Genomic DNA, 57,313 nt, shown 5'->3' with positions numbered 1-57,313 from the left:
TCTCTCCGTTAAGGAGTTGGAATCCCGCGTCGAACGGGTCGGCCAGAGCGAGCCCACCGACGGCTTGTGGATCGACGGGCGGGGGCGCCTTTATCTCAGCGCCATCGAAGGCAACGCCGTGAAGGTTCGCGACGACGGTCGAGACACAACCCTCGTCCAGGACGACCGGTTGCGCTGGCCCGACACTTTCTCCGAGGCTCCTGACGGCACGATCTACGTCACGAGCTCGCGCATTCAAGACATGAGCTGGTTCAAGCCCGAGAACGGCCCTCGCCTTGCGACTCAGCTGTGGCGCATCGAGGGGACGGAGACGCGGCGGCGCTAACCCTGAGCGTAAAGCCAGTCAACGTCGGCTGCCTGTAAGGCGGTCGACAACGATCCAAGCAATCAACCAAGGAGACATCATGAGAGAAGTCGTCTACAACGGACCCCGCGAGTGTCGGTGCTGAACGTGCCGGACGCGAAGATCGAGAAGCCCACCGGAGGTCGTCAGGCTATTCGCGACTCCAACCGGGCAATCTCGGGGAGCAGCGGCGGAGTGAGACCAACAGCCGCAGCCGGCGCTGCACAGGACGCCCCTTCCGCCGCAGGACCGAAAAGCATGCAGCGGCGCCCGTTTGGTACGGGGCCGCGCGAGGTTGCAGTGATCGGCCAGGGAACTTGGTACATCGACGACGCGCATCGGCCCACTGCGGTCGCTGCCCTGCGCCGCGGCCTTGATCTCGGCATGACCCACATCGACACCGCCGAGATGTACGGCGACGCCGAGATCGTGGTCGGCGACGCCATCGCCGGTCGGCGCGACGAGGTTTTTGTCGTCTCCAAGGTCCTCCCCGGGAACGCCTCGCGTGGCGGAACGGTAGCGGCCTGCGAACGCTCGCTCGCGCGCCTGCGGACCGACAGGTTGGACTGCTACCTCCTGCACTGGCCCGGTCCGCACCCGCTCGAAGACACGTTCGCGGGCTTCGAGCGGCTCCGGCGCGACGGCAAGATCCTGTCATGGGGCGTGAGCAACTTCGACGTGCCCCAGCTGGAGCTGGCCTGGAGCGCTGGCGGCGAAGGCCGCCTTGCCTGCAATCAGGTCCTCTACCACTTGGAGGAGCGCGTGATCGAGCACGCCGTATTGCCGTGGTGCGAAGCACACGGCATCGCGGTGGTCGCCTACAGCCCACTCGGCCATGGCAGCTTCCCGGGCCCGCGTACGCGGGGGGGCCGCGTACTGGAGGAGATCGCGGCAAGGCACGGCGCGACGGCGCGCCAGGTGGCGCTCCGCTTTCTGGTAAGGCGGCCGTCCTTGTTCGCGATCCCCAAGGCGTCCAGCCCGGAGCACGCCGCCGACAACGCGGGCGCCGGCGTGCTGCGGCTGACGGAAGCCGAACTCGCCCGCATCGACGAAGCGTTCCCGCTGGGCCCGTGGCCGGGCCGGCTTCCCATGCTGTAGCCCCATGAGCGGACGTTCTGAAGGAACAACGGATGGCTCGACCTCCTGACTTAAAGACGATAGGTGCCGAGCGCGGGCTCAGCCGCTTCGAGGGGTTCAGCGACGCGGTCTTCGCCATCGCGCTGACCCTGCTGATCGTGGAGATCAAGGTTCCGGGTTCACCGGAAGGGCCGCAGGGTTACACCGATCTGGCGAAGGCCATGGCAGAACAGTGGCGCGAACATCTCGCGCTGGTGCTGTGCTATCTCGTGATCGGGGCCTACTGGCTGCAGCACCACTACTCGGGCCGCATCTATGACAGGAGCGATCACGGCTTCAGCGCCCTCAACCTCCTCTTCCTGTTGGCCATCGTCGTGACGCCCTATCCGATCCGCGTCTGGTGCTTCCACTTCGGCACGCGCTTTGAGGACACGGCATCGGTGACCCTGGTCGCCGGCCTCGCTCTGACCGCCTGCACCTGGATGTCCAAGTGGTTTTATGGACTGTCGGGGCACCGGCGGGTGATGGACGAACGGCTCGCGCCCGATTTCCCCACGCAGATGACGCGTCGCTATGGCGCCGCGACGGTGATCCAGATCGCCTCGATTCCGGTCGCCCTCGGCGCACCACGCGTGGGTGTCGCGATCTCGCTGGCGTGCGTCGCCTTCTTCCTGCTGCCGCAGCCCAGGCCGCGCTACACGCCGGGAAAGGAGCCGAGCGCGGAAGAGACATCCAACGACTAGGTTGTTGCGAGGCCTACCCAAAGCCTCCACCCCTTGACGAGGAATGCTGGCCGCTCGCGTTCGTACACGTGCCACGTCAGCCCGACGCAGCTTCGGGCCCGCGCCGCAACCGCACCCAATCTCTCACGAATGCTTGAACGAACCACATTCGCCTTTCACGCACGCAGCGGCGTTCTCAGAATTACCCAGTTCGACCGCGGGCAGTGGCGGCTGTACGCAGACGGTGACCTGCTTGGCTTATACAAGTGCGGGCGAGGCAGCGGCCGCTGTTCCGAAGCCTTGAAGCGTTCCACAAGAGATCTCGTCGTGGACGCTTGTGATTGCCTAGGATGGGATCGAGTCGAGTTGCGCTGCTGAAGAATCCCGAGCAGTTTGAGCCCCGAATCGCCGGCCGACCTGCATGTTCAACGGGAGCCCGTCGACCTGCGCGCAAGGTCGACCAGCGCACGCATGATGTACGTGGCCTCTGACCGACGTACGATGCAGTCGGCATAGCGCGGGTGATCGTGCTGCGCGTGCCGTACCGAGTTTCACCGCGCGAAATCAAGCAGATCCTCGACCATCCGGGTCATACGTCTCGCGCTCTTCTCGATTCGAGCCGAGGCTTTGCATGCAGTCGCGAGATCGGGGGCTCGAGCAACCAGTTGAGCGGACAGAGTGATGGCGTTGAGCGGCTCACGCAGGTCGTGACCGAGAACACCGAAGAAGAGTTCGCGGGCGTGCAACAGCTGCTCCGGGTAGGCGCAATCGCTGTTCCACAGCGACAGCACAGCTTGGCCAGGCTGTTGGCGCTGCCGGTGCTCGGGTGCTCGGGTGCTCGGTGATCCACGCCAGCGCCTCACGGTAGACGTTGGGGGTCTGCTGCTGGTCGTTCATGGGTGCCTTCGGTTCAGTGCCCGCAGTGCGAGCACTTGAGGTTGCGGCCGTCAGTGGCCACCGGCCAAGTCCCGTCACACCAGCCGCAGAACCGGCGCCAGCCACGCGCGGCCGCGGTGGTGCCCCCTGGCCGCCGCGGCTTCGGGCGCTGAGCGGGCTGAGGCGTCGTGCGGTTCATGGGTCGTCTTTGCGCGCCGCTCGCTCGTTTTCCTCGCGAGCCAAGCCAATGAGGCCCAGAACCGTGGCGCCGACGGAGCCGTACAGGGGGAATGAGGCGAAGGCGTCAGCCTTGCCCAGCGTCCAACTCATTGCCAGGCAGACGAGTGCGCCCAGGAATGCACCGAGGAGCGCATACGCCAAGCCCCCGAGACCGTTGTTCTTCATGCCTTCTGCTTGAAGTGATGTTGGCAAGCGCCCGTTGGCCGGATACGACCAGCTGATTCTTCGAAGTCAGGGCGCCGAAAAACGAATGATGACAGCTTGGCCCATGCCTGCCGCGTCTTGCGTGCAGCGGCTGTCATCAACAGCCCGTCACGGAGCTTCTGGCAGTGTGGATCGTTTCGTTCGCCGACCCGCGGCAGCCACAAGGCTGAGATCGGCGCCAACGCGGTCGCTCCTCCCTCCCTGAGCAGCCCGTTCGGCGTCTTGATTCCCGGACGCGTCACGTTGCCGTTCTACGAAGGCCAGCAATCCATCACAGAACACGTCACTGGTCTCGAGTCACTGCGAAGGCGATTCGGCAAGGTGTCGGGCGTTTTTGCGGACCGCTGGGCCTGATCTCCGTGTGCGAGGCACGAGGGCGTTCATCGCCCGCGGCTCCTCCCTCTACTTCACGACCCCTACGCCTTCTGACCGGCGGCAGCCGCCTGTGGAACTTCCAATGCCGCGCGGGCCATAGCGAGCGCCGCTTCGAAGCTATATGCACCTCCGATGAACAGGTTGTTGTGCACGAATCGAGCATCTGCGACTCCGGACGCCGCGGCAAGCTCCTGGTCGCGCAGTCCAGCCCACGCCGCAGGCAAATCCAGCTTCGCGTCGAAAGACCCCGACTCGATGGGAACGGTCCTGATGACCCAATGGTTGGTGCCGTCATCGGGGAAGAGGACGATCAAGACGTCCGGCATCTCACGCAGCACGGTTTCTTGCCAGGGCATGCCCTGATCGAGCACCAACAAGCGCCCGCCCTCAAGGCGGCGGCTGGCGCGGACCCGGCTGACCGCCGCCGCGCGCGCCAGCTTGCGATGCACCATGCGCTGCAGTAGCTGCTGAGTGAAGCGCACGATCGCCAAGAAACTGGCGTGCTCGGCGTCTGCACGCTCCCCCTCAAGCCCGCCCTCGAGCCAGGTCGCATTGAACTGCGCAACCATCGCTGAATAGCCGAACGAGCCTGGGGCACCATGGGACTCACCCGTGTCCGCGCGGTCCACGTGGATGACGAACTCGTCGTCGATCTCATCGGCAACCTGCGCCACGGTTGCGGCGTCGGTTGTGGAGCCGGCAATGGCCGCCACGAAGTCGCGCCCATGCGCGCTCCAGACGAGCCCAGCGCTCGCATACAGCGTGCCGTCCGGCCGGCGCCCATCGAAGCCACGTTGGTGGTGGTCAAACCGGCCACACGACGGGTCCCACTGGCCACCTACGTCGACAGCAAAGTCAGCCCGAGATACCCGATCCCGATCGCGCGTGCGTACGAGCGCCGCGTCCGGGTTCAGTGACATGAGCACAGCGACCCCGACAGTGTCGTCAGCATGGAACGAGCCCGAGTGGCAGGCGATGGTGGCAGCAGATGTCATGGGAGAAACGCAGTGATCGATGGGTGCCATTGTCAGTGCAACCGGCGCACCACCTGTTCCTTCGGCTGCCCCTGCCCTGCCAGCCCGCCATCTTGCATTCCGGCACTCCCCTGAAGTGCTATCCCTTTTGCATGAGCACGAGCGACGACCAGCCTAAGCAACCCTTTGACGCAGGAATTGAGTGGTGCTGCAGGCGCAGCACGGCCCTCAGGATGGCGACCTCCAGCCGCTGCCCTGGGAGTACATGGCCGACGCCATTGAAGTTTGCCGCCGTGCGCGCGCCGCTGCGAACCAACCCACGACGCGCCAGTTGCAGACGGATGATGGCTACCGCCGCTTCACACGCAGGCGCACTGCCGCACGGCGGCGAAGGAACGGCCTTCGGCGATGCTGAGTACCAGTGCCCCTTGCACAAGTGCAGGCCCTTCCTGGCAGCCGTCACCTGCCCACTCTGACGTACAGGCGAACCGGCAGCAAGAGATCAGCTCCATCGACAGAAAACGAGCGGCAGTTGCCGATGCAACGCACTTGGAGCACAATCGGCCCCATGAGCAAAAACGCGATCCTGCCGCAGGTCCGTGTGCCCACCGAGTTGCGCCGCGATGCTGAGGCTTGCCTCGCAGCGGGAGAGAGCCTGTCGCAGCTGGTCGAGGCGGCAGTTCGAACCGAGATCCGAACGCGTGCACTGCGAGCCGGTTTTTTGGCCGGGGGCATGGAAGCGGTCCTCCAGTACGACGAGGATGGCAAGGCAGTCGATGCCGACGACTTCGTTCGGCGCCTTGAGCGGAAGCTCGAGGCCGCACTGACAGCCAGGCGCCGCACTGCGACTTGAAGCAGTACCGGGTCCGACTTCTGCCGTCCGCGGAGGAGCACCTCGATCGGCTCTTTGAGCACATCCTCGAACGGGAGGTCGGCTCGCCTACCGGCGACCCTCAAGTCGCCGTCGCGGCAGTGGAGACGATCAAGATCGCTCTGAAATCGCTTGCCGTGACGCCGTTCACTTGCCGAAAAGCAGGGGACGATCCTCTCTGGCGCGAACTGGTGATTCCGTTCGGGCGGTCCGGATATGTGGCCCTCTTTCTCATCCGAGAAAGCGAGGTGCTCGTCGCGAAGATCCGACACCAGCGGCAGGCGGATTTTTTCTGAGTGCACTTCCTGAGGTCCATCGGCGGCGTCCGCCTACCGCTGATGAACTACCCTTTTCGGCCGGGGTGCGTACACAAGCTGAGACGCTAGGGCGCCTTCTCACGGCGCCGCGGGTGCCCTGCAACGACAACGATGGCTTAGGTGCCGGGAAGCACCTTAAAACCAAGGTGGGGAGTCGGGCAGGCGGGGTGCTTCGACTCCGTCGCTTCACCGCTTTACCCCCGGCGACGAGGTCACTTTGGAGGACGGCTGCCATGGCGTCATCAAGGATGTGCTGCCGGTCAACCACGACCGAACAGCAAGGGAAGGCACGGGCAACCCGGTCGCCGAGCACGACTTCGCACTGCGAGCCAAGCCCGCGCCCCACCGGTCTGCCAGCCCGCTGCCTCTGCCCACACGTAGCAGCCAGAACGGCGCGCGGAGCAGTACGTGCAGCCGACCCGCCGCTGAAGGCATGCGAACAGCAGCTTGACGTCGCCGGGACAGTGGCACGCCACGTCCTCGCACACCGGGTTGATGAGGCGACCCGCGGCGACGTGACCTGGGCCAACCTCCGCCCTCAGCCTGGTCTACGGCGCCTGCATGAAGTACGGCCGGGCACTCCTTTGGAAACGCTTGTTCGAAGGGGTCGTGGTCCTCGACGCCCCAGGGCTCTGGAGGCGCAAGGCGACGGGGCGGCGGCGGGGCACGGTTCCACTGAACAAACCCACAGTATCTAACCGCCCCGGCCTCTCTTGGGTGGATCGCATGGCCGCAGTGGGGTTACGCGCCGCGCGCACGGGAGCTTGCCCGATCAAGGGGCCCACTCCCGCCTGTGTGTCAGGCGCGCAGTTCGTCCAGCGACTTGCCCGATGCCAGGGCTGCCTTGAGCCACGAAGGCTGCGAGCCCCGGCCGCTCCAGCTGTTGCCGGCGTCGTCCTTGAACTTAGCCGGCAGCCCCTGCTTGCCCGTGGCGCCGCGCTTCTTTGCAGGCGCCTTGCTCACCACCTCGTTTCCACCGGTCATTGGCACCGGTGCGGCTGCAGGCCGGTTTGCGCCCACTGCGAAGTCCTCGAGCTGCCTGCCCGAGGCGAGAGCGTTGCGCAGCCAAGCCGGTCGCGGACCACGACCGCCCCAGACACCGCCCTTTCCGTCGGCGTATGCAACAGAGCGGCCCGTGGCAGCCCGTGCGTTCAAGGCGCCACGACCGGCGGACTTGCCGCGGGGCGCCTTGGTCGCGGACACGCGAGGGCCGAACAGTTCCTTCACGGAGATGTCGTAGGCCTCGATGGCCTCCTTCATCCGTTCGATGACGCCGGACTTCTCGGCGTTGCGCACCCGCTCGGCCTCTTCGGTAAGGGCCTTGATCTCGCGTTGCAGATCGGAATAGGCCTTCGTAGCCATTTGGCTTACTCCTTGGATGTGAATGACAAATGGCAGCCGACGCTACGAATGTGGGCCGACTCGAAGTGGCACACCAAACGCGCCATCAAATCGCAAGTCGCGGTAGTTCCGACATGCTCACTGTAAGAATCACGGAACTTGGATGATAGCTGCACGTGAACATGCAGACGGAGATGCCTTGAATACCATTCGGAACATCCTGAATCTGACTCAAGTACCGGCGAAAGAGAGGACATGCTGAAGCCGGTCGCTTTCCTTCCAGCAACGGGGCACCGCTTAATCGTTACTGTTGCGGTCCTCGCTGGCGCCGCCAGCGGGCCTGATGCTCATGCTGTCGCTGCGTCGAGCCAACCTTCCATCATCTGGGGCGACCTGCCGTTCATCTTCATGGGGACGATGTTTGGGTGCATGTTGGTCTTTGGGCCATTTGCTGCCGCTGCAAGCGTCAAGCGGCCCCGTATGGTTTGGACGACGTTGCTCGGCGGGGCGTCGTACTTTGCTGCCACTGGCACCTCAGCCGTTGTGTTTGCGATCTTCGGACCGGGCCTGCAGCCGCACTCATTCGTTTTCTCGGTCATCGGACTTGCGATGTTGTGCGACGCCGGAATCATCAGGCGTGCATTCCGAGGCCGATTCGCACGGGCCGGTTAAGCTGCTGGTCACCTATGACCCCCAGTCGTCCATGTACACCCGCGAACCCTTGCCTGATGACGGCTCAGACGCCGCTACGGACGGCGCCAATGCCCGAGTGACGGTCGCAGCGGGCTTTGGCTCACCTGCCGACGACGCAACAGTCAAGCGCATCGACCTGAACGATGCGCTCATCGCCCATCCGCAAGCAGCGTTCGTGATGCGGGCGGCTGGTGACGGCATGCGCGGCGCCGGCATCGACTCCGGCGATGTCCTGCTCGTCGACCGTGCCCTACAGCCGGTCCACGGCAACGTCGTGGTCGCCGCGGTTGACGGAGAGATGCTGTGCCGGCGCCTGTGGAACCAAGACGCGCTCATGAAGCTCCAGGCGGCTCACCCTGACTTCGGCGACATCGTCATCACCGAGGGCGTGGAGTTCGAGCTTTGGGGCGTCGTGACCCACGTCATCAAACAGCTCATCGGGTGACCGATGCTGGCTCTCGTCGACGCCAACAACATGTACGTCTCCTGCGAGCGCGTGTTTTCGCCGCGTCTGCGCGGCCGACCGGTCGTGGTGCTCAGTTCGAACGACGGCGCCTGCATCGCCCGCAGCAACGAGGCCAAGGCCCTGGGCGTGAAGATGGCTCAACCTTGGTTCCAGGTCCGCCACCTCGAGAAAACCCAGGGCCTCATTGCCGTATCGGCCAACTTCGAGCTCTATGGCGACATGTCGAGTCGCATGATGGCCATCGAGGCACGGTACGCACCGCGGCAAGAGATCTACTCCATCGACGAGTCCTTCTTGGACTTCGACGGCGTGCGCGGTGACCTGGTAGCCCTGTGTCGTGACATGCGTGCTGCCATCTGGCGAGAAGTTGGGCTGCCAACTTGCGTCGGACTCGGGCCGACAAAGACGCTGGCCAAGTTTGCTAACCATGTTGCCAAGGAGGCCGAGCGAAAACCTGGGTCCTACCCACGTCACCTCGCACAGGTCTGCAACGTGGGCGCCATCGATCGCCCGGCGCTCGAGGAGCTCTTTGCAGCCACCGAGGTCGGCGACATCTGGGGCATCGGCCGGCGCATCAGCGCCAAGCTCAACGAATCCGGCATCCGAACGGTACGCGAACTCGCGCACAGCGATGCCGCCATGCTGCGCAAACAGTTCAGTGTCGTCTTGGAGAAAACGCTCCTTGAACTGCGAGGCGTCTCCTGCATGGCCCTGGACGACCAGCCAGAGGGACGGCAGCAGATTCTCGTCTCTCGATCGTTTGGCAAGGCGGTGACCTCAATCGACGGGATCGTGGAGGCGGTGAGCGAGTTCGCTGCGCGAGCTGCCGAAAAGCTGCGACAGCAGGGCTCCATGGCGAGTGCGGTCAACGTCTTTTTCACCACGAGCCCGTTTCGCAAGAACGACCGGCAGCACGAGGCGAACGTCACCATCCCGCTGGTACGGCCGACGGCAGACACCCGGCACCTGGTCGGCGCCGCGGCCGGTGCGGTGCACCGGCTCTTCCGGCCGGGGTTCAGCTACGCGAAGGCAGGCGTGATGCTGATGGATCTGCAGGCAGCCGGCGTCCAGCAAGCGGAGCTCGACCTGGTCGGCGATGTTGAGCCAGGTTCAGTGGACACCGTGCCTGCAAAGAGTTCGAACCAGGCCAAGTTGATGGCTGCGATGGACACCCTGAACCGCCGGTTCGGACGCGACGCCGTGCGGATCGCGAGCCAGACCGCCGTGAGCAACGGCGCAGAGACACGCAGCTGGTCGGTGAGGCAGGAACGTCGCACTCCACGCTACACGACGCGGTGGGCAGAAATGCCTTGGGTGAAGTGCTGAGTAGGCGGTCCTGTCGTCGGTGACTCCCCGGATATGCCGCCCAAACACCAGCCTTCTTACGTTCAACTTAAGTGACATGGGACCGAAGACGTCCTGATGTTCCCTTCTCAGCGTTACCAATCCTCGGCACCACCTCTGGCCCTGTGGCTGTTCTTGCTGGCCATCGTCGCGACCATCCTGGCCACCGGCACCGCATTCCTTGTCGTCGACGAGATGGTCGAACGCCATGAGTTCGATGATTCGCACGAACTGCTCCGGAGCAACGCGGCGTCGCTGCGCGACGCGCTCGACTTGGGCATGGAGCAGCACTTCCAGCAGATCAAGATCCTGAGCCGTCTTGACCAAGTGACTCATGCGAAGTCTCCGGCCGAGGTCCAGCGTGCGTTGGACAGTTACCGACTCAGCTTCCCACAGTACGCCTGGATCGGCTTGACGAATGCGGATGGTCGGGTCAAGGCAGCGACCGATGGCATGCTGCAAGGCGTTAACGTCGCCAAGCGCGATTGGTTCCAGGCCGGCTTGCAGGCTCCGTTTGTCGGCGACGTGCACAAGGCGGTACTGCTGGCCAAGCTGCTGCCGGCCCAAGCCGACCCTTGGCGGTTCGTCGACTTCGCCGTGCCCATTCGCCAAGACGGCAAGGTGGTGGGCGTGCTGGGCGCTCACCTCAGCTGGGGCTGGGCCGCCGAGCTGAAACAATCTTTGGCGGCACGGCTGGCCGAGCAGGCCGAGGCCGAAATTCTCGTTTTAGACGGCAAGGGCGACGTTCTGCTCGGCCCCAAGCAGATGGAAGGTCAGCGCTTTGACATCGACGATGCCGATGAACATGGCCGCTACGTCGTCTCTGCTGCGCGCACCCGAGGTTATGGCGAGTACCAAGGTCTAGGGTGGACAGTGGTTCTTCGCCAGCCGCATGAGGTCGCGATGAACGGCTACCGCGGCCTGCGTAACCGCAGTGCGCTCTGGGTGGCCCTCGTGTGCTCTCTGGCGGCGCCCTTGCTGCTGATAGGCGCCCGCCGCTTGGCACGGCCACTGCGAGAGGTCACCGAGATGATGAACTCCGGCCAGCGGCTGCCCACCAACTGGCACGCACCGTATCGAGAAGCAGACATCTTCAGCCGGGCCTTTGCAGACTACGCTGACCGTCAAAAGCGTGCCAACGACGAGCTGCGCACGTTTGCGGCCGAGCTCGAGACACGCGTCAAGGTGCGCACGGCCGAGCTGGATGTGCTGAACAAGGAGCTGGCCGACAGCAAGGCCCGGATGGCCTCGATCCTGCAGCATTCGCCGGACGCGTTCATTGCGATGGACAGCCTAGGCCGTGTCACCGACTGGAACCAAGCAGCCGAGGCGATGTTCGGCTACACCGCTGAAGAGGCCACGGGATGCATGATGTCCGAGCTCATCGTGCCGCCCGAGGGGCGCGTTGGGCATGACGGCGGCTTCAAGCGCTTTGTTGCTGGTGGCCCGCCGAAGCTCGTGGGAAGGCGCGTCGAGCTCGAGACGCGGCACCGCGATGGACGCGCGGTACCGGTGGAGCTGTCGGTGGGCGCCATTCGCAGCCACGATGGGATCGTGGCGTTCGGCTTCTTGCGTGATGTCACCGAGCGGCGCGCTGCGCAGGCCAAGCTTCAGGCGAGTGAGCGACGGCTGCACGGCGTCTTGAATCACTTACCTGCACTCGTAGGCCACTTCGACAGCCAGGAGCGCTGCCTGTTTGCCAACGACCTGGCGCTGAAGGTCCATGGCCTGACACGTGAGCAAACGATTGGCCAGAAGCTCCGGGTCGGCGTCTCTGATCTCGCCTATGAACTTCACCGCCCCCACATCGACAAGGTGCTCACGGGCGAGACGACCAGCTTCGAGGGATATGAGCCGGCACGCGACGCTCACTACCAAGCGCACTTTGTTCCCGAGCTCGACAAAGATGGAGCAGTCGTTGGTTACTTCCTGATGTCGTTCAACTGCACCGACCTCAAGCGCGCCCAGGTGGCCGCGGAACGCAGCCAGCGTCAGATGCGCGCCGTCACGGACAACCTGCCGATGATGATCTCGTACATCGACAGCGACCAGCGGCTGCAGTTCACCAACCAGCAGTTCGAGATGTGGACAGGTGTGCCGGTCGCCGACGCATTGGGGCGCCCGCTGAAGCACGTCATTGGCGAACAGTTGTTCGATGAGCGCGAGGCAGCGTTGATGCGGGCCCTCGCCGGCGAACGTGTGGAGTTCGAGCTGACCTCCTTCGCGCTCGGACAGCACCGAATCCTGCAAACGGTGTACGTGCCTGACATGGACTCGTCGTCTACGGTCAACGGGGTCTACACGCTGTCAACGGACGTCACGGCGCTGCGCATGGCTGAGCGCAAGATGGCGGAACTAGCGATGAACGACACGCTGACGGGGTTGCCAAACCGTCGCTGCTTCAACGAACGCCTGCCCCAAGCGCTGGCCCGCGCACGGCGGCATCGCCAGGGGACCGCGCTGCTGTTCCTTGATGTGGACTACTTCAAGGCGATCAACGACACCCACGGCCACGCTGCAGGCGACACGGTGCTGCAGGCCTTCGCCGAGCGGGTCCAACACACCGTACGCCAGACGGACTTCGCCGCGCGTCTGGCGGGCGACGAGTTTGTCGTTGTGCTTGAAGGTGTCAACACGCTCGAGGAGACCGGGCATGTTGCAGAGAAGTTGGTCCAAGCGGTTCGGCAGCCGATTACCCTGGGCGACGGCACCGAGGTGATCGTCTCGACCAGCATCGGCGCTGCCTTCGCGCCTGCGGCGACGCGCCTGTCCGTCGACGACTACCTAGCAGCCGCTGACCGGGCGCTGTACGTGACCAAAGAGCACGGCCGCGACGGTCACACATGTCTTCAGGCCACTGCGACCATGCTGCCGTCTGCCAAGTCACCCGAGACACCGGTCTCAGTGCTCTAACTGTCAATCGCGGGCCGCCAGGGCAGCACAGCCGCGTCTACCGCAGTAGATGTCACGCGGCGTGGCTGGACCGGTTGGCGCGCCCTCACTACTCTTCCGTTCGAGCCGAGAACCGTACTTTCTTGTACGGACGACACCGACGGTTATGACGGCAGACCTGAATGGCTTGTACGACGCCATTGCGCATGCCAGTACCGAGATGCTGTCTTCGATCCGCGCCGGGGACTGGCGCCAAGCGATGGCGCATGAGCATTCGCGAACCTCACTGCTTGCCGCTCTCCGTACAGCCTGGCAGCCACGAGATACGCCAAAACAAGAATCAGCGCGACCACAGGAGCTGCCGTTGGTCACCGCCGTCTCGCCCAGTGAGTCGGACTCGTGCCCCCAAGGTCTTAAGGGCGGGCCGCCCCAAATTCCGAAGAAGCTCCATTGATTCCGACGGCGGTTCCTTCGTACGGCTGCGCGCCTGGCCGAAGGGCCCATCTGACCTAGGTCAAACCCGGGCAATGACGTCCTAAAGCGCGAGGGAAATTTTGCCGAAATTCTGACAGAACGATGACGCTGCGAAGCCAGCAACCGCAACTTCGTGCGGCGTGGCTCAGGCGAAGGACCTGTCAATGCAAACCGAACTCCTGGTCGATGCGCCGCCCGCGACGAAAGCGCACTCCACTTCTCTTCACTCGACCACCAAACGCACCCGCACACCAGCTGTCGCCACCAGCGAATACCTGACTTTCAGACTGGGCGCAGAGGAATACGCCATCGACATCCTGCGTGTACAGGAGATCCGTGGCGTTATATCGCCCACCCGAATCGCCCAGGCGGCGCCGATCATCACCGGCGTGGTTGACCTGAGGGGTGTCATCGTCCCGATCGTTGACCTCCGCCTCGCCTTTGGCTTGCAGGCCGTCAACGATGCAGCCACCGTCACGATCATCCTGAACATCGCCGAGCGCGTGATCGGGGTGACCGTGGATGCCGTCGCAGACGTGGTCTCGCTCGATACAGCCTCGATCCTGCCGCCGCCCGACTTCGCGGCCGAAACCACCGAGGGTGCCGTCATCGGGCTCGCATCCCTGGGCGAGGGTGACCAGCGCCGCACGCTCATCGTGACCGACATTCAAACGCTCATGGCTGGCCCGCAACTGGGCCTGTTCTGAGCAAACTACGGAGACCTTCCTTGAAGAACCTATCGCTCGCCCAGCGCCTGGGCGCCGGCTTTGGTGCCGTGCTGCTCATGCTCGCCCTCGTCGCCGTGCTCGGCATCAGCCGCATGTCCGCAATCCAGGAGGAGCTGCGGCAAATCGTTGAGATCAACAATGTGCAGTCTCGCCTGGCTGTCACCATGCGCGTGTCAATCAACCAGGTTTCAGCCGCCGCTCGCAACGTCGTACTGCAGACAGACGACGCCGGCATGAAAGCAGAGGTCGATCGAGTGCAAACCTCCCGCGCCAATTACAACAAGGCGTATGAGCAGCTCGACGGCATGTTCAAAACGGGCGCCACGAGCACCGCTGAAGAAAAAGCGCTCCTCGCCAAGGTGAAGGAGCTGCAAGACACGACTCGGCCGCTGGTGGACAAGGCCATCGCTCTTGGCTTAGAGAACAAGAATGCTGAAGCGACGGTCGTGTTGATGAAGGAAGTACAAGGGCCAATGAACCAGTGGCTTCAGACGCTCGGGCAGCTGTCTGAGCTCGAGGACAAGATCAACCAGGAAGCGTCTGCTGAGGCTTACAAGGACTACACGAGCGGCCGCTTGTTGATGATTGCCTGCAGCCTGATGGCGCTGCTGCTCGGCGCCGGTGCAGCCGTCATGCTGACGCGTGGCATCGTTCGCCAGATCGGTGGCGAGCCGCAGTACGCCGCGGACGTCGTGTCCCGCATTGCCAACGGCGACCTGTCGGTTCAGGTGGCTGTGCGTGACGGCGACAGCACAAGCTTGTTGGCAGCGATGCGCAACATGCAGCAGTCGCTGGTTCGTGTGGTCGACGGCATTCGTGCAGGTTCCGACAGCATCGCCACCGGCTCGGCGCAGATTGCCACCGGCAACGCCGACCTGTCGCAGCGCACTGAAGAGCAAGCCAGCAACCTGCAACAGACGGCCGCGTCGATGGAGCAGCTCAACGCGACTGTCAAGAACAATGCCGAGACCGCCCGTCAAGCAACGCAGCTCGCCGCCTCGGCCAGCCAAGTCGCCAGCCAAGGCGGCGAAGTCGTCGGCAAGGTCGTCGCCACCATGGATGACATCACCCAGAGCAGCAAGCGCATCGCCGACATCATCAGCACGATCGACGGCATCGCCTTCCAGACCAACATCCTGGCGTTGAACGCCGCAGTGGAAGCTGCCCGGGCCGGCGAGCAAGGACGAGGCTTTGCGGTGGTGGCGGGTGAAGTGCGCAGCCTGGCCTCACGCAGCGCGGAAGCCGCCAAGGAGATCAAGTCGTTGATCGGCGCGAGCGTTGAGAAGGTCGAAGTCGGCACCACGCTGGTGGCCGACGCCGGGCGCACGATGGACGACATCGTGATCCAGGTGCGCCGCGTGAGCGACCTGATCTCCGAGATCAGCGCCGCCACCCTGGAGCAGACACAGGGAATCGGTCAGGTCAACGACGCCGTCACGCAGCTGGACCAAGTCACCCAGCAGAACGCCGCCCTCGTGGAAGAAAGTGCCGCTGCCGCGGAGAGCCTGCGCAGCCAGGCCGACCGTCTCGTTGAGACCGTGTCAGCTTTCAAGACCGGCAACTGATCCGTGCCTAGCCGCCTGGCTTCCTCCATGCCACGCCTTCCGAGCGCTGGCAGTGGGAGCGGCGCTTGAGGCTTGTACGCCGGCACTTGCACGGAATCGATCGGACGCTGTAATGGACGTTAAGACATTGCGCTTGATGCGGGACCGGCGGTACAGCCGGATGTGGTGGAGCATCTTCCTGCTTGGTGCCGGAGCCGCTGCCGGATGGGTGGCAGCCAACGAAGGTGTCACGCTGCCGCCGTGGGTGATCGTCGGTTTACTGGTTGGCATGATCCTGGGGCGGCGCCGGCACCTTCAGGCGCAGGCGCTGAAGGACGCCTGTGAAGACGAGCAAGCGCAAAGAGCAGCAAGGGTGCAGGGGCAGATGATCGCAACCCTGGCAGATGCCACAAAGCGGCTTGAGGCGGCGAACAAGTCCGCAAAAGCACTATTGGACCAAGAAGCGCGCCGGTTTGCGCAGCAGCGGCCCAAGGCGGATGACGGCGACAGGTAGCATGATTCGCTGAGGCGTCTGGGACGAGGTCAGTCGCACACCTGCCCGCCCCAAGCTCGCTCCACCTGCACGGACACAAACTCGCCGGGAGCTCCGCTGCGCAGGCCGGCAGCTTCAGCACGCACTCGCGCGATATCCGGCGACTTGTAAGCCACGCACGTCGAATAGACGCCTTGGAGGCTTTTCAACGGTCCGGTGAGCGCGGCCAGACGGTCTTCGCCCACTCCGTGCAGTACAGCCGAAGCTGCGCTCGCATGGCATCCGAGCCCGCGCGTTCTAAGAAGGAGCGCCGTGCTTGAGCACCGGCCGTGTCAGCGCCTCTGGCCTCCATGTACTCACACATAGCGCCCCTGTCATTCCCAATGGGTACAGCCGCTCAGACAAGCGCAGTGCTTCTTCAAGCGGTATCAGACCTCCCCCGGGTAGCCGATCGCTGGGGGCCCCTTGTTTGCGTCCATGTCCACCCTACCTGCAATGTGTCATGCAGCGATGGCTCCTGACCACAGCGCCAGTTGGTGACATTGCCAAACTGCCGGGACCATGATCTCCCAAGCGAGGCACAAGACATCCGCGCGCGGGGTGTTGCGGTTGCCGGGGCCTGATGGTGCCGACGCCTGTTCTGCTGGCATCCAAGACGCTCATGGAGGACAAGACTCCACCACTTGACGCGCCACCCGTGAGGGCCTTGCGACGCATTGCCCGGCAGAAGCGGCAACTCAAGACCCGCTTGACTGAACCTGCAACGACCGACACTCGTGTCACTGTCGCCCGCACTCGCGACGAAGCGACACGCCTGCTGGGCGTGGTCCTCACACAAGCAGCCGCCGAAAAGCTGCTCGCTGAATTCAGGAAGCGCGCCGGCAACGACCTCGACCCGTTCCCCGGCACCGGCGGTGAGCTCGAGACATCGCGGGTATGGATGCTGGCTTCGGTGGCGCGACCGCTCACGCCCACAGAGAATGCTCAGGCGCTTGACGACCGGTTGTGTCTGCTGTTGGACGCCGTCGTCGAAGACCAGATGGAGGACCCTCTGCGGAAGTTCGCTGGACTTGACGACATTGCGCAGAAAGCCACTCGGTCGTTCGCGCTCTCCCTCAGCGCCGCGGTCATGCAGCGCGCGCTTTGGTGCGAAGACGAGCCTGCTGGCCTGCGCGATACGGCTCACCTGGGATTCCAGGCGTCCCTGCAGAAGCGGGGGTAACGCGTCGAGAACTCCGAAGACTGGCCTAAGGCACTAGCGAGGCGCCAGCGGGACAGCCGGCGGCAGCTCCTTGCCCTGCAGAGCCTGCACTTGCTGCACCAGACGGTTATGCGCGTCGAAGAACGCGGCAGCGATGACCTTGCCCTCGTTCGTGTTGCTCCAGCCCATGCCGCCAGCGCCGGTGCCGCCGCCAAAAGCAAAGCCACCGATTCCCAAATCGGTTGTGCGTGCGGCGCCGGTCGCTGCGGCAAGTTGCTCGGTGGTTTCGTTGTCCGTCAGAAGCAGCGCCACCTGAGCTTCCTTGAACTTCACTTGCTCGGCGATACCGGCCAAGCCCGGGACCTGGTTCAGCCAAGGGATGGCGGTGATGATGCCGCCAAGACCGCGGCCTGCATCCTGCTCACTGAAGGTGAGGCTCGGCACGAGCGTGTATTGGGCCTCGTAGCCGCGGCCTCTCGCTACCGTTGAGTTGCCGCGCACGATGCCCGAGTTCTTCAGCTCTTGCTCTTGCACAGTGGCGCGCAGCCCCGCCGCTCGGTCCACCACACGGAAGCAGCCGCTCTGCTGCGCGATGAGCTTGATGAGCGGCACCGGCGAAGACGGAAGCTGGTAGCTGTCCCGCATCGTGTAGCCGTTCGGGTTCTCCGCAAGCGCCAGTGTGGCGACTGGCGCTTTGCAGCGGGTCAGCGCATCTGACGCACCCTGGGCTCCGACCGGTCCTGCAGAGCCCGAAACTACCGAGCCGCCCTCACCGAGCTCTGTCTTCTTCTGGCCGCATCCGACCATGAATGCCAGAACCGCGACGATCACCGTCGCGCCGAACGTCTTCCTCATGAACTTCCCCAGGTCAAATTCTTGGCCGCCATGATGCCAGCGTCCCTCAAGCACCCACCTCCTCGCCGAGAACATAGGCGAGCCCTTGTCCTCATTCGAGAAGCAGGCCATCGGCGCAATGATGCGGACGCTCATGCAAGCGAACCGCTTCAAGAAGACGCGCATCAAGCGGGCCATCTCTCAAAGAGCCTTTTCGAAGGCGAGGTCGACAGGGCCAGACCACCATGATTCCGGCCGTTACCGGCGGCGTCTGCTCGGCCTGCGGTGACCGTGTGCTCAAACAGGGGCAAGGGGATCCTGTGGGTGCGGTGGCCAGCGCCTTCGTGCGCCAGATGGATGCCGGCGAGGGTGCGTCCTGACCCTGGCTACCAAGCGCTACACCGTGGAAGACCTAGAGCCGTTCGATGCGGCCGGGCATGCGCAGGACGAGGGATCAATCCAGGCTGTCCTGCCGAAGTGGCCAACGAGGAGCACGCCGCGCTGTAGGCCAGTGCGCTGGACATTGCGGCGCGTGCACGCAAGCCCTGGGATCTGCCGGCACGGGGCACCACCATCGGTTCTTGGGCAGGACGGTTGACCGTGCCAGACGACGTCGATGCGCCGCTGTCTGACGACGAGCTGGGTGACCTCGAGGACAATCTTCCGCCCACTGATGAGCCAAGCTGAAATACCGGCAGTTGGCGCGAGTTAGCCGCGCCGCAGTGCTGACTACGAGGAGAGATGCCCGTAAGGGAATGTGACAGACTCGCACCCCTCTACGACCTCACAGCGAGTTCCTCATGATCTGGCGCAGCATTCTGTGCCTTCTGATTTGGTTAGCCGTCATCACGCTCTTGCTCTTTCCCGACCTGTGCACGCAGAAAAAACTGTGCGAGCGCAGCCCAACTCCCCTGCTCGTCATCTTGGGCGCGCTTGGCATCGCCATGGCGATCTCCGATGGCAGACTGCTGGGACGGCTTGTTCAGGCACTGCGCCGCAGGCGTCCGAGGCGCGCACGGCCGGATGGACAGTGACGACCTGACTCCGTTAGACGACGCGCTGGTCCGGTCGGCTCGGGAGTTCCACGCCCGCTTCGACAACCTCCTGGCTGCAGATCCAGTGCATGCGTGTGGCGTCAAGGGCGGCAGGCGCGCCGCCTACGGTCGACCTGCGGAACCGACTACCTTAGAAGGCGCCGCAGGCCCGGCTGGGCTCGGGGTGCTGCTGCAGGTCGCCGGCTTCGCGCCCCGCATGGCGTTCCGGCGACACGATCATGTGATGGTCGCATCCGCCCATCCGGCGCTCCACGTGCCAGACGAGCCGTGGGTCTGGAGCAATGAGGAGCCCAGCACCCACTCCCCGGTGGCCGAGGTGCAGGCGTGCCTCAAGGTGTTCGCGATCGTGGAGCCCGCCGTCAAAGGATGGGCCCGCCAGCTTGCTCGGAGCCGTCTGGCGGACCTGCGCCTCGACTTCCCCGTCCTGCTGCATCCGAGGCTTGTCTGGGCGGTGCCGGCACGCTTCCATGACGCAGTGTCGATGCTGCACGCGATCAGCGAGGTTCCGTCCGCCTCCCCGCCCGCACCAATGCTCGGGATACCGGCGCAGCGTTGCACCCGTTGGCACTCCATCCCGTCATGCCTTATGCGGTGCAGGCGCGGGCGCCGCGGCTGCAGACGGACAAGGTTGGGTCGCTTGTGCAGGCGCGGACGTTCTTCCAGCAGGTGACGGGTCGGTCCCGGGTTCATTTCTTCCTGACCCCAGGCCTGCTCCCCGTGGACCGGTTGCGCCCGCAAGACAAGCGCGGCGACTCGCTGTTCATTGGAACCCCGTAGGTCTACATTCATTCACCCTGGCAGAGGTGCAATCGGCACCGCGTCCGGCATGCAACTCTGGCGCAGCGCGGCCGTGGAAGGGTCTTCGTCATTGATCCTACGCGCATCAAGCTCACCGATGCGGGCTTCCAGCCACAGTAGCGGCAGCACGGGGTGCAGGACGCTCACCGGGCATCGCAGGCGGCGCACTTGGAGCAAACCAACACCATGAAGCTTGGACGCAACGACCAGGTCGCTAGCGAACTGGTTGCCCGGCTCGGGCGTCAGATCCTGAGTGATGCCTTCTACCTCGCCGAAGCCTGGGATCGGCTGGCGCTCGTCATCGAGCTCGATGTTCGCAAGCGGATGTATGGGTACATCTACCGCGGCGACGACTGGGAAGCGGCTTCCCCCGACGGCATGGAACCGCTGAAGACCGCGCTTGCACTGCAACAGGCCATGCGGCTACCCGGAAAGGCGCCGTGGAAGAAGTGCCTGGTCAGGATCACTCGTCCGGCGGCAATCATCGATGTGGACTTTGAGTACGGCGGTGGCGTGTGGGAGCCGGTTACGAGTGATCCGGCAACTCTTGCCTTGGCACTGAAGCCAGCCGACCGGCGTTAGCCTCGAGACCACAACGGCCCGCAACGAGCACAAGGGCAGCCCCACGCGCGACCACTCGCCCGTTCCCCACCGGTTGCCGGGACATCACTGCCGCACGACTTCCTTGCAAACCGGCACAGAGTCGCCTCCATGATCTGAACCTCATGCTCGTTAAACTGAACCTCGGACCCGTCCTGCGCTTTGCGGAGCTTCTTCCGCAGCTTCAGCAGAATGTACGAGAGGTACCCGGTCCCTGCACCGGCGGCGCCGATGGCGAGCGGCACGCCGATCGGGTGGCGGAAAGAATTCCTGCTGACATCAGGACGCCGGTAAGTCCGCTCGCGCAGCGGCCGATAGCGATCCGGACAGCGGCCCGGACTCACCGGCCACCGCTGCCGGCGGAGCCTGCCTGGTTCAGGCCGCGTCGGGCGGCTCGCGGCGCGGCTGGCCGGCAGGCTGGTCGGCGCCTCCGCCGCTGCCCTGCGCACCTGCAAGCCCCTGCGAAGAGCCCTGCGGGACGCCGTCAGCCAAGCCGGTGCGGTCGGTCTGCGATCCGCTGCTGCTGCCGGCGCGCGAGCCTTGGCTGTCGGTGGCGGGCAGGCCGCCCTGCACTTGGCGGGCGATCTCGCTGTCCGCCGGCTGCACCGGCTGGCGGATCTGGCGCGGCGTGTCGCCGTCGCGGGTGGTGTGGTCGTGGGTCTCGCTGTTGTCGGCCATGTTCGGCTCCGGCTGGGGTGATGCCGCCCAGACGGCAAGCCAGGTGCCGCCCGGTGCTCTGACCCGCTTGGCGCACTGCATCGGCCAGTTCCTGCAGCAGCGCCTGTTCCTGTGTGGCACGCAGGGCGTCTCACAGCGCGGCCTCGCGCATCTCGCACAGGCCGCTACGCCCAGCAGGTCGGGCACCGTGGGCAGCACGTCCACCGCCGCCACGAAGCGGGAATCCACACCGTGCGGGTGGCATCGCCTCGGGCCGCGGACTGCGCAGCCGACGGGCGCGTCAACCGCGATCAGGTCGGCAGCCGTCGCCCTGGGCCAAGCCGGGTTGATCTGGCGGTCTACCGCGGCCGCGCCGGCGCCTTGACTGTCGCGCCCCTCACCTCGAAGCGCACCTGCTGCAGCAACCGCCCATCGGCGCTGCGCAGCGCCAGCACGTGACGGCCAGGCCAGGGTGACCACAGCAGCCGCGGGCCGCTGCCCAGGCGCTTGCCGTCCAGGTGCCACACGCCGTCGGCGCCCTGGAACACCAGGCGTTGGGCCTGCGGCGGCATGTCGGGGTCGAGCGCGAACACGCTGCCATCACGCGGTTGCACGATGCCGAAGGGCGCAGCCTGCACGCTGCGCGGCTGGAACACCGCCTGCTCGGTGCCGGCGATGAACCACTCGGGCCGTTCGGGCTCGGCCACGCCTTCGAAGTGGATCGCCTGGCGCAGCACGCCGGCCGGCGGCGCGGGCGGCGGCAGTGGTGGGCCATCGGCCATCAACTGCTGAACCACCTGCCGCCACACCGGCGCAGCGCCGGTGGTGCCGCTGACGTGGTGCATGGGCTCGCCGGCCGCATTGCCCACCCATACCGCCACCGTGTGGCGGGCGGTGAAGCCCACGCACCAGTTGTCACGCAGGTCCTTGCTGGTGCCGGTTTTCACCGCGGCAAAGCCGCGCGTCACCAACGGGCTGTCGAGACCGAAGGTCAGCGCCCGGGCGTTGTTGTCGGCCAGGACGTCGGTCACCAGCCAGGCCGCACGTGCATCCATCACCCGGCGTGCCGCCACCGCGGCGCCCGGCTGCCAGCGGGTGGGCGAGGTCAGGCCGCCATTGGCCAGCGTGCGGTAGGCATTGGCCAGCGCCAGCAGCGTCACGTCGGCGCTGCCCAGCACCAGCGCATGGCCGTGGTAGCCGGCGGTGTGGTCGATCTGCAGGCCCAGCGCATTCAAGCGCTCGAACACCGCGTCGGGCCCCAGCATCGCGCCTACACGCACCGCGGGCACATTGAGGCTGGCGCCCAGCGCGGTGCGGGCAGACACCCAGCCCTTGAAACGGCGGTCGTAGTTCTGTGGCTGGTACAGGCCGCCGATGCCGTCGACGCCGGTGGCCAGTTCGGTGGGTGTGTCGTCCAGCAGACTGGCGGGCGTGAGCAGCCGCCGCTCGAAGGCCAGCCCATACACGAAGGGCTTGAGCGTGGAGCCCGGCTGGCGGCGCGCCAGCACCGCATCCACCTCGTGCGCCGACGACAGCGCGCTGCCGCCGGAGCCCACCCAGGCCAGCACCTCGCCGCTGCGGTTGTCCAACACCAGCACCGCACCGTCCTGCACGTTGTGTCCCTGCAGCTCCGCCAGCTGCTGCTGCAGGGCCTGCAGTGCCACACGTTGCAGGCGTGCATCCAGCGTGCTGCGCAGCGGGCCGGCGGGCCGTGGCCCGGCACGCCAGGCGGCGGCAGCCTGCCGCGCCAGGTGCGGCGCCAGCTGCGGGCTGCCGGCCGCCAGCGCGGCGGGGCCGGGGCGGCGGGTCAGCGCCTGGTCGGCCAGCAGCGCCACGCCGCCACACCCCAGCTGCTGCCGCTGCAGCACGCCGCAGGCACGGCGGGCCACATCGGCGGCCGGTGCATTCGGCGCCCGCACCAGCGCCGCCAGCACCGCGGCTTCGGGCGCATCCAGCCCGCTGGGGTGCTTGCCGAACAGCTGCTGCGAGGCGGCGGCCACGCCCACCAGCTCGCCGCGCAGGGGCACGCTGTTGAGGTAGGCCTCCAGGATCTCGGTCTTGCGCCAGCGCGCTTCGAGCTCGCGGGCCAGGCCGATTTGGCCGATCTTCTGCACCACGCTGCGCCCGCCCGTGGGCCGCGCCAGGCCGTCGTCCAACAGGCCGGCCAGCTGCATGGTGAGCGTGGAGCCGCCCTGGGTGCGGCGGTTCACCGCATTGGCCCAGGCGCTGCGCGCCAGGCCCGGCCAGTCGACGCCGGCATGGGCCCAGAAGCGCCGGTCTTCGCTCAACACCAGCGCGGTGCGCAGCGCGGGCGACACCTCGGCCAGCGGCACCCAGTCGCCGCGGCGCACGGTGTTGTCCACCCGCACGCTGTGCAGCGGCGCGCCCTGGCGGTCCACCAGCAGCACGTCGGAAGGGCGGTGCGCGGCGCGCACCTGCTCGAAGCTGGGGGGCGCGGCCAGGGCCGAGGTGGCCAGCCACAGCAGCGCCGCCGCAGTCAGCGCAGGCCTCAAGGCTGCACCTCCAGCGCCGCATTGGGCAGCTCGGCAAACACCTCAGGTGCGTACATCGCCTCGGCCCGCGTGGGCGGCAGCTGAAAGCGGCCGCTGCTGTTCAGCCGCAGCGTGTAGCTCATCACCTGGGTGCCGCGCGGCATCCACTCGTGGTACGCGCGCCAGGCGGCCGGCGTGCGTTCCACATAGGCCAGCACGCCGGGGCCCTGCGTCACTTCGCCGCGGGTGGCGATGACCGAATCGCGGTCGCCGCCGCCGCCCAGCACCGTGCCGCCGGTGGGCACGGGGTCGCTGACCACCAGCCAGCCGTTGTCGGCATTCGATTGCAGCTCGATGCGCACCCGCATGACGTCGCCGCGCGACCAGCGATCCGGCACCTTCTGCGACACCGGCGTGATGCTGCGCGCCAGCCGCAGGCCGGCGAACATCGGCGACGCCAGCCGCACGGCGGCCAGCGCCTGGGTGCTGACCCAGGGCTTGCCGCTGCCTTGCTGGGTGATGGTGAGCGACGTTGGCGTGCTGGCCTGCGGCCAGGGCAGTTGCAGCAGGCCGCCGGCGGGCTGCGCGGCCCAGTCGTGCTGGCGCTCGGTGCCGGCCAGCCGGGCCACGCTACGGCCAGCGACGGGTTCCTTCTCGAAGCGCTGCGAAAAGCGGCTGAGCGCCAGCGAGCCCCAGGTGTTGGCCGTGGTGGTGGACCAGGCGCCACCGCGTTGCCGCGCCAGCGCACCGGTCACCAGCCGCGGCAGGTCGGCCTGCCAGCCCGGGTCTTCCAGCGTGGCCAGGATCACGCGTACCGCATTGGCGTCGGGGCTGTCCATCAGCCACCACCAGCCGTCGCTTTCTTCGGTGGCAAAGCGCAGCGTGGTGCCGCTGAAGTCGAGCCGGCTGCGCAGCAGCTGCCGCACTTCTTCCAGCCGCTGCTCACGCTGCGGCACGCCGTCCAGCCGCTGCAGGATCTGCAGCCAGTCGATCAGCGCCGCGGTCGGCCAGCTGGCCGGCACCAGGTCGATGGAGCCCAGCATGCGTGGCGTGGCGCGGCCGTGGCGCGACAGTGCCTCGATCGCGGCGAGCTTGCGCACATCCAGGTCAGGCCGCGGCGCGCGGCTGCCGCGCGTGAGCCGGCCTTCGACGAAGGCGGCCAGGCCTTGCAGCAGCGGCTCCTTGGCCGCGGCGGGCAGCGCCAGCCGCGGGTCCAGCCGGCCGGCCTCGTCGCTCACCTGCAGCAGGTAGGCGGTGAGGCGGTCATGGCCGCGCGGCGCGTCGCCCGCGGCGGGCGGGAAGTACAGCGCCAGGCCTTCGCTGTCCAGGTAGTTGGGCAGCTGGGCCACCACCGCCTGCCAACGCGCCACGTCGCGCAGGCCCAGGGCCACCGAGGTCTTTTGCTCCAGGCAGGCGTAGGGATAGGTCTCGAAGAAGCGGCGCAGGCCCGGCAGCTCGGCACCCAGCCGCGGCTGCAAGCCAATGCGCAGGCCGCCGGCCTTGGTGCCCTGCTCGGGCAACGCGCCGGCAGGGGGCGCCACCGGGATGGACAGGCTGCTTTCCAGCTGCGCCAGCGTGGCCTGCGTCACCTGCACCGGTACCGCGGGCGTGACGGCTTGCGGCAGCCGCAGCTGGTCGCGGGCGCTGCCGCCTTGCTCGGCCACCGAGGCGTCCCATTGCAGCGCGCTCACGCCGCTGGGCGTGAGCACCGGCCACACCAACTCGGCCGCGGCACCGGCCGGCAGCGAGACGGTTTGCGGCTGCAGGCCGGCCACGCCTTCGGCCTTCAGCGCCGCCTGCACCGTCATCGCGCGGCTGGTGGTGTTGCGCAACGTAAACACGGCGTTGTAGCGGTCGCCCTCGCGCGCCATCGGCGGCAGGCCGGGCAGCATCTGCAGGTCTTGCGACACACGCACCGGCGTGCTGCCGGTGCCAAAGCGGTCGGCGCCCGCATCGGCGATGGCCACGAGGCGGAAGCTGGTGAGCGAATCGTTCAGCGGCACCTGCAGCTTGGCCTCGCCCTTGGCGTCCAGCATGACGTCGGCCCGCCACAGCAGTAAGGTGTCGAACAGCTCACGCGTGGGGTTGCGGCCGCCACCGCCGCCGGCCGGCACCGCCTTGCGGCCGTAGTGCCGGCGGCCGATGACTTCGCCCTGCGCGGTGGCGGTTTCCACCGACCAGGGCCGGGGCTGGAACATCGCGTCCAGCAGCTGCCAGCTGCCGTTGGGCTGCAGCGCCAGCAGACCTTCGTCCACCGCGGCAAAAGCCACCGAGGTGCCGGCCACCGGCTGGCCTTGCTGCGTCACCTTCACCGTCACCTGGGCGGTCTGGCGCACGCCGTACTGGGTGCGGTCGGCCGTGACCTGCACGTCCAGCTTGTGCGCGTCCAGCCCCACCTGCAGTTGCGTGGCGCCGAACTTGAAGGCCGGCTTGGCCAAGTCCACCATGGCGCCGGGCGGGCGCCAGTCGGGCGCTTCGTGGCGGAAGGCACGCCACCAGTCCAGCGGCGCGCGCCAGCCCCACTGGAACAGCGAGTACCAGGGCACCTCACGCAGGCGCCCACGCAGGGCCAGCACGCTCACGTACACATTGGGCGCCCAGCTGGTGGCATCCGCCGTGGCGTCCTTGGGCAGCCGCGGAATGGGCACTTCCACCACCGGCTCATTGCCGCGCAGCGTCAGCACCTGGGTGTGCAGCACGCCTTCACGTTCCACGGACACCAGCACCGTCGCTTCGCGGAAGGGCATGCGCACCTGCAGCCGCGCGGTGCCACCGGGCGCCACGCTGCGCTGCTCGGGCAGCAGATCGATGCGGTCGTCGTTGTCCTGTGCGAACCAGAAGTCGCCCTGGCCGGTGATCCACACCGAGGTGGCGGCCTGGCTGGCGCGGCCCGCTTCGTCCTTGGCCTCGGCCACCAGTTCCACCTCGCCGGCGGCGGTGAGCGAGGCATCGCACAGCACCAAGCCGCGTGCATCGCTGCGGCCGCTGCACAACGTGCCCAGCGGCTGCACCTCGCGCCGCTGGTCGTAGGCGTAGAAGCCGCCCACCAGCCGCTTGCGCGAGCTGATCCACTGCGTGCGGCGGCCGGTCACCTCCACCTGCTGATTGGCTTTGGGCCGGCCTTGCGTGTCCAGCACCACGGCCTGGAAGCGCACCTGCCCGGGACTGGCTGCCCAGGCACGGGCGCGCAGCCCCACCACCACCGTGCTGGGCCACACGGCCAGGCGCTGGGTGGCGGTCTGCACCTCGCCATTGGGGTCGTCGAAGCGCAGCTCCGCGGTCAGCTCGACCGGCGTGCGCGGCGTGGGCAGGCGCGGCAGCTCGATGCGGGCGGCGCCGTTGGCATCGGTGGTGGCGGCCAGCTTGTCGGCCACCAGGCGGGCGCCGTCGGCGGCTTCTTCACCCACTGCGGCGTCGGCCTCTTGGCCGGGCTCCCGCGGGGGCTGGAAGCTGTAGTCCTCATAGCCTGCGAAGTTGACGCTGCGCTCGCGCCACAGCGCGCTCAGCTGCACCGCTGCCTGGGCCACGCCGCCGCCCGACAGATGGGTGAGCTGCACCGCCAGCGGCAGGCTTTGGGGCGCCACCAGCGGGCCGGCGGGTGCGCTCAGCCGTGCATCCACCAGCGGCACGCGGAAGGCTTCCACCCGGAAGCTGCCGCTGGACCATGCGCGGTCGCCGTGCAGCAGTTCCACCTCGTAGTGGCCCAGCTTGGCGGTGGTGGGCACGGCCCAATCGGCGGTGGCATGGCGGCCCTCGGCCTGCCAGGTCAGGGCTTGTTCGTAGCGGGTGTCGCTGCCCACGTGGGTGATGCGCATGCGGGTGGGCCGGTCGGCCACCGGAAGGGCTTGCAGGCCGCGGCCAGTTTCGGCGCGCAGCAGGTGCTTCATGTGCACGGTCTCGCCCACGCGCAGCAGCGTGCGGTCGAATACGGTGTGGGCTCGTAGCGTGGGGCCTTCGGCGACATCGTCGGGGCTGCCGGTGGGCAGATTGAAGCGCCAGGGCTCGATGCCGCGATTCCAGTCGCTGAACACCCACGACAGGTCGCCGCCCGCGCGAGCGGTGACGAAGAGGCCGGCGCTGTCGGCCAGGCAGGCTTCGCCGCGCCGTTCGTCCACCAGCGGGGCGTTGATGCGGGCCACGCCGTCAGCGCCCGTGCGGCCTTGCCACAGCAGGTGGCCGCGGCAGTCGTTCACCGCCACCTGCGCGTCGGCCACCGGGCGGCCGCGGTCCAGCCGCGTCACCCACACCACGCTGGATTCACTGCCGTGCTTGAAGTGCACGGCCAGGTTGGTAGCCAGCACGCCGGTGCGCACGTACATGGTCTTGCCCTCGGGCAGCAGCTGGCGGCCCAGCTGGGGCGAGGCCACTTCCACCACGTGGTAGCCGGCGCCGGCCAGCGGCAGGCCGATCACCTCGGTGTCAACCGTGCGGCCGCGGGCCGCGGGCAACTGCAGCCGCGTGGTGCCGGTGGCCGCCGGCAGCAGCGGCAGGCTGCGCGTGGCCACCTGGCGCTCCCGCACCACGGTGCGGCTGCGGCCGTCGTCGTCGGTTTCGGTCACCCGCTCGTTCCACTGGCTTTGCGGCAGGCCGGCTTCCTTGGCGCTGAGCGTGCTCTCGTGATACCGGGCCACTCGCCCGATCCAGCGCAGCAGCTCGGCATCGGGCGTGCCGGCGTCCAGCCGCAGGACGGTGGCCGTGCCGCGCGCCTGCGGACCCAGCAGGTCGGCCTGCACATGGCGCAGCGTCAGGGGCAGCACCGCCTGCGGGCCTTCCAGCTCCACGATGCCGAAGGGTGCGGCGGCGAACTTGGCCAGCGTCGGCATTGGGCCGGTGGCCACCACCATCGGAAACGCCGCGGCGTTGGTGAGCGGGCGGCCGCTGTCGTCGGCCAGCGGCGTGGGCAGCGTGAGGGTGAAGCGGGTGTCGGGCGGCAGCGGCGCCTTGAACTGCACCGAGCGCACCGCATCGTCGCCGGCTTCCAGCAGAGGCTGCAGTGCAGCGCCCTGCGCCGGCTGCAGGCGGATGGCCGCGGCCTGGGCGCGCGGCAACGGAGCGGAGAAGTTCAGCACCATCGGCTGCAGCGGCAGGCAGCCGGCATCGGCCCGCTCGCGCTGGCAGCTGAAGTCGGCCGCAAAGCGCGTGCGCACCGTGTACTCGAAACGCTGCGGCGTGCGGGTGAGCACCTGCGGGTTGTCGGCTGAGGCGATGCCGCTGCCCCACACCAGGCGCATGCGGGCGTCGGCCGGCAGCGGCCGCTGGCAGGTCAGCAGCAACAGGCGGTTGGCCTCGGGCCGGCGGCGCTGGCCCTTGTACAGCTGGGCGAGCACCTGCTCGCGCACCGCGCCTTCGACAATGCGCACCGGCAGGCTTTCGCCCAGGCCCTCCACCTCACACACCGCACGGGCCTGCACGCTGGCCGGCGTGGCCGGGCCGTTGAGCGTGAGCAGAAAGTGAGCGTCTTCTTCCAGCTCAGTGCCGGGCCAGGGCTGCACCTGCAGCACGGCCGGGCCGCCGGTCGAAAAGCTGAAGTCGTTGCGACCCTCCAATGCGGTGCCGGTGGCGGGCTGCCAGCCGGCGGCCAGCTGCAGCCGGCATTGCTGGCCGGGCGGCAGCGGCGTCGCCAGGTCGAAGAGCCACACCTGCGCATCGGCCCAGCGGCCGGTGCCGGCGGGCGAGCGGCCATTGCATTGCAGCGTCAGCGGCTGCTTCTGGCGGCCATCGCCCAGCGGTACCACCGCCTCCGAGAAGCGCACGCTGATCTGTCGCACCTCGGCCACTTCGCCTTGCGGCTGCACGCGGTCGATGCGGGCGGCCTGCGCGGGCGGGGGGGTGGCTGCCAGGGCTGCGGTCAGCAGCAGGGCGCCCGTGACGGCACCGCGGCGGAGGAACGAGGGCAAGGGCATCGGCAGGGCTTCCCGGCACATGGGAAGCGGAGCCTAGCCGATACGTCGCGGGCGGCGGCCGGTTGGCGTCGGCAGAGAGCTGCCCGCGGGGTATGGCACTCGCTTGATGAGCAAGCACAACTTGTGGGGGGCTCGCAGCAGACGCGTGTTCCGCGGCTCCATCGCTTCCTGAGCGGAAAGGCGCTGCTGGCGCCGTCCCCTCGCGCAGTTCCATGCCGTCTGAACCCAGTGGAAAACGCGCTTGCATCGTACGCAGGAGGTCGTCGGTTCAAAGCCGACAGACGGCCCCAGATTCAATGCCCCCGGAGCGCCACCAGTGGAGCGCTCCTTGGTATGGAAGACGACCTCGGATTGAACCCATTCGGCGGCTCCCGTTTTTCGTATGTGTCGGGGCGGGCGAACGTGGCACGTCTCTCTGACCCAGCGGCGTGCGGACCTGGGCTCACAAGATCACGGTGAACCCCGAACCTTGCCGAATCCGCAAGTCAAAAACGCTTTCGCTCAACATGGGGATCAGCCGTTGAGCAGTGAAGGCCGAACCGGCCGGCACCCAGACGGCCGTCATGGTGACCCCAAGGGGATGGCGAGCATGCCGCCAGGTAAGGCCGGCGTCGACATCCCAGGCTGCTCTGCGCATGACTTCGATGCGAGCCAGACCTCGCGCAGAAAGCTGCTCCGTGCTGAACGGTTTGAGCGCAACAGTCACCGCAGTCCATGCCGCTGCGACCACGTCGGCAAAGTGACTCTTGGTACAGAAGGCGAGCGCGGCGAACTCATCGCTCGCGCTCCGTGACGCAAGGCACACGTCGGGGGTCGAATACAAGGCGTCGCCCGCCCGCTCCAGCACCCGGTCACCGACCTCGTACCCCAGCACGTCGTTGACCAGCTTCATCAGGTCGATGTCGCAGAACAAGACGCCGAAGCCGTGTCCCTGCCGGATCGCAAGTTCGACCCCAGCCTCGAAGGCCAACCTGCTTGGGAGGCCGGTGGTCTTGTCTATGGTGTCCATGTCGTCCGAATCCGCAGCTGTCGATAGCGCCCGGCTGGCCGCGGTGTACGGCCGCAGCTCGCAGCGCCCATCCTAAGACGCCCTGCCAGCCCGTCGTTTGGCAGCGGTGCACGGGTGCGCCTTGGTACTGAGCCGGCGGTGGCCATCGCAGTTGCCGGGGACTGGGCCGCAGCACGACCTCAGTGGACCGGACTGCGTCCTGTCCCGGCGCGTCACATCCTGGCGGGCGCCGCGGACGACGGTAGGATGAGTTCGAACGTGCTGCCCACGCCATCTACGCTCTCGCAGCGAAGGTCGCCCTTCATGGAGAGAGCGAGCTTGCGGGACAGTGCCAGCCCGATGCCCGCGCCCTCAATGCCAGTGCGCCTCAGGTGCAGGCGCTCGAACGGCACGAACAGCCGCGGCATCAGATGAGCGGGTATGCCCAGCCCAGTGTCTCGTACCGCCAGAACGACGCGGTCGTTCCCTTCCCTCCAGGCGTTCAGCTTCACCTCGCCACCCGGGCGGTTGTACTTGATCGCATTCGAGAGCAGGTTGAGCAGAATCTGCCTCAGCCGCATTCTGTCCGCCTGGACGGTCAAGTCAACGCCGCCCGCGTAGACCAGCTGCCGAATGCTGACACTGTGCGCGCGCGCCCGCTCGCGCACCATGTCCACACTACTCGCCACGGCCTCCCCAAGCGGGGCCGGCGCCAGGTTCAGTTCGAGTCGGTGCTCTTCGATCTTGCTCAAGTCCAGCAGCTGCTCGATCATCGAAAGCTGATGCTGCCCGGCGTCATGTATCAGACCGGCGTACTTGCTCACGATGTCCGACTGCGCATCCAGGCCCGGCATCCGCAATAGCTGCGAAAACCCGATCACGGCGTTGAGCGGCGTCCGCAGTTCATGGCTAAGGTGGGACAGGAATTCGGACTTCGCCTGGCTCGCTTCCTCTGCGGCCGCACGAGCGAGGCGTTCACGTCGCAGTTCGTGCGCTTCGCTCACGTCGCGCAAGATGACTGTGAGCAGTGCGTCGCTGCCCACCCCGACCCGGGACACCGACGCCTCGAGCGGAAACTCTTCGCCGTCCCACCGGCGCCCTACCAACTCGCGGTCGACGCCCTGGCGGCGCGGGCCCGCAGACGCCATGGCGAAGCCGGCCATCTTCTCGGCGTGACCGCGGCGGTATCGCTCAGGCAGCAGGTCATCGATGCGCCGCCCCATCACCTGGGCTGACGACACGCGGAACACCTGCTCCGCAGCCCTGTTGAACAGCGTGATCCGAAACGCAGCGTCCACCGTGATGACCGCCGCTGACACCGAGTCCAACACGGCCTGCAGCTGCTGCTCCCTCGCTTCAGCCTCCTCACCCAGCTCCGCCAACCGCTGCGCTTTCCACTTCAGACGCTGCTCGGTGCGTTCGCGGTCCGTCGTCTCGATGCAGGTGACGAAGACGCCTCTGATGTGCCCGCCATCGTCTCGAAGCGGGCTGTACGAAAAGTTGAAGACGCACTCCTCCGGGTAGCCATACCTTTCAATGGTGAGCTTCAATCCGTCGAAGCCGATCGTCTCGCCTGACAACACCCGCGCGCACATCGGCGCGATCGTCGTCCAGATCTCCTGCCAGGTGACGCGAGCGCTGCCGCCCATCGCAGCCGGGTGTTTCAGCCCGAGGATGGCAGCGTAGCCGTCGTTGTAGATCTGCGTGAACTCCCGGCCCCAGGCGATGTACATCGGCAGCCGGCTCTCCATGACGATGGATGCGGCGATCCGTAGGCTGGCTGGCCAGGTCTCGCGCGGCCCTAACGGAGTGGAAGCCCAGTCCGTGCGGTGGAAGACGCCCAGTGCGTCTTCAATCATGTCGTTGCTGGAATCGGTCATTGGGTAGGTTCGGGCAACGGTCAAGCCGAAAGCAAGCCCCGCGCCGTAGACGAGCGCCGGTTACAGCGACGCACCGCGCTCACACCTCTACGGTGAAGTGCTGCTTGAGGGGAACGATGCCAACGCCGTGCGCTTCGATTCGTCACCATCCGGCGTCGAGGGCATCGCGCCAGCGAGGTAAGCTTTTGGGTGAAGTGCAGGCGCCTCGCGTCGGTTGATCAGACGTCATGTTCGCGCAAGCTGGCACAGCCTGTGTCGTAGAGGAGAACGCTCTTGAGATTGAGTACCTGGCAGAGGACACTTGCTCTGGCGGTCTTGGTGGCCGGCTTGCTTGAAACTGCGGCTGCGCAGAACATGGGGTGGAGCACGATCACCCCTTCGATCGCAGGTACCGACACGCTGGGCCTTGTGCTTCGCGAGCAAATGCAGCAGCAGCAGAGGGGTCAGCGGGGGTCCCCGGACGAACAGACTCTCGCGCAGACCACGTCGCTGCGGTTTACGCCTTCCGAGGCACGGCGCCAGCAAAACTTGGCAGCGTTCGTCGCGAAGACCCGGAGCGTTGATCCCGAAAACGCCGACGGTTTAGCCCGCTTGTTCGCCTCAGGCGACGTCATCGAGAAGGTGGCGCCGATGATCCGCCCCATGGGGCTACGGATCGATGACCTGGGCGACACCTATGCCCTGTGGTGGATGTCGGCCTGGAACGCGACACAGGGCCTCAACCCATCCCCGAGCCGGGAGACGGCGCAGGCGGTGCGCGCCCAGGCTGGTCGTGCGCTCGCTGCGACGCCCAGCATTGCACGTGCAAACGAAGCCGCGAAGCAGGAGTTCGCCGAGGCGCTCCTGGTGCAGGTGATGTTCATCGACGCCGCCGTCGAGCACAACAGAAACTCGCCGCCGCAACTGCGCGCGCTTGCCAAGGCGATTCAACAGGGCGCTGGTCGCATGGGCCTCGACCTGTCTGCGATGAAGCTGACTGAAGCAGGTTTTGTCCCGGCTCGATGAAGCCTGCGCACCGGACAATTTGCCAACTGGCTCGTGCATAGCCCATGGGAACATGAGCGAGGCGGGTTTGATCGAGTATTTCGTTACCCCTGCCCTTCTAGCGCTGACTGGAAACTAACTGTGGTGCTGGGGGACAGCTGGGGCCAGCGGTGACCACAGGGGCTCGGTGACTGGCAGGGGATTGGCTGTATGACCACCATGTAGACGAAGCCAGCCGGCAGCCTGCAAACCCGACGACGAATGCCCGAACCGACCGTCCAGCCACTCGACCGGCGCACCATCGCCCCCAGCCGCTGCCATGCCCGCCACGGCAGCGCCTTGCAGACGGCCGGCTTTGCCGCCTTGAAGGGATCGCTCGCCCACACCGCAGGCAACCTCATGCCCGTGTACGTCGCCCGGAGGGCTACCGGTTTGTGCTGGCCTGTGGCGCGCTGCGGTACCAGGACTCCACGGAGCTGGGCCTGCGCGTGCGGGCTTTGTCGTGGACCCGGCGCTCACCGGGCACGAGCTGGTGGCCGCCATGTTGGCCGATGCCCAGCGCGGCACGCCGTCGTCGCGTTACGGGCTGGACCTGACGGTCAAGCGCATGCTCGACGCCAGTCACAGGCCATCCAAGCGCAGGGCTGCCCAGCACCTCGGGCTGTGGCTCAAGGACTTGACCGGCGCGCGGGCCATCGCTCACTTGCCGGCGGAGGTCCTGGTCGCCTTGGACTGCCCGACAGCCATCCGCGCAACCGGGGTCCCGATACTGCTGTGCAGCTACGAGCGCGACCTTGCGCGTTTCCGGCAGCGGCTGGCACAGGTGAAGGCGGAGCGTGTGCGCTCGGACGCCCGGGCGCTCTTCCGTTCCCTCACCACCGTGCAGTGAGGCGCCCGTGAATCTCAACGAGCTGCGCAACATCCGCGCCCAGCGGGATCACCGGTTCAATCGTGCTTGGTGGGCGTTCTTTCTCATCGGCTGCCTGGCAGCGTTCGTCAGTGTCACCTCAGCAGATGACTTCAGCACGACCCCGTGGCTCATCCTGGGCGGCCTGGTCGGCATGATCGTGGGTCGCCGGCAGCACGCCAGGCGCGTGGCCGAGGCTGATGCGCTGGAAGACGAGAAGCTGGCGCGCGCACAAGCGGCAGAGGCCGTCATGGCCTGGGAGGCGACGCAGGCAGGCAGCAAGCGTCGCGCTCCGCCTGGCCGGGACGAAGACCCCGGCCCGCCAAGCGATGACGCACGCTGAACCATGGTGATCATCCCCTGGCAGGCTCCGATGCTGTAGTTCCCCTGGCGTATGGCGCTTGCCAGCGCCACTCCGAACCCGGACGCTCTTGATTTACCTGACCGTCATGGCCACGGAAGGAGGACCTGATGATGCCTCTCAAATTCGCTTCGACGTGGACCAGACGAGGATGATGCCGCGCTGGCCACGCGCCCACGACTCTTTGTAGGTGGCTAGCTTGTGGATCGTCTCGGAGCGGGCGTTGTTGGTCAGGATCGGCCGCTTGCCGGGCTGCTTCGGCGGCACAGGCGCCTTCGCCAACCAGGGTGAGGCCCCACTCACCACCACCTCTTCCAGCTGACCACTGTCGCGCCGCGACGGATGAACACGCCGCGCTTGACGGGGCCAATGTCGCGAGGCCACAGCGGATCCGGAGTTGAGCGTTGCCCGAACGGCAGCTCATATGGCCGAGTGTCCGACTAGTTGGACAGCTCGGGGGAGTCGGAGGCCTGGCTTTGCCGCAAGCGGGGAATGCCCGCGGAGGAATACCAGCTCTCCGGATGCGGCCAGTAGATGCCGTGCAACGCCGCCGGTCGTCGCGGTGGCTGTGCCGGCAACGCACCGCAAGCAACAGCGCGTGTCGCATGCGGCGGCTTTACCGCCGGCGACGTGGTCGCACCGACCTCACCGCGCCGGGCGACGGCGGCGCGGACTTCCTGCTCCACCAAACTGCGCAACAACGTCAGGAAAGAACCGGGTGTTCCAGTCAGCACGCTGCCGCGCAGCGTGTACCGGGCGCCCACGCCGTGAAGCCGAGCAACCCATCGCAAGCGGCCCCAATAGACGTCAAACCATACCCGGGCCGTGACTGGCGGTCGCGGAAGCGCCGACATGCGAAAGTGATGCAATGGCATGCCATCGGGACGGCAAAGTGCATGCCGCGCTGGGCGGTGTACGCGCCCGCCCTCTACGCGCTGGCGGCGTTTCACAAGCGACATCCAGAACTAGCGCCCTGACCACATGCGGAACTGACCGTCACTTGATGTTCAGTTGGCCATCGATGTTGGCGCTTCGTTCCCGCTGGCCTTGCAGAGGGCGCAGCAGTTGACCGGAACGCCGTCCTAACCGTATCTCCGATGCGAGTGCTCAAGTCCGTTGCGGACGCGCCGTTAGACTTGATTGAAGCAGCAGAGCGCCTCCGCCGATTTAAGAACCAGTTGGTCCACGGCATCGAAGTCCCAGATGCTGAGTTCATCAACGCACAGACACTAGAACTGCGCAGCGTTGTCGAGCGTACTCGGCAGCTGATCGCTCCTAAGAGTGGGCCGGCATCCAAGAGAACAACCAAGAAATCTTCGCACCGCCGCAATGAAGAAGGTCCCTGAGTTGTGGCGTCAGCAGCTAGATCCGATGTCGAGCGGACCTACCCCGGAATGGCAGGACACGTTGCTCATGTCGAAGGTTATAGAACGACTGGTTTGGGGTCGGCCGCCTCACCGTTCCCAGCGACCGCAATAAAGTTGGCGCAACCGTTGAAGATGGCCTGGTCGAAGGTCCTAACCAGCTGGAGTCCGACGTTTGGCCGAACGCCAGACGCACCCTCTTGGCCGGAAGCGCGTTATCTACGTCCGCTTTGCGGACGCCTGCCCTAGGGTATGGCGGTGCTGCCGGCCCGCGGCAATCATGGCAGCGGACTGTCGCTGCACGGCGGCGGGCGATCGCCCCCGTCGAACGCACCCTTTCAAGCAAACTGCAGGCCTGCCCTCCCCTCGGCGAGCCACAGGCGTGTCCACGAAGCGGACGGTCAACGCACCGTTTCGAGCCTAAGCCGACCCCAACGGCGACGCCTAGGGACGACCACCACAACGCTCTGCTAGCGGAACACCGGCTGCCTGCGGCCAGTGCGGTGCAACGCGGCCAGTGCAACGAGCACCAAGACGAGCGTGGCCGGCGCCGGCACTTCCGTCGGCACGTCGTCTAGGACCCGAACGTCCGGGTCCGCGCCCTCACGGCCGGCAAGGTACACAAACAGCACATACGCCAAGGTCCCATCGCCGTCGCGAGGAACCTCGAAGAAACCGGAGATGTCGGTGAGGCGACCCGGTTCCTGCACGCCGCTGGACGTGATCTGTGAAGGCGTGCCTGCGGACACGGCCGCATAGACGGATTGATGGAGGCCACCGGCATCGAAGGGAGCCGCCACGGTGACGTCGTAGTCAAGGCTGAAGTGCCACTGTGCGAGCGCCGCGAAATCCTCATAGCGCACGGGAACCAAGAACTGGCCGGCGCCCAGACCGCCGCCCAAGCTGCCCAGCGGGTCAAGCATTTCAGGTGGCGTGGTCATCGTAGGAGAACCCGTCAAAATCACCGCTGCTTGCCCGCTTGCCAGTGCCAACCCCATCGAGAGGGTCACGCCCCATCGTCGAACCACTCGGAATCTGGACATGGCACTGCTCCCCTGCGTTGTGCTGCTCGGACACACGCCATCAATCTAACGTTCACTGATCCGCAGCGCGCGCGGCAATCTAGGGGGTGTGCGCCAGAGTGTGAGCACCGGTTGCCGTAAGGCCCCGTATCGCCGGACATGGCACGCAAAAGTGACGCTGGCCGGCCGCCCTGACGGCCTGCAGCCCCCCAGACGGGATCGGTCGATGTCACGTGGCTCATTGCACGTGGCACCTGAAGCGCCGCGTCGTGCGCAGCGCCCGATGCTTGTCCCGCGAGCCGCTTTAGACTAGGGCATGGACTCCACAGGACCGATGACCCCTGAGGCACCGGACGCCCGGCTCTGGAGCGCTTTGCATGCATTGCGCTACACCGATCTCGTGCTCAAAGCTGGCGTGGTGTGTGCGCTGCAACCCTTTGCCTTCACGACCGCTTTGGCGGTAGCAGTGAACAAGAACGGGTACCAGCGCCGCTACTGTTATGAACACGAGCACGACGCTCGGGCGGCGCTCGCCGCGTGGGATGGCACGGGCCACCCGGGCGGCCCATGGATCAAGTGCAAAGGGGTCGGGGTCGATCTGCTGAACCCGGCCTGGTCAACCTCAGCGACGCGCGTCTCGACGGCACTGCGCAGACGTTAGCGTTGGGCCCTGTTGCGTCTGCAGACGTGCGCTGCTGTGCTGGTCGTGACACCCCATCGCCCGTTGAGGGCGATGCCACGAAGACGTGACTCGTTCAAGTGCAGGCGGCACGCGAACACGGCGTCCGCCTTCTGCGCCCAGCAAGTAGACGCTTGTACGTCCATCGCTGCTCGGTTGACCCTTGAAGCGGCCGCGCCGATTGCGGAGAACAGGGTGACAAGCGTCGGGCGACGCACGACGCGTAGGTGGTGCCCTCACAGGTGCTTGTTTCAAAATTCTTCTTCTCGGTGGCGTCAGTCGTGAATATGCGCCCAGGGCTCGACACGGCGTGCTCCAGTCGCTACAAGAGCTCCCTTTGCCCCGCGCTTGAGGCCAGCCCATGACGTTCGATTTTGCGGAGTGCCTGACCCACAGCGCGCGGATGGTGGCGCCGCGCATCGTGGCGCAGCAGTTGGCCTGCACTTTCGACCTTGAGGTGGTCACGCTGCGCGTGCACGGGGATGCAGACCCCGTGGTGCGCTGCCTGCACCGATTGCTGCTCGGCGCGTTGGACCTGCTGGACGCAGGCCTCATTTCGGTGCTGGGATCCGTCGATGACAAGGGCTTCCCCACACTTCGCGTCACCGGCGCGGGGGCGGCGGCGCGGGGCGACCGCCTCGATCGCGCTCTGCGCGCGCTTGGCGTGCACACATCCATGGCGTCCCAGGGCACGTTGCGCATTTGCGCCGGCAACTGCCCCATCACCGCGGCCACCCTCCGGTTGGTGCATGACGAGTTCGAGGGCTTCGTGCTGGACGCGCGGCTGCCGTGTCAAGCCATCGCCGTGCGCGATCTCCGCCTGCCCAACGCGCAGGGTGCGGTGGCGTGGGCGCGTCTGCCTCAAGAGCCGGCGGGTGACAGCCTGCGCCGCAGGCTCGAGCGCTTCGGCTGGCGAGTGCGGACCTGCGGTCCGCAGTCACCGATCGCCAGCAGTCGATCCCGCCTGCTCACCGAGCCGCCGGCGTTGGTCATTGCCTACGAGATGACAGCCAGCCTGCCGGCGCTGACCACCGAATGGCTGGATCTGCCGTATCCAGCGGCCACCACGCGTGTGCTCTGCACGCCGCTGGGCAACCCGATCTTTGAGCAGGTGCCGGTGGGATGGCGCGTCCTTGCTTTCCCGCTCAGTCCGTGGGAGATCGCGCTGCTGACGGCGGCGCAGGAGCCGGCGTTTGACGTCGACACCCTGAGCGATCCCCTGCGGGACGCCCAACCGATGCGCAAGCTGCTGATCGTTGACGACAACCCCGTGAACCAGGCCGTCATGAGCGCCATGGCCGAGGCGATGGGCTACGAGCCCGTGCAAGCCGACGATGGCCTGCAGGCGGTGCACATCTGCGAACAGGAGGCTCCGGCAGCCGTGCTCATGGACGTCAACATGCCGGGCATGGACGGCATCGAAGCAACGCGGCGCATCCGTGACGGGCAGCGTGCGGGGCGCATCGCGCCGTTTCCGATCCTCGGCGCCAGCGCAGATGCAACGGACGCCAACCGAACCGCATCACTGGCCGCGGGCATGGACACGTTCCTCGCCAAGCCGCTCCTCATCCAAGACGTGGCAGCCCAGCTGCGTCGACTGTGCCTGGATCCGCCGCGCCAAGCCCCTTGGTAGCGCGCGAACTGCGTTGGCCGGGGGCACGAATGGTGTGGCGTGGGGCACACCAAGCAATGCCAGCGGCCTGAGCCGAGTGCCACGGCGTCAATACGGGGCCCGTCCACCGAGACCAGCGCGACCACATCGGCAGGCACACCGGCGCCCGGGTGGGCAGGCCCTGTCGGCGTCAGCGTGGCAGGTGGCGAGCCGCGGGGTGTCCGCCAGCGTTTGTCAAAGCGGCGAGCGCGCCCATCAGCATGTGGTCATCCCGGGAACGAGGAGCCGTCCGGGGCCATGATGAGCCGGCACCAAGGGGTGGCCGCCACCCCTGACCGTCTGCAGGCCATACAAAGGCGGGCCTTCTGCCCCGGGGTCCATTGCCAGGTTGACAGCCGACGGTTCCATTGACGACCACCGCGGGCCATCTGCATTCCCCAGCCCAGCCAACGCAGGACGTCGGGGGGCCGTCGGGCCCGGTGGCCTGCAGCCAGGAACATGCCTTGCCCCACGGGCGGGTCACCACTGGCGATGGGTCAAAGCGAGGAGCCACCCCGTGAGTTCATGGAACGCGTTGAAGGGCGTGCACGACTGGTATGCCGAATCCGCCGCCGCGGTGATTTCGTCGGGCGGCGCGGTCGTGCCGTCCGTGATGGTTTTGGCTCGGAGCCGGCAGCCCGGCGGGCTGATGTGTATTCCCCTCACCTCTGCAACCACGAGCCACTTGTTCGCTGCCGCCGATGATGGGCCGCTGCTGTCGTTGGCCAGCGCTTTGGTCACCGGTCACGGCGCCGAGGCGCGAACGTTCGAACGTGTCGCGGGCTTGGCGTCCTGGGGCTTGCTCGTGCTGTCACAGGCGTGGGTGGTGGCGCGCTACGCCGTTTCGGCCCACGACCCGACGGCATCGCTGGAGCTCCAATCTCCCCAGGAGGCACTTGTTCTGACGTTCCACACACCGTTTGGCAGCCGGTCGGTCGTGCACCCGATCGCAGCGGCGCCTCGCCGGTGTGCACTCGTCCCGTTTCCGTCGGCGCACGCGCCGACGGTCCTGGTGCGACATGTCAACGCAGCAGCCGCACCCCGCGTCACCGCGCTCCACTGAGCCGGTTCACCTGCAGGACTTCGTCGCCAGGTGTTCAACGACCGCGAGCAGCTGGCGGTACGCATACGGTTTGGTCAGGTAGTCGTCGCAGCCGGCCCGCCGGATCTCCGCTTCGTCGCCGAGCATCGCCATGCCGGTGACAGCCAGCACGCGGATGTCGGCGCCACCGGGCATCGCACGCAGACGTTGGACCACCTCGAAGCCACTCATTGCTGGCATGTGCATGTCGAGCAGGAGCACGTCAGGTCGCAGCGCACTCACCAAGCGCAGGCCCTCGGTACCGCTGCGTGCGTCATGGACGTCGTGCCCCGCATGTCGCAGCACCACGCACGCCAGTTGGCATGCCATCGCATCGTCGTCGATCACCAGCACGACGGCCATGGGAGTTCGCTGAGTCCCGTGGGGGGTCGCCGGCGACACGTACGCCGTGCAGCCGGTTCAGGCCGCCAGCGCAAACGGGGTGGCGGGATTGGGACTGCTGCGGCGACCGTCCTGCAGTTGCAGCTGCCGGTCTCGGGACAGCACGTGCGACTGCCAGGGCAACGTGTGCACCGCTGTGGAAAGGTACACCATGCGTTGCTCGTCCGGCAGGATCCGGCCATCCCGCTCGTGCAGCACAACGTTGGACAGCACGTTCATGGGATCGGTCATGGCCACCGCCCCTTTGGCCAGCGCCGCCCAGTCCCAGGCCAGACCCACCAAGCGCTTGTCGACCGTGGTGGTCCACAGCACTTGCCCATAATCTGCGCCCGTTTCGGCATGACCGTGCAGTTTGGCCAGCGTCAGTTGGCTGAAACGACACAGCGAGCGGTTAAATTCAGATACGGAAACGAGGACGGGCGTCCACGTTACCACCGACCACACGGGAACTTCCATGGGGAACTCCTGAAGAGTGAATGACAAAGTGTGGGACATGAAGTGCACCGCGCCAACTAGCGGATCGTGTAGGGTCTGATCAGCATGCTGCTCAAGCATTATTTCGACGTCAGTCAGGCCGACGATATCGACACCTTTCGCACGCGCCTGATAGCGATGGCGGGCGCGCTTGATTTTTCGCTCGTCACCAGTGTGCTGGTCGTCGAAGATCCGGTGCTCGGCAACCACCAGTTGCACGAGGTCGGCAACATCCCACCCGCCTTTGCGACCGCATCACGCAGCCCGGACGCGGTGGTGCGCGACCCGGTCATCAAGCGCTTGAAGTCCCTGTCCGTGCCGTTCGCCTACGACCAAGAGCTCTACGTGAAGGAGCAGGCCGGCGATCTGTGGGAAGAGCAGGCACCCTTCGGCTACAAGAGTGGCATCTCCTTGGCGCTGCACCTGCCGGAGGGTCGGCACTTCTTCCTCGGTGTGGACCGTGACCAATCGCTGCCGCACGACGAGCACCTGTCCCGGATGATGGCGGACCTGCAACTGCTGGCGGTTCATGCCCAGACCGCCGCATCGCGCCTGCTCACTCCGGCACCCGTCCCGCAGGGGCTGGCGCCCAAGCTGACCAAACGCGAGATCGAAGTGCTCAAGTGGGCCATGGAGGGCAAGAGCAGCTGGGCCATCGGCCAGATCTTGGGCCTGTCCGAGCATGGCGTGAGCTTCCACCTGCGCAACGCGTACGGCAAGCTCAAAGCCTCGTCCCGCACCCAGGCGATTCTCAAGGCGAAGGCGCACAACCTCTTGTGAGCCCGTGGCCGCCCGGGAGGGCGAGCCACACGACGGCCTTACCGGTGCCAACGGCACCCCCGGCCAGCCCGGCGCCGGGCGCGGAAGTGGACGGCGGCCCCCTGAGCGTGCCGCTCCACCACCCTACATGGTCGTGCAGGTACCGGCACCGCGCGGGCTCCGACAAACTGCATTCCATCGAAACGCAGTTTGTTCAGGAGCCTCCATGCAGCACCCGACGAATCAAGCCCCCGGTTTTCCGCGCGTTGGCTTCTGAGTTCACCCAGTCCTCAATTTAACCGCCAGGATAACCCCATGACCTCGTTCCCCCGCGTCGGCTTCTGATTGGCGCCGGATTGTCCGGCAGACTCGTTCCGCGCAGCGCCTTCAGCCTGCACCCCTATTTGGCCCCTTGCACCACAGCGGGGGCCAAAACTCTTTATTGAATTTCAACGGAGGCGAGCGTGGACGCCTTGGATTCCGTTGTGCGCTCCGAGTACTCGTTGAGTCGCGTGCGCTTGCATGAGTACGCCGACCTGCCCTTTCTGTGGCTGGAATGCGTGAGTGGGAGCACCCAAATCGCCGCGTCGGCGAGCACGGTCCGCCTGGCACTCACTGGAGCGACCGCCGTGGTCGCCCAGCGCGGTGCGGCCGGACGGATCATCGGCTTCGTGGTGCTGCGCGCGCAGTCCGTGGTGCTGCTCTGCGTGCGACCCGCGTTCAGGCGCCAGGGCGTCGCGTCCGCCCTGCTCCAGCACGTGGTCCGCCACCATGGTGCAACGCAGGTCGATGGCAGCCTGGTTCCGGTTGGCAGTGCCTCGCTGTACGGGCGCTGCGGCTTGCGCCTGGCGCGTCAGACCACGCCGGACCGCTCGACCGACACACGAAGCACGTTGACGCTGGTGCAGGTCGGCGGGCCGACAAGTCGGTGATGCGGACGCCTGCTCGACGGGAAGTTGCACATGCCAGCTTTCACCGGTTTGATCGTCCATCGAGCCAGCCTGCGGACCTGTGAATTCGCGGCCTGGTACTCGCTCGACATTTGGCCTTTGCCCTGGGTGGCACATGTGGCGTGGCTCGATCACTGGGTCGAGTTTGAAGGAACGATTGCCGATCAACGCGCATTGACGTTCATGTTCGAAGCACGTGTGCAAAGCGCGATCGAAGCGGCAGTGCAGAAGCTGGCCTACAAGGTCGACGTGCCGCTGTGACGCGGCCCATATCCCGGCCTTGCGCGATGGCCGATGGCCGCTGGCCGTGCCTTACCCCATGCAGCCTGTCAGGCTCGGCGCCACGAACGCGGTCGTGCGCCCAGCTCAGCCAACGGACAACTGCATCGGCCGCACGTACAGGTAGCCTTGAAACCCGTCGCAGGCTGCCTCGATCAGGGTGTGTGCTGGCGCCGGCATCTCCACACCGTCCGCTACCGTCTGCAGTGACAGCCGCTCCGCGAAGCCTGCTCGGTGACCCGGTAGGCCGGCAAGCGCCGTGCACCGCAGCGGGTGCGGCGCCTGCGCGCAGCGGCGCAGTGACTGGTCGCGCCGGCTGTCTGCTCGCGGTTGGTCGGGCGTGGTCCAAATCATCACCGGACCGCTGCTGGCCGCACCGGTCACCGCGCCGTCACGGGCCGCCTGTAAACTTTTATTTGTCCTGCCCGACGGCCGGCTGCGGACCGCGTGCCTCCTGTGGCCCACTGAGGTTCACACACCACGGACAAGCGGGTGCGTCTCGGCAGGACACATCGCCGGTCGATGCCACCGACGGCGGCACTGGCCAGCGGCATAGGTGTAGGGCGCGTCACATCGCCCGGCCCGGGGGAGCTGGCACGCCGGTTCCCAGATCGCACGTTGCGCCCAAGGCACGGGCCGACACCTGCCAGCCCACCTGGCTGGATCGGGCTGAGGGCTGTGCAGACGCCCTGCGCCAGGCAGCGCCCGTCCGGGGACGTGCACCAAGACTTCAAACCGACCGCCGGCTCGCAGCAACCACGTTGCCCCTAATTCGACAGTGTCGAAGTCCTCGCAAGCAGGCCACACTCACGGCAACGGCGAACCTACGTGCCGTCAACCATCCATGTGCCATCCAGCTCGCTTCCCATGGTATGGGCCGTTCATCGGCCAGGTGCTGTCGCGTGGCGCGCAAGCCGCGGGTCGGCGGTTTCGGCGACGCAGACCCACCGGGGCGTCCGCCCCTCAGGCGACAGCGGCCCGCTGCAGTCGACGGTCCGGCGTTGGGCACGACATCCCGCGACACGTGGCGGAGCGGGTGACTCGATCGGCGGCGCAAGCGGCAGCACCTTGGACAGGTTCGCTTGTGCTGGCCGGGGCCCTGCTCGGCGGGTATCCGGCAGGGGCGCAAACCGTGGCTCCCGGCCCGTACTACGCCACCCCGTCCTGGGATCAGCAGCTGCCTGCGGCGTCCCGCTTCGTGGTGCTCGCCAACTGGAACTTGGAAGCCGTCCTGGATCGGGAAACCGGATTGGTTTGGCAACGTCAGCCCGCGGAGACCGCCCTCGCCCACGCGGCGGCGCACACCGCGTGCATGCTGGTGCGTACGGGAGGACGCGGCGGATGGCGGTTGCCCACGGTGGACGAGATCGGATCCCTGCTGGACACGACGCCGGCTGCCGCCGGCAGTGGCCTGCCGATCGGACACCCCTTCATGGGCGTTGCCGGCGTGGCCTTCCAAACGGCCACTCACGAGTTCTCCAGCGACGGCACGTTTGCTGTGTTCGTCCAGCGGGTGGGACCCAACGCGGACCTGTTGAGCGCCATCCCGTCCATTGCGCTGCGTTATTGGTGTGTGCGAGGCGGTGCCAATGCGCAGCATGTGCGGGGTCGCAACTGACGCGTCGCTGCACCTTACCGGCAATGCGCGGCCTCAGCGGGCGGGTCCGCGGCGGGTGGGCGGCGTGCGCGTTCGCAGGTTCAGCGCCACCCCGGACAAACACAGTGCCATCGCGAGGCACTCATAACGGCCCAGCGGGTCGCCATCCACCCAGGCGCCGGTCACCATGGCCACCACTGGCACCAGCACCGGACTGAGCGCGGCCACATGCGCCGGCACGCTGCGCACGATGCGGAACCAGACCGCATTGCCCACCGCCATCGGCACCACACTGATGTAGCCGATGACCGCCAGGCTCGGCCAGGACGGCAGGAACCATTCCCGTGTGCCGGTGACCAGCGCCACCGCCCCGATGGGCACAGCGATGCACAGCAGTTGCCAGCCGGTGAGCACGCTGGTGCTCACCGGCACGGGAAAGCGCTTGAGCAGCAAGGTGCCGGCGGCCCAGCCGATGGCCGCAAGCAGGCCCAGCGCGAAGCCGAGCTGCGTGGAGGCGCTGCGGTCCCAGCCCACACACGCCAGCAGCAGCACGCCGGCACCGCCGAGCGCCAGGGCCAGCAACGACGTGGCGTCCAGTCGCTGCCGTAGCACGAAGTGCCCGCCGAGCGCAGCCCACAAGGGCATGGTGAAACCGAGCACTGCGGCCTGGCCGGAGGGAATCAGCACCGCGGCATAGGTGCTGGCAATGTTCCATACACCCAGATAGGCCAAGGCGGCCGCCACGGTGGCAAGCCAGTGGCGACGCGGAATGCGCAACGATTCGCCTTGGCTGCGACTCCACAGCAGCAGCACCGTGCCGGACACCACCACGCTGACCGCGCGGAAGGTCCAGACGGAGACTTCTTGCACCGCGAGCGCAAACAGCGGCCAATTGGTGCCCCAGACCAGGGTCAGCACGGCCACCAGGGGCCAGGGCGCCGCACTGGCGGCATTGGACGGGCGGGCAGGATCGGCATCGGACGGCATTGGCCGAGGGTACCCGCCCTTGGCAACGGCGCAGCGCGTACGGACACCCGCCCGACCAATCCACACCGGCACGGGGCGCCCGGACGATCGCGGTCCGCGCCCCGACCCCCGGCTGTCACCGCACGGCGGTGGCAACGAGGTCGCGGTTCGGCCGGTGGCAGACCGCCCCCCGGACTGACGCGACGTGCCCACCCCCCCGCGCACACACCGCCCCGTCCACCGCGTCAGCCGGTACGTGCAGCGACGGAAAAGAACAACGCGGCTTGCGCCCGCCACTGGCGCACACCGCCCCACCCCGCTCCTGCCACCAGGCGGCGGAGGCAGCCGTGCACCCCGGCCGACTGGTGATCACCGGGGAGCAGATCCGAGTGTCCGTGCCGCTGGCACCGCCCGCGGCGTGCCGGGTGCGGGGTGCTGCGCGAGGGCGGCGGCACGGGAACGCTGAGCTTGCGCATCCAGCCACGCCATATGCGGGCGACGGCCCGCAGGGCTTGAGAAATCCGGCCGGGCGCCGATAGCGTGGCATTGCACTGCAAGGTCACCATGAAGCACCTCAAGATCTCCACCCGGCTCGTGATTGGCTTTGCCGCCATGGCGCTGGTCATCATCGTGCTGGGCGTGTCCGCGCTGATGCGGGTGCACGCCATCAACGAGGACTTCAACGGCGCACTGGACCAGCGGTATCCCACGATCAAGCGCCTTTTGGTCATCAAGGAAGGCAACGCCACCGTCGCCCGGGCGCTGCGCGACATGTTCATCCTCACCGAGCCGGCGCAACTGGCGGCGCTGAAGGCGGAGATCGACGAGGTCAGCAAGCGGACGTCGGCGCAGTTTGATCACCTGAAGAACGTCATGACGACCGCGGACAGCAAGGCCGCATTTGAGCAGCTGTCGGCCGTGCGGGCCGCCTACCGCGCACCGCGTGACAAGCTGATCAAGTTGCTGCAGGCCGGCCAGCTGGACGAAGCGAAGCAGACCCTGGTGGCCGATGTCATCCCGCGGCAGATCGCCTACATGAAGGCCGTCGACGACATGGTCACCATCGGCGACCAGATGATGGTGCAAGCGGGCGAAGAAGCCGACCAGGAGGTGGCGGTCACCCAGGCGACCGTGGGCACCTGCATCGCCGGCGCACTGCTGATGGCACTGGTCATCGCCGTCTGGCTGATCCGCTCGACCACCCGCCCGCTGAACCAGGCCGTCCAGGTCGCGCGCAGCGTGGCTGCAGGTGACCTCACCACGGTGTTCGACGCCAGTGGCCACAACGAGACGGCGCAGCTGCTCGCCGCGTTGAAGGACATGCAAGGACGCCTGGCCACCATCGTCACCGACGTGCGGTCCAACGCCGAAGGCGTCGCCACGGCCTCCGCCGAAATCTCGTCAGGCAACAGCGACCTGTCGTCGCGGACGGAGAACCAGGCCTCGGCGCTGGAACAAACCGCCGCCTCGATGGAAGAGCTCGGCTCCACGGTGCGCGCCAACTCGGACAATGCCCAGCAGGCCAATCAGCTGGCACAAGCAGCCAGCCAGGTTGCCGCCCAGGGCGGCCACGCGGTCCAGCAGGTGGTCGCGACGATGAAGGGCATCAGCGACAGCTCCCGCCAGATCACGGACATCATCGGCACCATCGATGGCATCGCGTTCCAGACCAACATCCTGGCGTTGAACGCCGCCGTCGAAGCCGCACGGGCTGGCGAACAGGGTCGGGGTTTTGCCGTCGTGGCCAGCGAGGTGCGCACGTTGGCGCAGCGCTCCGCGGCGGCCGCCAAGGAGATCAAGGGACTGATCGCGCAGAGTGTGGAGCGTGTTGAACAGGGCACCCGCCAAGTGGACGACGCGGGCACCACACTTGAGCAGGTGGTGGCCTCCATCCGCCGTGTGTCGGACATCGTGGGGGAGATCAGCTCAGCCTCGCGGGAGCAGGCGGCCGGGGTCGGCCAGGTTGGCGAAGCCGTCACTGCAATGGACCAGGTGACCCAGCAGAATGCGGCCCTGGTGGAGCAGTCCGCGGCGGCCGCCGAAAGCCTGAAGCTGCAAGCGCAGCAGCTGGTGTCCGCGATGGCCGTGTTCAAGGTGCCCGCCGCCGCCTGACGCGCCGGCGCAAGCGCCGTGTCCGGCGCGGGCGCGGCAGAGCGCATCGAGCGACGCACGGGCAGCGCAGCGTGGCGACGGGCTGGTGTGCGATGCGGGTTGGCGTTCCTCACCCCCGTGGTCGGCACCACCCCGCTGCGCCCCGTGCGCGATGGCGACGTCACTGTGGGCAGGCCGAGGTGCATCGGAACAACACCGGCGTGATGCTGGCCCACGGCGTCGCCGAGCGGCCCCCGGGTACCCGCACAGTTGCACGTGGACGTTCGAGACGCCGACGCGGCATGGCGTGGGCACTGCACGCGGCCCCGCGATCGGTGCCATTCCCGCAGCGGCAAGACCAGGGTGACCGTCGAGGCAGCGTCCAGGACTGTGGGCGAGCGACCTGGTGCCCTCGCCGCACTGACCCGGCGGCACACCCGTCGGAACCGGCCGCTAGACGATGGCGGCCAGGCCGGCACCGGCGGCGAGCACACCGGCGACTCTCCCCAACAAGGTGACATCCCGCCCGGCATGGCCGATGTGCCACGCAGGCAGCGCGGCCAACAGGACGGCCCCGGCGAGGGCAAGCAAAGCAAAAGGAAGCAGTTCCATGGCGGTGTGGATGGACGAAGGAAGACGTCCGTCGACCACGCTGCCGTTCGGGATTTCCGCGCTGCGCGGTGACCCATCAGCCCAACCCGTTTCTATCCGCGGTCCCAGCGCGTCGCTGGTGCAGCAGTCAATAAGTGGCCCGGGCCACCCGCTGGAGCAGGTCGACGTCACGCGCAAAAAACGTCGCGGTGCCGCCGCCTCGCAGTTTCACCACCAGGCGAGGCGCCACCAGCCAGCTCAGCCAGGGCCAGTGCACCAGCTTCACATGGGTGATGTCGCTGTACGCCACGCAGCGCCGCCACAGGCCGCGCTGCACGATGCAGGTGGGGTGCACTGCCGTGTGACTGCGCAGGATGGCGCACAGGCCGATCAGCAGCCACAACACGCCGGCCCCCAGCGCCAGGCGCTGGTACACCAGTTCGGGCGCGCCCAGCTGCGGCCAGGCGCGCCAGGCCGTCACCGCCACCAGCAGCACCAAGCCACAAGCAAGGCCCTTGGCCGGCAGTGAATACGACGGCCCGCTGGCAATCGGCGTGTCGGTGCTCATCGCGGCGCGCTGGCGGGCTCCGCCTCGGTCGACGGCGGGGTGGTGATCAGCTCGTCGGCCGACGGTGCCCCGGTCTCCTCGTCCAGCCGCTCCGGCTCCGGCATCTGCACCTTGTCCAGGTCCACCGCCTCGGTCTTGTCCAAGAACACCGTGACGGTCTGCGGCACGAAGATGACGATGACCACCAGCAGGATCTGCAGCATCACAAAAGGCACCGCGCCGAGGTAAATGTCCTTGGACGCCACCTTCGCCGGCAGCGCGCCGCCCTTGTAGAGCGTGTCGGAGATGCCGCGCAGGTAGAACAACGCAAAGCCAAACGGCGGGTGCATGAAGCTGGTCTGCATGTTCACGCACAGCAGCACCCCGAACCAGATCATGTCGATGCCGAGCTTGTCGGCCACCGGGGCCAGCAGCGGCAGGATGATGAAGGCAATCTCGAAGAAGTCCAGGAAAAAGGCCAGGAAAAAGACAAACACGTTGACGGCGATCAGGAACCCAAGTTGGCCGCCGGGCAGGCTGCGCAACATGTGCTCGATCCAGATGCCACCGTCCACGCCCTGGAACACCAGCGAAAACACCCGCGAGCCGATCAGGATGAAGACCACCATGGCCGTGATGCGCATGGTGCCGGCCAGGCTGTCCTTCAACAGCGCCCATGTCAGCCGCCGGTGCAGTGCCGCCAGCACGAAGGCGCCAAACGCGCCCATGGCACCGGCTTCGGTGGGTGTGCACACCGCCGTGGTGATGCCCGGCAGCCCGCCCATGCTGCCCAGCACGGCGAAGATCAACACCGCCGATGGCAGGATGCCCCGCAGGCACTTGCGCCACAGCGCCCACCCTTGCAATGTGCGCGCCTCCGGTGGCAATCCTGGCAGGTGCGCCGGTCGCACGCGGGTCAGCACAAACGTGTACACGGCAAAGATCAGCACCTGCAGCACCGACGGCCCCCAGGCGCCCTTGTACATGTCCCCCACCGAGCGGCCCAACTGGTCCGCCATCACCACCAGCACCAGCGACGGGGGCACCAGCTGGGTGATCGTGCCCGACGCGGCCAGGACGCCGGTCGCGTAGCGCATGTCGTAGCCGTAGCGCATCATCACCGGCAGCGCGATCATGGCCATGGCGATGACCTGCCCGGCCACCGTGCCGGTGATGGCGCCAAGGATGAAGCCCACCAGGATGACCGCATACCCCAATCCGCCGCGCATCGGGCCGAACAACTGGCCCATCGAGTCGAGCAGGTCCTCCGCCAGCCCGCATTTTTCCAAGATGGCACCCATCAGGGTGAAAAACGGGATCGCCAACAGCAGGTCGTTCGACAGGATGCCCAGCACGTTCAACGGCAGGTTGGACATGAACGCCGGCGGGAACCAGCCCTGTTCAATGGCGAAGAAGCCGGAGGCCAGGCCGAGCGCGGCCAGCGAAAACGCCACCGGGAAGCCGATGAGCATGACCACGACCAAGCCCGCAAACATGAGCGGCGCGAAGCTCTCCATGTTCATTGCAGCGGCCTTTCGTAATGGGTGCCCATCTCGTAGCGGTGGAGCAGCCAGCCGATGCGCTTGATGACTTCGGACAGGGCTTGCAGGATCAGCAGGCCAAAGCCCAACGGAATGAGCAGCAGCACCGGCCATCGGATCAGCCCGCCGGCGTTGCCCGACACCTCGCCGGATACGAAGGCCCGCATGAACAACGGCCAGGACAGGATCATCATCAAGGTCATCACCGGCATCAGGAACAGCAGCAGCCCCAGCACATCCACCCACACCTTCATGCGCGTTGGATAACGCGCATAGAGGATGTCCACGCGCACGTGTTCGTTGAGTCGCAGCACCTGCGATGCGCCCAGCATGACCACGGCCGCGAACAGGTACCACTGGATCTCGAGCAGCGCATTGGAGCTGTAGTTGGCGGCATAGCGCACCGCGGCATTGCCGGCGCTGATGACACAAGCGGCCAGCACCGCCCATTTGGCCAGCGTGCCAAAGCGGTCGTTCAAGTGGTCGATCGCATGGGCGATCCGAAGGAGGATTTGCATCGCGTGGTTCCCAGGGCCCGCACCCCAGCGGTGGCGGCGCGCGAGCATAAACGCCGGCCAGTCGGGCAAACGCGCCGCCAGGCTCCGGGTAAACACTGAGCCCCCCGGAGCGCGGGACCGCGGGGCCAACGGCACCCCGGTGGTCCCCGTGGCCCGCCGCGGCCATGAACCAGGTTGGGGCGCGTCTGCCGGCGTCGGAATGCAGCGTGCGGCCCCGGGTGAGGGGTGCCGACGGCCGGCAGGTGCCCCGGTGCCGCACTCGGGGGCCGGCCGTCAATGCCGTCGGAGTGATCGGCCAGCGCTGGTGGGCCCGGTGTCCGGGTCAGGCGCACGCGCCGCGTCGGACGACCGCGGCGAAGCCAGCCGCCCGCTCGCGCCGGGCACCGCGCGACCCCGGGGTATCGCCGCCGGGGGGGTCAGCAACGCGTCACAGCCGGTGCGGACACCGCGCCGGCAGCGCACCGGCCTGCACGAATCCAGGACCGTCAGCGGCGCCGCAGGCGGTAGCGTTGCAGCAACGGCGCCACCACATCGGCCTCCCACCGGGCGCGGAAACCTTGCGCCACGAAGTCGTTGCCGGACGTCCACAACTGCACCTGCTGCGCCGTGATCTCGGGCGCAAACGCCTGCCGCAGCAGGTCCGCAAAGGGGCTGGGGGGATGCAGCCAATGCACAGACGCAACGCCGGCGTCCGTCTCAACATGCAGCGCGCTCCCCTCGCAGCCTTGGAAGGCCAGGTCCAGCACCGCCAAGGCGGGGACCTGCGGGTGGGTCAGATGGGTGCCCAGGGCAACGGCGATGATCTGCTCGGCAGTGGGCTCGGCCATGCCGAAGCCCAGCAGTGGCTTTTGGCTGTCGTCGTGGGGTGTCCCCACCGACCACCCACCGGTCCACCGCGATCCGCCGACCTGCAGCCGGCAGCCCCGCCTGGGGGGCATCAGCCGGCGCAGGGCTGCCGTAGACTCGCGCCCACTTCAAAGGGCGCCATGAATGTGAGTTTGCGACTGCTGCCGCAGCGCTTGTCGGTGCGTGGCCGACTCGTGCTGCTGGTGCTGGCCGGCATGGTCCCGATGGGCATGGCGGCGTTGGCCACCATCTACGGTCTGTACGTCGAGGAACGACAGGCGTTTGAGGAACAGTTGCGCGGCACGACCCGTGCATTGTCGCAAGTGGTGGACCAGGAGTTGACGCGGCGGGAGTCGCTGCTCAGGACGCTGGCCGTGTCACCCGCATTGCAACGCGGCGACCTGGCGTCCTTTTATGACTACGCGCGGCAGGTCGCGCCCGACGGCAGCACCGTCATCACGCTGTCGGACCTGACTGGCCAGCAGATCTTGAACACCCGTCGTCCATACGGCACCCGCGAGCTGCCCCGGGTGTCCTTCGACGGCCTGGCCGACAACGGCGACCGCGCCGTCGTGAGCGACCTGTATTACGCACCGTTCGGCAAGGCCTACAGCTTTGCCGTGCGTGTGCCGGTGCGGGTGGACGGTACCGTGCGCCACTACCTGTCGATGGGCGGTTATGCCGCGCACCTGCAGACGGTGCTCGAAAGCCAGAAGCTGCCGAGCAAGTGGTTTGGCTCGGTCGTCGATCGCCAGGGCATCATCGTGGCCCGCTCACGCAACTCGGAATCGCTGGTGGGACGGCCGATCAGTGCCCAGACGCGGGCCGCACTGGCCGCCAACCGGGAGGGGCTGCACTGGGCGACCTCGCGTGAAGGTCACCCGGTGTTGGCCTCCTTTGTCACCTCCGAGCGCTACCAATGGACCTTCGTCATCGGCGTGCCCGAGTCGGAGGTGACCGGCACCCTGATCCGTGCGGTGCGCCGCTTCGCCCTGGCCGCCATCCTGCTCATGGCCTTGGCCACCACGCTGGCGTGGTGGCTGGCCTGGGGCATTGCCAAACCGGTGGAGCGCATCCGCCGTGCCGCCCAGCGCCTGGGGGAAGGCGGCCAGATCACCACCACCCCCACCGGGCTGGTGGAGGTGGATGTGGCGTTGGCGGCCATGCAGCAGGCGGCCGTGACGATCACCGCATCCACCGACCGGATGAAGCAGGAAGTCGCCAAGGCCGTGGCGGAAGCCGAACGCGCGCGGGAGATTGTGCTGCACCATCAGCGCATGGAAACCCTGGCCGGCTTGACCGGAGGTCTGGCACACGACGTCAACAACCTGCTGATGGTGATTGGCAGCAACGCCACCTTGCTCGAGCGCAGTCGGACCGGTCCGACGGCCGACCGGGCGCTCAGCGGCATCAAGCGGTCGGTCGCGTCGGGCGCCCGCCTCACGCGCCAATTGCTGACGTTTGCACGGCGGCAACCGCTGGCGCCACAGCTGTTGGACCTGGCCGCCGTGGTCCCGACGATGTTGGACCTCGCACGCCCGGCGCTGGGACGTGCCATCCAATTGACCACGGTGTCGGACTTTGAGGCCGTGCACGTGCTGCTCGATCCCAGCGAACTTGAACTGGCGCTGCTGAACCTCGCGCTCGACGCCCGCGACGCGATGCCCGAGGGTGGGCACCTGACCGTCCGGCTGGCCCGCGACAGCACCCATCCGGACCAGGTGCGCCTGTCGGTGACCGACACCGGCATCGGCATCGCCGCCGAGCACCTGCCGCGCATCTTTGAGCCGTTTTTCACCACCAAGCCCATGGGCAAAGGCACCGGTCTGGGTCTCAGCCAGGTGTTTGGCATGTGCCGCGAGGCCGGGGGCACGGTGGAGGTGACCAGTGCGCTCGGTGTCGGCACCACGCTGACCCTGGTCTTGCCGCTCAGTCGGGAGGACCTCGTGCCGCAAAGCCCACCCGCTGGCGCCGTCGACACGTCACTCAAAGCCAGCGTGTTGCTGGTCGATGACAACGATGATGTGCGGGAGGCGACACAGCAATTGCTGGTGGCCTGTGGCGCCGAGGTCCGCACCGCCAGCAACGCGGACGAGGCTTGGCATCGCGCGGCAAGCGGCCCGGTGGACGTCGTGCTGTCGGACATCCGCATGCCGGGCGACCGCAATGGCATCGACTTGGCGCACCAATTCAGCAACACGGCACCGCCGATCCCGGTGGTGCTGTACACCGGGTACTCAGAACAGCTCGAGCGGGCACGCGCACTGGGACTGCAGGTGCTGCAGAAACCGGCCACGCTCGAGCAGTTGGTCGATGCCCTGCGCCGCGCGATGACGCCCGCTCGCTAAAGGCCATGACGGACGCCGGCAGTGGGGTCTGACCAATCGCTGGCATGACAGGCGCTGTATGGCGCCAGGTGGCCGCGTTGGTCACGGCAGCCTGCAGCTGGCTGGATAAGCCGGCGGAAGCAGCCAAGCAGCGCGTTGTTCGCATCTTCGATCAACGGCGGTATGCGCGGCGATGTGACGATGCCCTGCGGCACCACCAGACCGTATTCGCCGAGCCGGCCACAAATCGGGTTGGCCTGCGCGGTGCGAGCTTTGAAGAACCGCTGGCGAACGCGGTGCCATGAGCGCAGCGCCTGCTGCTCATTGTTTTTGATCGCCACGAAGCGCATCGACGGCCAGCTGACGGCCTCGCCGATCCCCTCGGCGTCGGTTGCGTCGTTTTGTTGCTCTTGACGTAAGGCCTGACGAACTGGAGCGCGATCCGCCTGACCGGGTGGCCGAGCGATGGAAGCTTGCGGGCTCAGTGGTGAGCGCCGGCATAAGCCCCGGTGCTGATCAGGTAGGACGGCAGCACCGCGAAGCAGGATGTCACCGGGTCGCGCTTCAGCTGCTTGCGAAGCACCGCCTTGCCACGATCGTTGACCCCGTGAACCTGGAACACGTTCTCGGCCAGATCGAGGTCGATCGTCGTAGTCTCATGGTGGACGCTCCTTCCGATCGAGTGGTCGCTCATACTTCCACTGTGGCACCTCGGTGCCGTCTAGGAGTGCTTGGCACCGGTCGGTCGCCGGGCGCGGTGTCCGTCAGTCCGCGGATCGCCCTGCGAGCGGAGCACGGCCCGACGACAGGCCGTCCCCGGACTGCCCGTGGTGCAGCGTGCGCAACGATGGCAAGGCAAACGCCATCAGACAGCAGGCGGCACCCGCCGCACCGACCAGCACCAGGAGCCAGCGCACACCGACGGCGTGCCCGAGCGGGGTCGCCAGCGCCAGCCCGATCGGCGCGGCCAGGTTGGTGATGGCACCCAACAGCGACAGGGCCCGACCTTGCAGCGCATGGGGCACCACCAGTTGCAGCAGCGCGACCAGCGGTGCATTGCCGGCAACAAAGGCCAGTCCGTTGAGCGCCCAACACACGGCCGCGACGGCATACAAGTCAGCCGGCAACGCCGCCGCCGCGCCCACACAGCCGCAGGCCAGGGCAAAGCCGCCGAAGACCCAGGGCAGCTGCCGGCGCGGCGCCAGCGCGGTCATGAGCAGCCCGCCGGCCACCATGCCGGCACCGGACAGTCCTTCGAGCAGGGCGACCTGTGCTGCACCGCCTTGGAAGTGGACCTTGACCAGCAACGGCAGCAGCGTGAACGCCGGCATGATGACCAGCACGACCACCGCCAGCACGGCGTACAACGAACGCAGGCCGGGCGTGCCCCACACGTACACAACACCATCGCGCAGGTCGCGTGTGATCGATGTCGACCCGACCGGTGCCTGGCGCACCACCGCCGGCACGCCGAACAGCAGCAGCGGCACGATCGCCAGCACGGCGGTGGCCACATCGATCGACAGCGCCCATTCCAGGGGCAGGACGCCGATCACCAGGGCGCCCAGCGGCGCAGCGGCCACCATGGTGAGGCCACTCAGCGTTTGGTTCAGCGCGGCGGCGCGTGGCAAGAACGACCGGGGCACCAGCGTCGCGACACTGGCCGCCGCCGCCGGCAGCTGGAACGCCTGCATGGCACTGCGCACGGCCAGCAGGACATACAGATGCCAGACCGCCACGGCCCCGCTCGCGAACAGCGCAATGATCACAAGCATGCTGAGGGCGCACACGGCGTCGGCGCCGAGCATCAGCCAGCGCCGGCTGTAACGGTCCGCACACGCCCCTCCCAGCGGACTCAGCAGCGCTTGTGGCAACAGGGCGGCCGTGCCCGCGCTCGCGAGCGCCGCCACGCTGCCGGTGGTGTCGGTGATCCACCACAGCAGCACAAACTGCGTAAGGGAAGACCCCAGCAACGACAGGCTCTGGCCAAGGAAAATCGCCCAGAAACGCAGTCGCCAAGGGGACGATAGGCGCGGTTCGGGTGGGGCGATGGGGTGATCGGCGGTCATCGACGGCTCCAGCGGTGGGCGGCAGGGAGGTCCCCGTGGGTGCTCGGCGTCCCCGGCCGCCGGCGCTGTGGCCCGCGTGTCACAGCTTGCGGGTCGGCCACGCTTTGGCCTTCAGCAGCCTCGATGATTGCAGGCCGCCTGCGGGCCGCGGGGGCACTCCGCTCCACCGGCGTGTGCACCCGGTGTGTCAGCCGGTTTTCCGGCAGCCGGCCCGGCACACGCGGCGCTTGATGCCGAGGACCGGTTTGAACTCCAGGTCGGCAATGGGGCGGTGAACGCCGCAGCGGAAGCACGACATCGTGCCGGTGGTGAGGCCGGTCGCCCCGGGAAAACGGCTGCCGGCCGGCTTGGCCTTGTAACGCAGGCCATCGTCTCGGATCACAGACTCTTCCACCGCTGCCTTTTTCATCGTCGTGCGCCAGAACTCACAAACCCCCGATTGTCGCCGCTCGCACCGGGGAACACGTCCTGGGGCAGCGGTCCGCACCCTGCTTGGCCCCACGCATGTGAGCGTCGCCCGCGTGCGCGCACCGTCGCCGCGGCAGACGGTGCGGGCGCCTTCTGCGTGCAAGGCCAGGACCGGGGTGCGCGCCACCTGGCGGCACGAGGTCCGTCCGGAGCCCGCCGCACTCGGCAACCGACCGCAGCGCCGTCGGGGTCCCGCCCGGGGGTCGACGGGCAAGGCCGCCATCCGCCTGTCGCACGCGCTCACCTGCCGACCGCAAGCAAGCCGGCCGCCACCCTGCCCCACCGCCCAAGGCCGGCGGTGGGCCCGCCCATGTGATCAACGTCACAGCGGGTGCGGTGATCGCCACAAGCGCTTAAGGCCACGGGTGCCGCAGCCGCCTTGTAGGGGCAGGGATCAACCACCCACCGAGCAACCACCGAGACCTGCCATGCTGAGCCTGCACACCAATTCCGCCGC

General features: G+C 67.1%; 52 protein-coding genes and 1 tRNA gene (1 of these 53 cut by a window edge). 29 read left to right on the top strand and 24 right to left on the bottom strand.

Annotated elements, in window-relative coordinates; translation table 11 throughout:
* The 3 genes from VO99_RS24360 to VO99_RS24350 all read left to right on the top strand — a co-directional run.
* On the top strand, positions 1–325 hold the final stretch of the coding sequence (locus tag VO99_RS24360) for an L-dopachrome tautomerase-related protein (RefSeq protein ID WP_046115543.1). The gene continues 818 nt to the left of window position 1, outside the view; only the last 325 of its 1,143 coding nucleotides appear in the window; the start codon falls outside the window, past its left edge; it ends in the stop codon at positions 323–325.
* A 276-nt stretch (positions 326–601) separates the two neighbouring features.
* Entirely contained in the window at positions 602–1,441 is an 840-nt protein-coding gene (locus VO99_RS24355; RefSeq protein ID WP_046115542.1) for an aldo/keto reductase, read from the top strand.
* 32 nt (positions 1,442–1,473) lie between these two features.
* Complete coding sequence (locus tag VO99_RS24350) at positions 1,474–2,163, top strand: TMEM175 family protein (protein WP_046115541.1); 690 nt, start codon at positions 1,474–1,476, stop codon at positions 2,161–2,163.
* A gap of 530 nt (positions 2,164–2,693) precedes the next feature.
* Here the strand turns inward: VO99_RS24350 and VO99_RS29775 are convergent.
* Positions 2,694–2,933, bottom strand: coding sequence for a histidine kinase dimerization/phospho-acceptor domain-containing protein (locus VO99_RS29775; RefSeq protein ID WP_198157050.1), 240 nt, complete (start codon positions 2,931–2,933; stop codon positions 2,694–2,696).
* 280 nt (positions 2,934–3,213) lie between these two features.
* Positions 3,214–3,423, bottom strand: a complete 210-nt coding sequence (locus VO99_RS24340) for a hypothetical protein (RefSeq protein WP_046115539.1) — start codon at positions 3,421–3,423, stop codon at positions 3,214–3,216.
* Positions 3,424–3,519: 96 nt separating this feature from the next.
* Here VO99_RS24340 and VO99_RS31000 point away from each other — a divergent pair, with 96 nt between their 5' ends.
* A complete protein-coding gene (locus tag VO99_RS31000; protein WP_198157049.1) occupies positions 3,520–3,816 on the top strand; it encodes a hypothetical protein in 297 nt (98 codons plus the stop codon).
* Positions 3,817–3,878: 62 nt separating this feature from the next.
* Here the strand turns inward: VO99_RS31000 and VO99_RS24335 are convergent, their stop codons facing one another.
* Positions 3,879–4,862 (bottom strand): MYG1 family protein, encoded by a 984-nt coding sequence (locus VO99_RS24335; protein WP_083440898.1) that lies wholly within the window; start codon positions 4,860–4,862, stop codon positions 3,879–3,881.
* Positions 4,863–5,379: 517 nt separating this feature from the next.
* On the opposite strand from VO99_RS24335, the gene VO99_RS24330 reads away from it, so the two are divergent.
* Together VO99_RS24330 and VO99_RS24325 are read left to right on the top strand one after the other, a co-directional pair.
* Positions 5,380–5,664, top strand: a complete 285-nt coding sequence (locus tag VO99_RS24330) for a YlcI/YnfO family protein (RefSeq protein ID WP_052736600.1) — start codon at positions 5,380–5,382, stop codon at positions 5,662–5,664.
* Positions 5,661–5,978, top strand: a complete 318-nt coding sequence (locus tag VO99_RS24325) for a type II toxin-antitoxin system RelE/ParE family toxin (protein ID WP_046115536.1) — start codon at positions 5,661–5,663, stop codon at positions 5,976–5,978. Before VO99_RS24330 ends, VO99_RS24325 begins: the two co-directional genes overlap by 4 nt.
* Before the next feature lie 819 nt (positions 5,979–6,797).
* Here VO99_RS24325 and VO99_RS24320 read toward each other — a convergent pair.
* A complete protein-coding gene (locus VO99_RS24320) occupies positions 6,798–7,361 on the bottom strand; it encodes an H-NS histone family protein (RefSeq protein WP_046115535.1) in 564 nt (187 codons plus the stop codon).
* Positions 7,362–7,977: 616 nt separating this feature from the next.
* On the opposite strand from VO99_RS24320, the gene VO99_RS24315 reads away from it, so the two are divergent.
* From VO99_RS24315 to VO99_RS24285, 7 genes are all read left to right on the top strand, one after another.
* The gene (locus VO99_RS24315; protein ID WP_232315512.1) at positions 7,978–8,478 is read left to right on the top strand and encodes a LexA family protein; all 501 of its coding nucleotides are present in this window, start codon (positions 7,978–7,980) and stop codon (positions 8,476–8,478) included.
* Between the two features lie 3 nt (positions 8,479–8,481).
* Positions 8,482–9,825, top strand: a complete 1,344-nt coding sequence (locus VO99_RS24310) for a Y-family DNA polymerase (RefSeq protein ID WP_046115534.1) — start codon at positions 8,482–8,484, stop codon at positions 9,823–9,825.
* A 96-nt stretch (positions 9,826–9,921) separates the two neighbouring features.
* Entirely contained in the window at positions 9,922–12,756 is a 2,835-nt protein-coding gene (locus VO99_RS29205; RefSeq protein WP_052736599.1) for a diguanylate cyclase domain-containing protein, read from the top strand.
* A 617-nt stretch (positions 12,757–13,373) separates the two neighbouring features.
* Positions 13,374–13,916 carry a chemotaxis protein CheW gene (locus VO99_RS24300; RefSeq protein WP_046115550.1) on the top strand — a complete coding sequence of 181 codons (543 nt, stop codon included), beginning with the start codon at positions 13,374–13,376 and terminating at the stop codon, positions 13,914–13,916.
* Positions 13,917–13,936: 20 nt separating this feature from the next.
* On the top strand, positions 13,937–15,502 hold the full coding sequence (locus VO99_RS31920) for a methyl-accepting chemotaxis protein (RefSeq protein ID WP_052736598.1): 1,566 nt from the start codon (positions 13,937–13,939) through the stop codon (positions 15,500–15,502).
* Between the two features lie 112 nt (positions 15,503–15,614).
* On the top strand, positions 15,615–15,995 hold the full coding sequence (locus tag VO99_RS24290; RefSeq protein WP_046115533.1) for a hypothetical protein: 381 nt from the start codon (positions 15,615–15,617) through the stop codon (positions 15,993–15,995).
* A 601-nt stretch (positions 15,996–16,596) separates the two neighbouring features.
* The gene (locus VO99_RS24285) at positions 16,597–17,196 is read left to right on the top strand and encodes a hypothetical protein (protein ID WP_157039769.1); all 600 of its coding nucleotides are present in this window, start codon (positions 16,597–16,599) and stop codon (positions 17,194–17,196) included.
* 33 nt (positions 17,197–17,229) lie between these two features.
* Here VO99_RS24285 and VO99_RS24280 read toward each other — a convergent pair whose 3' ends face one another.
* Positions 17,230–18,030 (bottom strand): CsgG/HfaB family protein, encoded by an 801-nt coding sequence (locus VO99_RS24280; RefSeq protein WP_046115548.1) that lies wholly within the window; start codon positions 18,028–18,030, stop codon positions 17,230–17,232.
* Positions 18,031–18,809: 779 nt separating this feature from the next.
* Between VO99_RS24280 and VO99_RS30555 the strand changes: the two genes are divergently transcribed.
* Together VO99_RS30555 and VO99_RS24265 are read left to right on the top strand one after the other, a co-directional pair.
* Entirely contained in the window at positions 18,810–19,043 is a 234-nt protein-coding gene (locus tag VO99_RS30555; RefSeq protein ID WP_157039768.1) for a hypothetical protein, read from the top strand.
* Between the two features lie 987 nt (positions 19,044–20,030).
* Positions 20,031–20,444, top strand: coding sequence for a hypothetical protein (locus VO99_RS24265; RefSeq protein WP_157039767.1), 414 nt, complete (start codon positions 20,031–20,033; stop codon positions 20,442–20,444).
* A 393-nt stretch (positions 20,445–20,837) separates the two neighbouring features.
* On the opposite strand, the gene VO99_RS24260 is transcribed toward VO99_RS24265, so the two are convergent.
* From VO99_RS24260 to VO99_RS24245, 3 genes are all read right to left on the bottom strand, one after another.
* The gene (locus VO99_RS24260) at positions 20,838–21,140 is read right to left on the bottom strand and encodes a hypothetical protein (protein ID WP_046115528.1); all 303 of its coding nucleotides are present in this window, start codon (positions 21,138–21,140) and stop codon (positions 20,838–20,840) included.
* 338 nt (positions 21,141–21,478) lie between these two features.
* A complete protein-coding gene (gene pbpC / locus VO99_RS24250) occupies positions 21,479–23,632 on the bottom strand; it encodes a penicillin-binding protein 1C (protein WP_046115526.1) in 2,154 nt (717 codons plus the stop codon).
* Entirely contained in the window at positions 23,629–29,514 is a 5,886-nt protein-coding gene (locus VO99_RS24245) for an alpha-2-macroglobulin family protein (RefSeq protein ID WP_046115547.1), read from the bottom strand. Before VO99_RS24245 ends, pbpC begins: the two co-directional genes overlap by 4 nt.
* A gap of 214 nt (positions 29,515–29,728) precedes the next feature.
* Here VO99_RS24245 and VO99_RS24240 point away from each other — a divergent pair.
* A tRNA-Thr gene (locus tag VO99_RS24240) sits at positions 29,729–29,804 on the top strand.
* Positions 29,805–29,956: 152 nt separating this feature from the next.
* Here VO99_RS24240 and VO99_RS29200 read toward each other — a convergent pair.
* Together VO99_RS29200 and VO99_RS24230 are read right to left on the bottom strand one after the other, a co-directional pair.
* Positions 29,957–30,523, bottom strand: a complete 567-nt coding sequence (locus tag VO99_RS29200; protein WP_052736596.1) for a diguanylate cyclase domain-containing protein — start codon at positions 30,521–30,523, stop codon at positions 29,957–29,959.
* Between the two features lie 212 nt (positions 30,524–30,735).
* Complete coding sequence (locus VO99_RS24230) at positions 30,736–32,382, bottom strand: PAS domain-containing sensor histidine kinase (RefSeq protein WP_046115525.1); 1,647 nt, start codon at positions 32,380–32,382, stop codon at positions 30,736–30,738.
* A 273-nt stretch (positions 32,383–32,655) separates the two neighbouring features.
* Between VO99_RS24230 and VO99_RS24225 the strand changes: the two genes are divergently transcribed.
* The 3 genes from VO99_RS24225 to VO99_RS24215 all read left to right on the top strand — a co-directional run bounded on the left by VO99_RS24225 (position 32,656) and on the right by VO99_RS24215 (position 34,616).
* Complete coding sequence (locus tag VO99_RS24225; protein WP_157039766.1) at positions 32,656–33,387, top strand: DUF6683 family protein; 732 nt, start codon at positions 32,656–32,658, stop codon at positions 33,385–33,387.
* Between the two features lie 481 nt (positions 33,388–33,868).
* A complete protein-coding gene (locus VO99_RS24220) occupies positions 33,869–34,255 on the top strand; it encodes a hypothetical protein (RefSeq protein WP_046115523.1) in 387 nt (128 codons plus the stop codon).
* Positions 34,256–34,262: 7 nt separating this feature from the next.
* Complete coding sequence (locus tag VO99_RS24215) at positions 34,263–34,616, top strand: hypothetical protein (RefSeq protein WP_046115522.1); 354 nt, start codon at positions 34,263–34,265, stop codon at positions 34,614–34,616.
* 138 nt (positions 34,617–34,754) lie between these two features.
* On the opposite strand, the gene VO99_RS30995 is transcribed toward VO99_RS24215, so the two are convergent.
* Complete coding sequence (locus tag VO99_RS30995) at positions 34,755–35,018, bottom strand: hypothetical protein (RefSeq protein WP_198157048.1); 264 nt, start codon at positions 35,016–35,018, stop codon at positions 34,755–34,757.
* Between the two features lie 713 nt (positions 35,019–35,731).
* Here VO99_RS30995 and VO99_RS31535 point away from each other — a divergent pair.
* The gene (locus VO99_RS31535; protein WP_157039764.1) at positions 35,732–35,980 is read left to right on the top strand and encodes a hypothetical protein; all 249 of its coding nucleotides are present in this window, start codon (positions 35,732–35,734) and stop codon (positions 35,978–35,980) included.
* A gap of 488 nt (positions 35,981–36,468) precedes the next feature.
* Here VO99_RS31535 and VO99_RS24210 read toward each other — a convergent pair whose 3' ends face one another.
* Positions 36,469–37,041 carry a hypothetical protein gene (locus VO99_RS24210; RefSeq protein WP_157039763.1) on the bottom strand — a complete coding sequence of 191 codons (573 nt, stop codon included), beginning with the start codon at positions 37,039–37,041 and terminating at the stop codon, positions 36,469–36,471.
* A gap of 313 nt (positions 37,042–37,354) precedes the next feature.
* Here VO99_RS24210 and VO99_RS30545 point away from each other — a divergent pair, with 313 nt between their 5' ends.
* The 3 genes from VO99_RS30545 to VO99_RS24200 all read left to right on the top strand — a co-directional run bounded on the left by VO99_RS30545 (position 37,355) and on the right by VO99_RS24200 (position 40,413).
* A complete protein-coding gene (locus tag VO99_RS30545) occupies positions 37,355–37,681 on the top strand; it encodes a hypothetical protein (protein ID WP_198157047.1) in 327 nt (108 codons plus the stop codon).
* Between the two features lie 379 nt (positions 37,682–38,060).
* Complete coding sequence (locus tag VO99_RS24205; protein ID WP_046115520.1) at positions 38,061–39,332, top strand: response regulator; 1,272 nt, start codon at positions 38,061–38,063, stop codon at positions 39,330–39,332.
* A gap of 535 nt (positions 39,333–39,867) precedes the next feature.
* Complete coding sequence (locus VO99_RS24200) at positions 39,868–40,413, top strand: hypothetical protein (RefSeq protein ID WP_157039761.1); 546 nt, start codon at positions 39,868–39,870, stop codon at positions 40,411–40,413.
* Positions 40,414–40,419: 6 nt separating this feature from the next.
* Here VO99_RS24200 and VO99_RS24195 read toward each other — a convergent pair whose 3' ends face one another.
* On the bottom strand, positions 40,420–40,794 hold the full coding sequence (locus VO99_RS24195; RefSeq protein ID WP_046115518.1) for a response regulator: 375 nt from the start codon (positions 40,792–40,794) through the stop codon (positions 40,420–40,422).
* A gap of 57 nt (positions 40,795–40,851) precedes the next feature.
* On the bottom strand, positions 40,852–41,289 hold the full coding sequence (locus tag VO99_RS24190; protein ID WP_157039760.1) for a DUF4902 domain-containing protein: 438 nt from the start codon (positions 41,287–41,289) through the stop codon (positions 40,852–40,854).
* An 84-nt stretch (positions 41,290–41,373) separates the two neighbouring features.
* On the opposite strand from VO99_RS24190, the gene VO99_RS31915 reads away from it, so the two are divergent.
* From VO99_RS31915 to VO99_RS24170, 4 genes are all read left to right on the top strand, one after another.
* Entirely contained in the window at positions 41,374–42,087 is a 714-nt protein-coding gene (locus VO99_RS31915) for a LuxR C-terminal-related transcriptional regulator (protein ID WP_046115516.1), read from the top strand.
* 443 nt (positions 42,088–42,530) lie between these two features.
* Complete coding sequence (locus VO99_RS24180) at positions 42,531–42,998, top strand: GNAT family N-acetyltransferase (RefSeq protein WP_046115515.1); 468 nt, start codon at positions 42,531–42,533, stop codon at positions 42,996–42,998.
* A 30-nt stretch (positions 42,999–43,028) separates the two neighbouring features.
* Positions 43,029–43,277 (top strand): hypothetical protein, encoded by a 249-nt coding sequence (locus VO99_RS30540; RefSeq protein ID WP_157039759.1) that lies wholly within the window; start codon positions 43,029–43,031, stop codon positions 43,275–43,277.
* A gap of 1,102 nt (positions 43,278–44,379) precedes the next feature.
* Positions 44,380–44,913, top strand: coding sequence for an Lcl domain-containing protein (locus tag VO99_RS24170; protein ID WP_046115513.1), 534 nt, complete (start codon positions 44,380–44,382; stop codon positions 44,911–44,913).
* Positions 44,914–44,946: 33 nt separating this feature from the next.
* Here the strand turns inward: VO99_RS24170 and VO99_RS24165 are convergent, their stop codons facing one another.
* Positions 44,947–45,810, bottom strand: coding sequence for a DMT family transporter (locus tag VO99_RS24165; protein ID WP_198157046.1), 864 nt, complete (start codon positions 45,808–45,810; stop codon positions 44,947–44,949).
* Positions 45,811–46,422: 612 nt separating this feature from the next.
* On the opposite strand from VO99_RS24165, the gene VO99_RS24160 reads away from it, so the two are divergent.
* The gene (locus tag VO99_RS24160) at positions 46,423–47,970 is read left to right on the top strand and encodes a methyl-accepting chemotaxis protein (protein ID WP_046115546.1); all 1,548 of its coding nucleotides are present in this window, start codon (positions 46,423–46,425) and stop codon (positions 47,968–47,970) included.
* A gap of 432 nt (positions 47,971–48,402) precedes the next feature.
* Here the strand turns inward: VO99_RS24160 and VO99_RS30535 are convergent, their stop codons facing one another.
* The 5 genes from VO99_RS30535 to VO99_RS30990 all read right to left on the bottom strand — a co-directional run bounded on the left by VO99_RS30535 (position 48,403) and on the right by VO99_RS30990 (position 51,973).
* Positions 48,403–48,561 (bottom strand): hypothetical protein, encoded by a 159-nt coding sequence (locus VO99_RS30535; RefSeq protein WP_157039758.1) that lies wholly within the window; start codon positions 48,559–48,561, stop codon positions 48,403–48,405.
* Positions 48,562–48,688: 127 nt separating this feature from the next.
* Positions 48,689–49,108: a hypothetical protein gene (locus tag VO99_RS24155; RefSeq protein ID WP_157039757.1), complete on the bottom strand. Its 420-nt coding sequence runs from the start codon at positions 49,106–49,108 to the stop codon at positions 48,689–48,691.
* Entirely contained in the window at positions 49,105–50,610 is a 1,506-nt protein-coding gene (locus tag VO99_RS24150; protein ID WP_046115510.1) for a TRAP transporter large permease, read from the bottom strand. Before VO99_RS24150 ends, VO99_RS24155 begins: the two co-directional genes overlap by 4 nt.
* Positions 50,607–51,146 carry a TRAP transporter small permease subunit gene (locus VO99_RS24145; protein ID WP_046115509.1) on the bottom strand — a complete coding sequence of 180 codons (540 nt, stop codon included), beginning with the start codon at positions 51,144–51,146 and terminating at the stop codon, positions 50,607–50,609. The genes VO99_RS24150 and VO99_RS24145 overlap by 4 nt, the downstream gene beginning before the upstream one ends.
* Before the next feature lie 485 nt (positions 51,147–51,631).
* Positions 51,632–51,973: a hypothetical protein gene (locus VO99_RS30990; protein WP_046115508.1), complete on the bottom strand. Its 342-nt coding sequence runs from the start codon at positions 51,971–51,973 to the stop codon at positions 51,632–51,634.
* A gap of 159 nt (positions 51,974–52,132) precedes the next feature.
* Here VO99_RS30990 and VO99_RS29195 point away from each other — a divergent pair, with 159 nt between their 5' ends.
* Entirely contained in the window at positions 52,133–54,340 is a 2,208-nt protein-coding gene (locus VO99_RS29195; RefSeq protein WP_198157045.1) for an ATP-binding protein, read from the top strand.
* Here VO99_RS29195 and VO99_RS30530 read toward each other — a convergent pair.
* From VO99_RS30530 to VO99_RS24120, 4 genes are all read right to left on the bottom strand, one after another.
* Positions 54,337–54,669 (bottom strand): hypothetical protein, encoded by a 333-nt coding sequence (locus VO99_RS30530; protein WP_157039756.1) that lies wholly within the window; start codon positions 54,667–54,669, stop codon positions 54,337–54,339. The genes VO99_RS29195 and VO99_RS30530 overlap by 4 nt on opposite strands.
* 131 nt (positions 54,670–54,800) lie before the next feature.
* On the bottom strand, positions 54,801–55,013 hold the full coding sequence (locus tag VO99_RS29190) for a hypothetical protein (protein ID WP_052736594.1): 213 nt from the start codon (positions 55,011–55,013) through the stop codon (positions 54,801–54,803).
* Between the two features lie 70 nt (positions 55,014–55,083).
* Positions 55,084–56,388, bottom strand: coding sequence for an MFS transporter (locus tag VO99_RS24125; protein WP_083440894.1), 1,305 nt, complete (start codon positions 56,386–56,388; stop codon positions 55,084–55,086).
* 187 nt (positions 56,389–56,575) lie between these two features.
* Positions 56,576–56,797 (bottom strand): hypothetical protein, encoded by a 222-nt coding sequence (locus VO99_RS24120; protein ID WP_046115507.1) that lies wholly within the window; start codon positions 56,795–56,797, stop codon positions 56,576–56,578.
* Positions 56,798–57,313 lie beyond the last annotated feature (516 nt).

Origin of the sequence: Aquincola tertiaricarbonis (genome assembly GCF_000969605.1) — a bacterium.
GTDB lineage: Bacteria > Pseudomonadota > Gammaproteobacteria > Burkholderiales > Burkholderiaceae_C > Aquincola > Aquincola tertiaricarbonis.
Note: the sequence above shows the minus strand (reverse complement) of the source record. Positions and strands in the feature narration are given on the sequence as shown.

Bases quoted from the DNA above. Each gene is read 5' to 3' on its own strand.
- VO99_RS24320 (WP_046115535.1), bottom strand. From the start codon at position 7,361: ATGGCTACGAAGGCCTATTCCGATCTGCAACGCGAGATCAAGGCCCTT.
- VO99_RS29205 (WP_052736599.1), top strand. From the start codon at position 9,922: ATGTTCCCTTCTCAGCGTTACCAATCCTCGGCACCACCTCTGGCCCTG.
- VO99_RS24210 (WP_157039763.1), bottom strand. From the start codon at position 37,041: ATGTCCAGATTCCGAGTGGTTCGACGATGGGGCGTGACCCTCTCGATG.
- VO99_RS30545 (WP_198157047.1), top strand. From the start codon at position 37,355: ATGACCCCTGAGGCACCGGACGCCCGGCTCTGGAGCGCTTTGCATGCA.
- VO99_RS24155 (WP_157039757.1), bottom strand. From the start codon at position 49,108: ATGAGCACCGACACGCCGATTGCCAGCGGGCCGTCGTATTCACTGCCG.
- VO99_RS24260 (WP_046115528.1), bottom strand. From the start codon at position 21,140: ATGGCCGACAACAGCGAGACCCACGACCACACCACCCGCGACGGCGAC.
- VO99_RS24300 (WP_046115550.1), top strand. From the start codon at position 13,374: ATGCAAACCGAACTCCTGGTCGATGCGCCGCCCGCGACGAAAGCGCAC.
- VO99_RS30540 (WP_157039759.1), top strand. From the start codon at position 43,029: ATGCCAGCTTTCACCGGTTTGATCGTCCATCGAGCCAGCCTGCGGACC.
- VO99_RS24120 (WP_046115507.1), bottom strand. From the start codon at position 56,797: ATGAAAAAGGCAGCGGTGGAAGAGTCTGTGATCCGAGACGATGGCCTG.
- VO99_RS24350 (WP_046115541.1), top strand. From the start codon at position 1,474: ATGGCTCGACCTCCTGACTTAAAGACGATAGGTGCCGAGCGCGGGCTC.
- VO99_RS29195 (WP_198157045.1), top strand. From the start codon at position 52,133: ATGAATGTGAGTTTGCGACTGCTGCCGCAGCGCTTGTCGGTGCGTGGC.
- VO99_RS24245 (WP_046115547.1), bottom strand. From the start codon at position 29,514: ATGCCCTTGCCCTCGTTCCTCCGCCGCGGTGCCGTCACGGGCGCCCTG.
- VO99_RS24340 (WP_046115539.1), bottom strand. From the start codon at position 3,423: ATGAAGAACAACGGTCTCGGGGGCTTGGCGTATGCGCTCCTCGGTGCA.
- VO99_RS29190 (WP_052736594.1), bottom strand. From the start codon at position 55,013: ATGAGCGACCACTCGATCGGAAGGAGCGTCCACCATGAGACTACGACG.
- VO99_RS29200 (WP_052736596.1), bottom strand. From the start codon at position 30,523: ATGGACACCATAGACAAGACCACCGGCCTCCCAAGCAGGTTGGCCTTC.
- VO99_RS24310 (WP_046115534.1), top strand. From the start codon at position 8,482: ATGCTGGCTCTCGTCGACGCCAACAACATGTACGTCTCCTGCGAGCGC.
- VO99_RS31915 (WP_046115516.1), top strand. From the start codon at position 41,374: ATGCTGCTCAAGCATTATTTCGACGTCAGTCAGGCCGACGATATCGAC.
- VO99_RS24290 (WP_046115533.1), top strand. From the start codon at position 15,615: ATGGACGTTAAGACATTGCGCTTGATGCGGGACCGGCGGTACAGCCGG.
- VO99_RS24205 (WP_046115520.1), top strand. From the start codon at position 38,061: ATGACGTTCGATTTTGCGGAGTGCCTGACCCACAGCGCGCGGATGGTG.
- VO99_RS24160 (WP_046115546.1), top strand. From the start codon at position 46,423: ATGAAGCACCTCAAGATCTCCACCCGGCTCGTGATTGGCTTTGCCGCC.
- VO99_RS24145 (WP_046115509.1), bottom strand. From the start codon at position 51,146: ATGCAAATCCTCCTTCGGATCGCCCATGCGATCGACCACTTGAACGAC.
- VO99_RS24125 (WP_083440894.1), bottom strand. From the start codon at position 56,388: ATGACCGCCGATCACCCCATCGCCCCACCCGAACCGCGCCTATCGTCC.
- VO99_RS24195 (WP_046115518.1), bottom strand. From the start codon at position 40,794: ATGGCCGTCGTGCTGGTGATCGACGACGATGCGATGGCATGCCAACTG.
- VO99_RS24190 (WP_157039760.1), bottom strand. From the start codon at position 41,289: ATGGAAGTTCCCGTGTGGTCGGTGGTAACGTGGACGCCCGTCCTCGTT.
- VO99_RS24230 (WP_046115525.1), bottom strand. From the start codon at position 32,382: ATGACCGATTCCAGCAACGACATGATTGAAGACGCACTGGGCGTCTTC.
- VO99_RS24330 (WP_052736600.1), top strand. From the start codon at position 5,380: ATGAGCAAAAACGCGATCCTGCCGCAGGTCCGTGTGCCCACCGAGTTG.
- VO99_RS24280 (WP_046115548.1), bottom strand. From the start codon at position 18,030: ATGAGGAAGACGTTCGGCGCGACGGTGATCGTCGCGGTTCTGGCATTC.
- VO99_RS30990 (WP_046115508.1), bottom strand. From the start codon at position 51,973: ATGGCCGAGCCCACTGCCGAGCAGATCATCGCCGTTGCCCTGGGCACC.
- VO99_RS30530 (WP_157039756.1), bottom strand. From the start codon at position 54,669: ATGCGCTTCGTGGCGATCAAAAACAATGAGCAGCAGGCGCTGCGCTCA.
- VO99_RS30535 (WP_157039758.1), bottom strand. From the start codon at position 48,561: ATGGAACTGCTTCCTTTTGCTTTGCTTGCCCTCGCCGGGGCCGTCCTG.
- VO99_RS24355 (WP_046115542.1), top strand. From the start codon at position 602: ATGCAGCGGCGCCCGTTTGGTACGGGGCCGCGCGAGGTTGCAGTGATC.
- VO99_RS31535 (WP_157039764.1), top strand. From the start codon at position 35,732: ATGCGAGTGCTCAAGTCCGTTGCGGACGCGCCGTTAGACTTGATTGAA.
- VO99_RS30555 (WP_157039768.1), top strand. From the start codon at position 18,810: ATGATCTGGCGCAGCATTCTGTGCCTTCTGATTTGGTTAGCCGTCATC.
- VO99_RS24285 (WP_157039769.1), top strand. From the start codon at position 16,597: ATGGTGCCGACGCCTGTTCTGCTGGCATCCAAGACGCTCATGGAGGAC.
- VO99_RS24335 (WP_083440898.1), bottom strand. From the start codon at position 4,862: ATGGCACCCATCGATCACTGCGTTTCTCCCATGACATCTGCTGCCACC.
- VO99_RS24150 (WP_046115510.1), bottom strand. From the start codon at position 50,610: ATGAACATGGAGAGCTTCGCGCCGCTCATGTTTGCGGGCTTGGTCGTG.